This window comes from Pseudomaricurvus alkylphenolicus (assembly GCF_011683955.1).
Taxonomy (GTDB): domain Bacteria; phylum Pseudomonadota; class Gammaproteobacteria; order Pseudomonadales; family Cellvibrionaceae; genus Pseudomaricurvus; species Pseudomaricurvus alkylphenolicus.
Map to the genome: position 1 here is coordinate 288,128 of NZ_JAAQPI010000006.1, position 57,671 is coordinate 345,798.

General features: G+C 54.9%; 52 protein-coding genes (2 of these 52 running past the window's edge). 30 read left to right on the forward strand and 22 right to left on the reverse strand.

What is annotated here, in order from left to right:
• A protein-coding gene (gene gltA / locus HBA55_RS17300; RefSeq protein ID WP_166993971.1) for a citrate synthase crosses the window boundary here: on the forward strand, positions 1–1,242 show its 3' portion. The gene continues 48 nt to the left of window position 1, outside the view; the window shows 1,242 of its 1,290 coding nt (coding positions 49–1,290); the start codon falls outside the window, past its left edge; its stop codon occupies positions 1,240–1,242.
• A gap of 117 nt (positions 1,243–1,359) precedes the next feature.
• On the opposite strand, the gene HBA55_RS17305 is transcribed toward gltA, so the two are convergent.
• Entirely contained in the window at positions 1,360–1,665 is a 306-nt protein-coding gene (locus HBA55_RS17305) for a hypothetical protein (protein ID WP_166993973.1), read from the reverse strand.
• A 271-nt stretch (positions 1,666–1,936) separates the two neighbouring features.
• Between HBA55_RS17305 and HBA55_RS17310 the strand changes: the two genes are divergently transcribed.
• Entirely contained in the window at positions 1,937–3,562 is a 1,626-nt protein-coding gene (locus HBA55_RS17310; protein WP_166993975.1) for a methyl-accepting chemotaxis protein, read from the forward strand.
• Positions 3,563–3,570: 8 nt separating this feature from the next.
• Here the strand turns inward: HBA55_RS17310 and HBA55_RS17315 are convergent, their stop codons facing one another.
• The gene (locus tag HBA55_RS17315) at positions 3,571–4,287 is read right to left on the reverse strand and encodes a transglutaminase-like cysteine peptidase (protein ID WP_240946135.1); all 717 of its coding nucleotides are present in this window, start codon (positions 4,285–4,287) and stop codon (positions 3,571–3,573) included.
• A 261-nt stretch (positions 4,288–4,548) separates the two neighbouring features.
• On the opposite strand from HBA55_RS17315, the gene HBA55_RS17320 reads away from it, so the two are divergent.
• Both HBA55_RS17320 and HBA55_RS17325 read left to right on the forward strand, forming a co-directional pair.
• Positions 4,549–5,343 carry a crotonase/enoyl-CoA hydratase family protein gene (locus HBA55_RS17320; protein WP_166993977.1) on the forward strand — a complete coding sequence of 265 codons (795 nt, stop codon included), beginning with the start codon at positions 4,549–4,551 and terminating at the stop codon, positions 5,341–5,343.
• Between the two features lie 67 nt (positions 5,344–5,410).
• On the forward strand, positions 5,411–6,328 hold the full coding sequence (locus tag HBA55_RS17325; protein WP_166993979.1) for a DMT family transporter: 918 nt from the start codon (positions 5,411–5,413) through the stop codon (positions 6,326–6,328).
• A 7-nt stretch (positions 6,329–6,335) separates the two neighbouring features.
• Here HBA55_RS17325 and HBA55_RS17330 read toward each other — a convergent pair whose 3' ends face one another.
• The gene (locus HBA55_RS17330; RefSeq protein ID WP_166993981.1) at positions 6,336–7,673 is read right to left on the reverse strand and encodes a class II 3-deoxy-7-phosphoheptulonate synthase; all 1,338 of its coding nucleotides are present in this window, start codon (positions 7,671–7,673) and stop codon (positions 6,336–6,338) included.
• A 153-nt stretch (positions 7,674–7,826) separates the two neighbouring features.
• Here HBA55_RS17330 and HBA55_RS17335 point away from each other — a divergent pair, with 153 nt between their 5' ends.
• The 4 genes from HBA55_RS17335 to HBA55_RS17350 all read left to right on the forward strand — a co-directional run bounded on the left by HBA55_RS17335 (position 7,827) and on the right by HBA55_RS17350 (position 10,917).
• Positions 7,827–8,027: a hydrogenase maturation nickel metallochaperone HypA gene (locus HBA55_RS17335; RefSeq protein WP_166993983.1), complete on the forward strand. Its 201-nt coding sequence runs from the start codon at positions 7,827–7,829 to the stop codon at positions 8,025–8,027.
• A 110-nt stretch (positions 8,028–8,137) separates the two neighbouring features.
• Positions 8,138–8,761, forward strand: coding sequence for a histidine phosphatase family protein (locus HBA55_RS17340; protein WP_166993985.1), 624 nt, complete (start codon positions 8,138–8,140; stop codon positions 8,759–8,761).
• A 7-nt stretch (positions 8,762–8,768) separates the two neighbouring features.
• Positions 8,769–10,556: a DUF1631 family protein gene (locus HBA55_RS17345; protein ID WP_166993987.1), complete on the forward strand. Its 1,788-nt coding sequence runs from the start codon at positions 8,769–8,771 to the stop codon at positions 10,554–10,556.
• Entirely contained in the window at positions 10,549–10,917 is a 369-nt protein-coding gene (locus tag HBA55_RS17350; protein ID WP_166993989.1) for a PilZ domain-containing protein, read from the forward strand. Before HBA55_RS17345 ends, HBA55_RS17350 begins: the two co-directional genes overlap by 8 nt.
• A 31-nt stretch (positions 10,918–10,948) precedes the next feature.
• Here HBA55_RS17350 and HBA55_RS17355 read toward each other — a convergent pair whose 3' ends face one another.
• On the reverse strand, positions 10,949–11,206 hold the full coding sequence (locus HBA55_RS17355; RefSeq protein ID WP_166993991.1) for a YkgJ family cysteine cluster protein: 258 nt from the start codon (positions 11,204–11,206) through the stop codon (positions 10,949–10,951).
• A gap of 90 nt (positions 11,207–11,296) precedes the next feature.
• Here HBA55_RS17355 and HBA55_RS17360 point away from each other — a divergent pair, with 90 nt between their 5' ends.
• Positions 11,297–11,878 carry a helix-turn-helix domain-containing protein gene (locus HBA55_RS17360; RefSeq protein WP_166993993.1) on the forward strand — a complete coding sequence of 194 codons (582 nt, stop codon included), beginning with the start codon at positions 11,297–11,299 and terminating at the stop codon, positions 11,876–11,878.
• 7 nt (positions 11,879–11,885) lie between these two features.
• Here HBA55_RS17360 and HBA55_RS17365 read toward each other — a convergent pair whose 3' ends face one another.
• Positions 11,886–13,115, reverse strand: coding sequence for a methionine gamma-lyase (locus tag HBA55_RS17365; protein ID WP_166993995.1), 1,230 nt, complete (start codon positions 13,113–13,115; stop codon positions 11,886–11,888).
• A 245-nt stretch (positions 13,116–13,360) separates the two neighbouring features.
• On the opposite strand from HBA55_RS17365, the gene HBA55_RS17370 reads away from it, so the two are divergent.
• A complete protein-coding gene (locus tag HBA55_RS17370; RefSeq protein ID WP_166993997.1) occupies positions 13,361–14,878 on the forward strand; it encodes a sigma 54-interacting transcriptional regulator in 1,518 nt (505 codons plus the stop codon).
• Position 14,879: 1 nt separating this feature from the next.
• Here the strand turns inward: HBA55_RS17370 and HBA55_RS17375 are convergent, their stop codons facing one another.
• The 6 genes from HBA55_RS17375 to HBA55_RS17400 form a co-directional block, all read right to left on the reverse strand.
• The gene (locus HBA55_RS17375) at positions 14,880–15,575 is read right to left on the reverse strand and encodes an MBL fold metallo-hydrolase (RefSeq protein ID WP_166993999.1); all 696 of its coding nucleotides are present in this window, start codon (positions 15,573–15,575) and stop codon (positions 14,880–14,882) included.
• Between the two features lie 94 nt (positions 15,576–15,669).
• Complete coding sequence (locus tag HBA55_RS17380) at positions 15,670–16,440, reverse strand: TSUP family transporter (RefSeq protein WP_166994001.1); 771 nt, start codon at positions 16,438–16,440, stop codon at positions 15,670–15,672.
• Entirely contained in the window at positions 16,437–18,164 is a 1,728-nt protein-coding gene (locus HBA55_RS17385) for an aminotransferase class V-fold PLP-dependent enzyme (RefSeq protein ID WP_166994003.1), read from the reverse strand. The genes HBA55_RS17380 and HBA55_RS17385 overlap by 4 nt, the downstream gene beginning before the upstream one ends.
• A gap of 258 nt (positions 18,165–18,422) precedes the next feature.
• Positions 18,423–19,646 (reverse strand): amino acid aminotransferase, encoded by a 1,224-nt coding sequence (locus HBA55_RS17390; RefSeq protein WP_166994005.1) that lies wholly within the window; start codon positions 19,644–19,646, stop codon positions 18,423–18,425.
• Between the two features lie 15 nt (positions 19,647–19,661).
• Complete coding sequence (gene hppD, locus HBA55_RS17395; protein ID WP_166994008.1) at positions 19,662–20,744, reverse strand: 4-hydroxyphenylpyruvate dioxygenase; 1,083 nt, start codon at positions 20,742–20,744, stop codon at positions 19,662–19,664.
• Positions 20,745–21,127: 383 nt separating this feature from the next.
• Positions 21,128–21,634 (reverse strand): Lrp/AsnC family transcriptional regulator, encoded by a 507-nt coding sequence (locus tag HBA55_RS17400; RefSeq protein ID WP_166994011.1) that lies wholly within the window; start codon positions 21,632–21,634, stop codon positions 21,128–21,130.
• A gap of 252 nt (positions 21,635–21,886) precedes the next feature.
• Between HBA55_RS17400 and HBA55_RS17405 the strand changes: the two genes are divergently transcribed.
• The 3 genes from HBA55_RS17405 to HBA55_RS17415 are packed head-to-tail and all read left to right on the forward strand — an operon-like array spanning position 21,887 to position 25,568.
• Complete coding sequence (locus tag HBA55_RS17405; protein WP_166994013.1) at positions 21,887–24,253, forward strand: VIT domain-containing protein; 2,367 nt, start codon at positions 21,887–21,889, stop codon at positions 24,251–24,253.
• Positions 24,208–25,044, forward strand: coding sequence for an archaeosortase/exosortase family protein (locus HBA55_RS17410; RefSeq protein WP_166994015.1), 837 nt, complete (start codon positions 24,208–24,210; stop codon positions 25,042–25,044). Before HBA55_RS17405 ends, HBA55_RS17410 begins: the two co-directional genes overlap by 46 nt.
• Positions 25,029–25,568, forward strand: coding sequence for a hypothetical protein (locus HBA55_RS17415; protein ID WP_166994017.1), 540 nt, complete (start codon positions 25,029–25,031; stop codon positions 25,566–25,568). The genes HBA55_RS17410 and HBA55_RS17415 overlap by 16 nt, the downstream gene beginning before the upstream one ends.
• A 2-nt stretch (positions 25,569–25,570) precedes the next feature.
• Here the strand turns inward: HBA55_RS17415 and HBA55_RS17420 are convergent, their stop codons facing one another.
• A complete protein-coding gene (locus HBA55_RS17420; RefSeq protein WP_166994019.1) occupies positions 25,571–26,953 on the reverse strand; it encodes an aminotransferase family protein in 1,383 nt (460 codons plus the stop codon).
• Between the two features lie 309 nt (positions 26,954–27,262).
• On the opposite strand from HBA55_RS17420, the gene HBA55_RS17425 reads away from it, so the two are divergent.
• From HBA55_RS17425 to HBA55_RS17445, 5 genes are all read left to right on the forward strand, one after another.
• Positions 27,263–28,519, forward strand: a complete 1,257-nt coding sequence (locus HBA55_RS17425) for a hydrolase (RefSeq protein ID WP_166994021.1) — start codon at positions 27,263–27,265, stop codon at positions 28,517–28,519.
• Positions 28,520–28,521: 2 nt separating this feature from the next.
• Positions 28,522–29,529, forward strand: a complete 1,008-nt coding sequence (locus HBA55_RS17430; RefSeq protein ID WP_166994023.1) for an arginine N-succinyltransferase — start codon at positions 28,522–28,524, stop codon at positions 29,527–29,529.
• A 9-nt stretch (positions 29,530–29,538) separates the two neighbouring features.
• Positions 29,539–30,996, forward strand: coding sequence for a succinylglutamate-semialdehyde dehydrogenase (gene astD, locus HBA55_RS17435; RefSeq protein ID WP_166994025.1), 1,458 nt, complete (start codon positions 29,539–29,541; stop codon positions 30,994–30,996).
• Positions 30,993–32,333 carry an N-succinylarginine dihydrolase gene (gene astB / locus HBA55_RS17440; RefSeq protein ID WP_166994027.1) on the forward strand — a complete coding sequence of 447 codons (1,341 nt, stop codon included), beginning with the start codon at positions 30,993–30,995 and terminating at the stop codon, positions 32,331–32,333. Before astD ends, astB begins: the two co-directional genes overlap by 4 nt.
• Before the next feature lie 570 nt (positions 32,334–32,903).
• A complete protein-coding gene (locus tag HBA55_RS17445; RefSeq protein ID WP_166994029.1) occupies positions 32,904–33,311 on the forward strand; it encodes a DUF3127 domain-containing protein in 408 nt (135 codons plus the stop codon).
• Positions 33,312–33,316: 5 nt separating this feature from the next.
• On the opposite strand, the gene HBA55_RS17450 is transcribed toward HBA55_RS17445, so the two are convergent.
• Entirely contained in the window at positions 33,317–34,087 is a 771-nt protein-coding gene (locus tag HBA55_RS17450) for an alpha/beta hydrolase (protein WP_166994031.1), read from the reverse strand.
• Positions 34,088–34,225: 138 nt separating this feature from the next.
• Here HBA55_RS17450 and sppA point away from each other — a divergent pair, with 138 nt between their 5' ends.
• From sppA to HBA55_RS17460, 3 genes are all read left to right on the forward strand, one after another.
• Positions 34,226–35,215: a signal peptide peptidase SppA gene (gene sppA / locus HBA55_RS17455; protein WP_166994032.1), complete on the forward strand. Its 990-nt coding sequence runs from the start codon at positions 34,226–34,228 to the stop codon at positions 35,213–35,215.
• A 114-nt stretch (positions 35,216–35,329) separates the two neighbouring features.
• Positions 35,330–36,712: a methyl-accepting chemotaxis protein gene (locus HBA55_RS37485; protein WP_240946136.1), complete on the forward strand. Its 1,383-nt coding sequence runs from the start codon at positions 35,330–35,332 to the stop codon at positions 36,710–36,712.
• The gene (locus HBA55_RS17460; RefSeq protein WP_240946137.1) at positions 36,624–37,202 is read left to right on the forward strand and encodes a methyl-accepting chemotaxis protein; all 579 of its coding nucleotides are present in this window, start codon (positions 36,624–36,626) and stop codon (positions 37,200–37,202) included. The genes HBA55_RS37485 and HBA55_RS17460 overlap by 89 nt, the downstream gene beginning before the upstream one ends.
• Here HBA55_RS17460 and HBA55_RS17465 read toward each other — a convergent pair.
• Positions 37,199–37,384 carry a rubredoxin gene (locus HBA55_RS17465; RefSeq protein WP_166994036.1) on the reverse strand — a complete coding sequence of 62 codons (186 nt, stop codon included), beginning with the start codon at positions 37,382–37,384 and terminating at the stop codon, positions 37,199–37,201. The two genes, HBA55_RS17460 and HBA55_RS17465, sit on opposite strands and share 4 nt — an antisense overlap.
• Positions 37,385–37,413: 29 nt before the next feature.
• The gene (locus HBA55_RS17470) at positions 37,414–38,316 is read right to left on the reverse strand and encodes a metal-dependent hydrolase (RefSeq protein ID WP_166994038.1); all 903 of its coding nucleotides are present in this window, start codon (positions 38,314–38,316) and stop codon (positions 37,414–37,416) included.
• Between the two features lie 338 nt (positions 38,317–38,654).
• Between HBA55_RS17470 and HBA55_RS17475 the strand changes: the two genes are divergently transcribed.
• From HBA55_RS17475 to HBA55_RS17485, 3 genes are read left to right on the forward strand one after another with little or no spacing between them, the layout of a single operon-like run.
• On the forward strand, positions 38,655–39,356 hold the full coding sequence (locus HBA55_RS17475; protein WP_166994040.1) for an OmpW/AlkL family protein: 702 nt from the start codon (positions 38,655–38,657) through the stop codon (positions 39,354–39,356).
• Positions 39,357–39,405: 49 nt separating this feature from the next.
• Positions 39,406–39,939 (forward strand): styrene oxide isomerase, encoded by a 534-nt coding sequence (locus HBA55_RS17480; RefSeq protein WP_166994042.1) that lies wholly within the window; start codon positions 39,406–39,408, stop codon positions 39,937–39,939.
• 22 nt (positions 39,940–39,961) lie between these two features.
• Positions 39,962–42,715, forward strand: a complete 2,754-nt coding sequence (locus tag HBA55_RS17485; protein ID WP_166994044.1) for a winged helix-turn-helix domain-containing protein — start codon at positions 39,962–39,964, stop codon at positions 42,713–42,715.
• Positions 42,716–42,830: 115 nt separating this feature from the next.
• Here HBA55_RS17485 and HBA55_RS17490 read toward each other — a convergent pair whose 3' ends face one another.
• The 6 genes from HBA55_RS17490 to HBA55_RS17515 form a co-directional block, all read right to left on the reverse strand.
• Positions 42,831–45,200 (reverse strand): TonB-dependent receptor, encoded by a 2,370-nt coding sequence (locus tag HBA55_RS17490; protein ID WP_166994046.1) that lies wholly within the window; start codon positions 45,198–45,200, stop codon positions 42,831–42,833.
• A 252-nt stretch (positions 45,201–45,452) separates the two neighbouring features.
• Positions 45,453–46,634, reverse strand: coding sequence for an acetyl-CoA C-acyltransferase (locus HBA55_RS17495; protein ID WP_166994049.1), 1,182 nt, complete (start codon positions 46,632–46,634; stop codon positions 45,453–45,455).
• An 87-nt stretch (positions 46,635–46,721) separates the two neighbouring features.
• Positions 46,722–47,639 carry an SDR family NAD(P)-dependent oxidoreductase gene (locus tag HBA55_RS17500; RefSeq protein WP_166994051.1) on the reverse strand — a complete coding sequence of 306 codons (918 nt, stop codon included), beginning with the start codon at positions 47,637–47,639 and terminating at the stop codon, positions 46,722–46,724.
• Positions 47,640–47,673: 34 nt separating this feature from the next.
• The gene (locus tag HBA55_RS17505) at positions 47,674–48,132 is read right to left on the reverse strand and encodes a MaoC family dehydratase (RefSeq protein WP_166994053.1); all 459 of its coding nucleotides are present in this window, start codon (positions 48,130–48,132) and stop codon (positions 47,674–47,676) included.
• Between the two features lies 1 nt (position 48,133).
• A complete protein-coding gene (locus HBA55_RS17510) occupies positions 48,134–49,939 on the reverse strand; it encodes an acyl-CoA dehydrogenase (RefSeq protein ID WP_166994055.1) in 1,806 nt (601 codons plus the stop codon).
• 48 nt (positions 49,940–49,987) lie between these two features.
• The gene (locus HBA55_RS17515) at positions 49,988–50,761 is read right to left on the reverse strand and encodes an SDR family oxidoreductase (RefSeq protein WP_166994057.1); all 774 of its coding nucleotides are present in this window, start codon (positions 50,759–50,761) and stop codon (positions 49,988–49,990) included.
• 123 nt (positions 50,762–50,884) lie between these two features.
• Between HBA55_RS17515 and HBA55_RS17520 the strand changes: the two genes are divergently transcribed.
• The 3 genes from HBA55_RS17520 (at position 50,885) to HBA55_RS17530 (ending at position 54,334) form a co-directional block, all read left to right on the forward strand.
• Positions 50,885–51,733 carry a helix-turn-helix domain-containing protein gene (locus tag HBA55_RS17520; protein ID WP_166994059.1) on the forward strand — a complete coding sequence of 283 codons (849 nt, stop codon included), beginning with the start codon at positions 50,885–50,887 and terminating at the stop codon, positions 51,731–51,733.
• A gap of 226 nt (positions 51,734–51,959) precedes the next feature.
• Positions 51,960–53,189, forward strand: a complete 1,230-nt coding sequence (locus tag HBA55_RS17525; RefSeq protein ID WP_166994061.1) for an acyl-CoA dehydrogenase family protein — start codon at positions 51,960–51,962, stop codon at positions 53,187–53,189.
• An 11-nt stretch (positions 53,190–53,200) separates the two neighbouring features.
• A complete protein-coding gene (locus HBA55_RS17530) occupies positions 53,201–54,334 on the forward strand; it encodes an acyl-CoA dehydrogenase family protein (RefSeq protein WP_166994063.1) in 1,134 nt (377 codons plus the stop codon).
• Between the two features lie 37 nt (positions 54,335–54,371).
• Here the strand turns inward: HBA55_RS17530 and HBA55_RS17535 are convergent, their stop codons facing one another.
• Entirely contained in the window at positions 54,372–55,403 is a 1,032-nt protein-coding gene (locus tag HBA55_RS17535; protein ID WP_166994065.1) for an AraC family transcriptional regulator, read from the reverse strand.
• A gap of 252 nt (positions 55,404–55,655) precedes the next feature.
• On the opposite strand from HBA55_RS17535, the gene HBA55_RS17540 reads away from it, so the two are divergent.
• From HBA55_RS17540 to HBA55_RS17550, 3 genes are all read left to right on the forward strand, one after another.
• The gene (locus tag HBA55_RS17540; protein WP_166994067.1) at positions 55,656–56,069 is read left to right on the forward strand and encodes a VOC family protein; all 414 of its coding nucleotides are present in this window, start codon (positions 55,656–55,658) and stop codon (positions 56,067–56,069) included.
• 85 nt (positions 56,070–56,154) lie between these two features.
• Positions 56,155–57,606 carry a type II secretion system ATPase GspE gene (gene gspE / locus HBA55_RS17545; protein WP_166994069.1) on the forward strand — a complete coding sequence of 484 codons (1,452 nt, stop codon included), beginning with the start codon at positions 56,155–56,157 and terminating at the stop codon, positions 57,604–57,606.
• Positions 57,607–57,631: 25 nt separating this feature from the next.
• Positions 57,632–57,671, forward strand: partial view of a type II secretion system F family protein gene (locus tag HBA55_RS17550; RefSeq protein WP_166994070.1) — the 5' end (the start) only. 1,175 nt of this gene lie beyond the right edge of the window; 40 of the gene's 1,215 nt are visible here — the first part of the coding sequence; the start codon lies at positions 57,632–57,634; its stop codon lies off the right edge, out of view.

The following is a 57,671-nucleotide window of genomic DNA, read 5'->3' on the forward strand; positions in this document are numbered from 1 at the left end:
ATCGAATTACCGATTTACTCTGGTTCCACAGGCCCGGACGTCATCGACGTTACCAGCCTGACCAGTAAAGGCTACTTCACCTACGACCCCGGATTCATGTCCACCGGGTCTTGCGAGTCCAAGCTGACCTACATCGACGGCGCCAAGGGCGTTCTGTTGCACGGCGGCTACCCTATCGAAGAGCTGGCGGCCAAGTCGGACTACCTGGAAACCTGCTACCTGCTGCTCAACGGCGAACTGCCCAACGCCGAGCAAAAGAAAGAATTCGTTGACATCATCACCAACCACACCATGGTGCACGAGAACATCGCCCGCTTCTTCCGCGGCTTCCGCAGCGATGCACACCCCATGGCCATCATGTGTGGCGTGGTTGGCGCCCTGTCTTCCTTCTACCACGACTCTCTGGACATCAACAATCCCGAGCACCGCAAGATCTCCGCTCACCGCCTGATTGCCAAGATGCCCACCCTGGCCGCCATGTGCTACAAGCACCACGTGGGCCAGCCGTTCATGTACCCCAACAACAAGCTGGGTTACGCAGAAAACTTCCTGCACATGATGTTCGGCACCCCCTGTGACGATCCTGAAGTGAACCCTGTTCTGGCCCGTGCCATGGACAAGATCTTCCTGCTGCACGCCGATCACGAACAGAACGCCTCCACTTCAACTGTGCGTCTGGCTGGCTCTTCCGGTGCCAACCCCTTCGCCTGTATCGCAGCCGGCATCGCCACCCTGTGGGGCCCCTCTCACGGCGGCGCCAACGAAGCGGTTCTGGCCATGCTGGAAGAGATTGGCTCTGTCGACCGTATCGATGAATACGTCGCCAAGGCCAAGGACAAGAACGATCCGTTCCGCCTGATGGGCTTCGGCCACCGCGTCTACAAGAACTTCGACCCGCGTGCCAAGGTCATGAAGGAGTCCTGCGACGAGGTTCTGCAGGAACTGGGCCTGGAGAACGATCCTCTGCTCGCCATCGCCAAGCGTCTGGAGCAGATCGCCCTGGAAGACGAATACTTTATCGAGAAGAAGCTGTACCCCAACGTCGACTTCTACTCCGGCATCATCATGAAGGCCATCGGTATCCCCACCGATATGTTCACCGTGATCTTTGCTACCGGCCGCACCGTAGGCTGGATTGCCCACTGGCACGAGATGATCTCCAATCCCTACAAGATTGGTCGTCCCCGCCAGCTGTACACCGGCTACACCCCGCGCACATTTGTGCCTGTGGAAGAGCGTTAATTCGCTTAAAAATGGGGTTTACCCCTCACAAAAAAGGCCGCTTACGCGGCCTTTTTTTGTGTTTTATTGATTATCTTTCTCTGAAAAATCAACTGCTTAGCAAGCATTCACCATTCTTCAACTGAGCCCATGTAGTGAAACTACCAAAAGGGCAATTAATCCCACCAGCAGCATCCCCGCCTCCCAGAGAAACTGACGTTGCCGACGATTGAGGGCAGCAATGATTTCTTCCTGATCACAGGCCCGCGCCTGCGGATTTCTCAAGATCTCCTGGCAACGCAGCCGGGCATATTCCAGGCGCTGTCGCGTACCTTTGCTTCTGGCCAGCACTTTGGCCTGCGCCCAGATATCGAGCTTAAAACGCTGCAGGCGAATCTCCTCCGCCGCCACCTTCACCGCTTTTCTGCGAGAAACCCTAGTCATAAGCCTTAAACCCATCGCCTCTAGAGAGTCTTCAACCTGTCTCTTCTAATTCTAAAGAGTCTTCAACCTGTCTCTTCTAATTCTAAAGAGTCTTCAACCGGTCTCTTCTAAAGAGTCTTCAACCTGTTTTTTCTAAAGAGCCGTCAAAATTCCGTCGAATTGCATTTATTTTAACCGCCCATCGTGTTTGTGCAAAATTTACACCCACTGATCTCAAACTATACTTTGATTGCCGGATGCCGGCGAAAATTGGGATGAGGAAAAGACAACCATGAAAGTCGACGGTCACAGCCTGCAAATAAAACTGATTCTTCTGGTCATGGGAGGCCTGATTTGTCTCCTGGCGGTCTCTCTCGGTGCAATGATCGCACTCAATGGCAGTCTGGGTGACTATCGAACGCTGCTGAAGGAACACGTGCGTATAGAAAACGCGATCAACCATATGAACTTCAGTTTTAAAGTGCAGGTACAGGAATGGAAAAACACATTGCTGCGCGGCTACGACGACGGCAACCGGGAAAAATACTGGGGGCGTTTCAACAAGCATCAGGTGGACATTCAAAATCAGGGAGAAGCACTGATCGCCAGTATCGATTCGGCGGAGAAAAGAGATAAGGTGGAAGGCTTTATCAGTGCGCATCGCGAAATGGGTCTGAAATACGCCCAGGGCTATGAAGCATTTGTAGCCGCCAGCTACGACTCCAAGGCGGGCGATCAAGCCGTTAAAGGCATTGACCGGGCTCCTTCCAAGCTACTGACACAGGCTGCCGAAGAATTCACCAATGAACGCCAGGCATTCAGCCGGGAGGTCGAAGAACAAAGCCAGACCGTCAGCCGTTGGTCCACGATTGCCGTATTTTGTGTGACAGCCCTGGTCATTATCTTTTTATGGCTGGTCCTGAAGAACACCTTTTTAACGCCCTTGCGCCGGGTTATGGAAAAGATCAGTGAACTCTCAGATGGCAACTTTACAACCTCCATAGATACCACAAGGCGCGACGAGCTTGGCCAACTGTCCGAAAACCTAAGCCATATGCAATCGGAAATTGTCGCCATTTTACGCAAGGTCCGGGATACATCGACCGAACTCCAGGACGCTTCCCGTTCCATTAACCACACCGCCAGTAATATCGCCGAACACACAGGGGCCACCGAGAAATACACCGATCAGGTATCCACGGCCATCCAGGAAATGTCGGATACCGTGCAGGATGTGGCCTCCAACGCCGCCGGTGCGGCGGATGCCGCCTCCCAGGCAGACAGCAACGCCCAAAGCGGTCTTAAAGTCATGGACGAAACCATCCACTCCATCAGTCACCTCTCCAGCGAGGTGGACCAGGTAGCGACAGCCATGGATCAGCTCGAACAAGACACTGCCAGCGTTGGTGCCGTGTTGGATGTGATCAAGGGCATCGCCGAACAAACCAACCTGTTAGCCCTTAATGCTGCCATCGAAGCCGCCCGCGCCGGAGAACAGGGCCGAGGCTTCGCCGTTGTGGCCGATGAGGTCCGTGCGCTGGCTCAACGCACCCAGGAATCCACAGAGGAAATTCAGCACATCATTGAAACGGTACAAAACGGCGCCTCACAGGCGGTGCGTGCCATGCACAGCAGCCGGGAGCAAACTCGCAACACCGTGGAACTGGCCACCAATGCCGGAGGCTCCATCGAGGAAATCACCGGTTCGGTCAGCAGCATTCGCGACATGAACACTCAAATCGCCACGGCTGCCGAAGAGCAAAGCTATGCGGCTGCGGAAATCCGCAAGAACGTGGTGAGCATGGCGGAATTGGCCCGTGAAGCCCACAGCAGCGCGCAGGACTCCACCGCTGTGGCCAATCGACTGGATGTCGCTTCCCAGGACCTCAATTCGCTGATTTCGCGCTTTAAGATGTAGTCAAGGGGTTACTGGACCTCGGCCTCCGGCGTTTGTCGAACTTCCAGCTCCTTGAGCATGCGCTCATTCACCTGCCGCCACTGGGGCAAGCTCTGCTGAGAGTTGCCCTTGAGTTTGCGCCCCCGGGCTTTCGCCAGCCACAAGCCTTCACCGTTAAAACTGTAAATCGGCAGCAAATCCGTTCTCTGGGAGGCCGGCAAAATCGTCTTGTTGATATTGTCGAGAATCAGGGGTTCGGCGTCGGGTGATGGATAATAAGCCAGCACCATATGCGCCTGGTTGTACTCCAGCGCCTTGACGTAGGTGATACGGATTTTCTCATTGTCCACACCGGTTTCATTCAGGGTGAAATACTTGCCGATGGAAAAGTCCTCGCAGTCACCGCCATTGGTGGCCAGGGTTTCTATCGGTGTGGCCCAGTAATCCTCCACCTGCCAATGCTCCAGATCGCTGATCCAGCGAACCTGATTAAAGAAATCATTGGCGGCCCGGGTTTTTTCCGCGTCGGTGAGTTGCGGTTGCAGATTGGTTTCCTGCATCAGCGATTGCCAGTTTTCCACCCGTTCCCGGGCCGGCCTGTCGTATTTTTCTTCAATATACTGATAGACCCGCTCATCCAGCCCTAGAAATTGGGCCGAGGCAACGGCAACGGCAAAGCTCAACACCACACCTCCGGGCCATCGCAGCCTCGCTCCCCATGATGTGTTGTATCCGCTGCGCAGCAAAGCGACCTTCCTGGACTGATGTGGAAAAGAACGTCATGGCATTATAGACGTGTCAGCCCATTATAGAAGATCCGAATAAACGAAAAAGAACTGAGTCGCAAATTGGCCAAACCCTTCAACTTTGATGACCAATTCAATCAATCGCCCCTATCCCTTTGCATTCCCCCCGACGAGTCTCTAGTGTCCTGTCTGGTTAATTCGATGAATTAGCCTGATAGGACACTAAAGTCCAGTCAAGCTGTTGATTTATGAGGAATTCCCATGACCACCACCGTTGAACTGCAGATCCGTGATGGTATAGCGCAGGTCACCCTGAATCGCCCCGATAAAATGAACGCCCTGAGCCGCGAGTTGTTTAAGGATTTGCTGACTGTGGGTGCGCAACTGAAGAATGACACTCATATTCGAGCTGTGGTCCTGCACGGTGCCGGTAACGCCTTCTGTGCGGGCCTGGATATGGGCTTCTTCGGCGACCCCGAATCCATGAACACGGATTTAACGCAACGCAGCTATGACATCACCAATGATTTTCAGCAGGTGGCCTGGGTCTGGCACGAAATTCCCGTGCCTGTTATCGCCGCTGTGCACGGCACCTGCTTTGGTGGTGGTCTGCAGATTATGTGTGGAGCGGACATGCGCTATGTTCACCCCGAGACCCGTCTGAGCATCCTGGAAATAAAATGGGGCCTGGTACCAGATATGGCAGGCACCCAGTTATGGAAAACCTTTGTCCGTGAAGACATTATTCGCGAATTGACCTACACCGGGCGTATTTTCAGTGGTGAGGAAGCCCAACAGCTGGGCTTTGCCACTCGACTTTGCAACCAACCACTGGAGGCCGCCCTGGAAACGGCGGCTGTTATCGCCGCAAAGAGCCCCGACGCCATTCGCGCCGCAAAGCGCCTGATCAATCAACAGAGTGAACTTGATGTGCCTGCGGGCATGATGGCCGAAAGCGTTGAACAACAGGCGCTCATGGGCAGCCGCAATCAGATAGAAGCCATCATGGCCAATATGGAAAAGCGCTCCCCCAGATTCAGCGATCCGCAATCCTGACGGCGCAAATGCTCCTTCCAGGGGATCGGGTGGGATATAATGCCGGGCTTTTGTCCGGTATTCCCTGATGAGCAGACCCCAGGTCATGAACACTGCCGAGGCCGAACCCTCCGTTGCAGCTGTCGACAACGTCAAACTCGGCGTAATTTTCGCACTGGCCACCGCGCTGGTGGGCAGTAGCGCCGCAGCAGCAGGCAAGCTGGCTACCGAACAACTGCCTATCGGTTTGATCGTCTTTATCCAGTTTGGTATCTGTCTGCTGGTTATGCTGCCGAGGTTGCTGCATAAGGGTGTGCGTGCGCTGGCCACTCAACGAGTCGGCACGCATTTGATTCGAGGCGCTGGGGGGTGGGTCAGCTTTTTCGCCTTCTACCATGCTCTCGGCCATATTCCCTTGGTGGATGCCAATCTGTTGCGCAACACGGCGCCGCTGTTTGTACCTCTGGTGGTGTGGCTCTGGGCCGCCATTCTGATTCCCAAAAACCGATGGCTGCCCATTGTCATAGGCTTTATTGGTGTGGCGATTATTTTGCGACCCCAGGCTTCCAACGGTGGCGGGTTTAACCTGGCTTATCTCTCAGGCCTCGCCTCCGGGGCGCTGCTGGCAATTTCCATGGTAGGCACTCGTCTGCTTTCCCGAACTGAAAGCAGTTTCACCATCATGTTCTATTATTTCCTGCTGTCTTTTGTTCTGAGTGTGCCTCTGGCGATACAGCAATGGCAACCCATCTCCATCGAGAGTTGGCCCTCGCTGATTTACATCGGCTTGTCGATCTTTCTGGCGATGTGGCTCTACACCAAAGCCTACAGTCATGCCAAACCGAGCGTCGTATCGCCCATCAGCTATTTTTCCGTAGTGTTCTCCGGATTATTGGGGTGGGTATTGTGGGGCCACATCCCCTCCCCGTTGTCCTTTGCTGGCATTGCCATGGTAGTGGCCGCCGGCGTCTGCACTGTGTATCTGGGCAACCGGGAGGAGAGTTGAGTTCCGCTTAGCGCAGCAACTCGGACACTTTGAAGGCCATCTCAAGAACCTGATCAGCATTCAGACGAGGATCACATTGAGTACGATAACAATTGGCCAGGTCCTCTTCAGAGACCCGATAGGCACCGCCCACACACTCCGTAACCTGCTGACCGGTCATTTCCAGATGTACGCCACCCGGGTGAGCGCCTTCGCTGCGCAGCACTGAGAAGAACTGTTGGATTTCCGTAAGGATTCGATCAAATGAGCGGGTCTTGAAGCCGCTGCTGGCTTTGACCGTGTTACCGTGCATCGGGTCACTGGACCAAACCACATGGCGACCTTCACTGGTGACAGCCTTCGCGAGAGCGGGCAGTTTTTCAGCCAGGGTATCGGCACCCATACGGGTGATCAAAGTAAGGCGGCCGGGATCGTTATCGGGGTTCAGGGCATCGATCAGCTTCAGCAACTCATCGCTGCTGATGCTCGGCCCCACCTTGACGCCCACTGGATTGTGAATGCCACGCATAAACTCAATGTGAGCGCCGTCGAGCTGACGGGTTCGTTCACCGATCCAGAGCATGTGCGCCGCACAGTTGTACCACTGCCCGCTCAGGCTGTCGCGCCGGGTCAGCGCCTCTTCATAATTCAGCAGCAACGCCTCGTGCGAGGTATACAGATCAGTTTCACGCAGCACCGGTGTGTTCTCGCTGTTGATCCCCATGACTTCCATAAACGAGAGCGCATCCTGGAGATCGTGCGCCAGGCGCTGATACTGTTCGCACTGAGGGTGACCGGAAACGAACCCCAGATTCCAGCGGTGAACCTGATGCAAATCCGCCAGACCGCCGTGGGCAAATGCCCGCAACAGGTTCAGCGTGGCAGTAGACTGATGATAGGCTTTCAGCATACGCTGGGGATCGGGGACCCGAGCGTCGGCAGTGAATTCCGAGCCATTGATGATATCGCCGCGAAAGCTAGGCAGCTCCTCACCGTCACGCTGCTCTATATCCGCTGAACGCGGCTTGGCAAACTGCCCGGCGATACGCCCCACCTTCACCACCGGCTTGCGGCCGGCGTAGGTGAGTACCACCGCCATCTGCAGAATCACCTTAAAGGTGTCGCGAATGTTGTTTGCGGAGAAGTCGACAAAGCTTTCGGCGCAATCCCCACCTTGCAACAAAAATGCCTCGCCTTTGGCGACGGCGGCCAGCTGTTTACGCAACTGGCGGGTTTCCTCGGCAAAAACCAGCGGCGGCAATGCAGCGAGTTCGTTTTCGGCATCCGCCAGTGCCAGGGTGTCGGTGTAGCGCGGTTGTTGCAATGCTGTTTTGTCGCGCCAGGAGTCGGGGGTCCAGGAGGTCATAGGAGTATCTCGGAACTTGATTTAATTCGTTATTGCCAAGCAGCGGATCATACAGAATCCAGCGCACCACGAACAGTTTAGCACCCGGAGTTAGGGTTACACGGGCGGTTTTTGCTGGCTATACTCAGACAAATTGCAACGAACGGACACGCCATGGCTCACATCTGTCTGGACTGCAGCTATAAAGGCACGCGCTTCCCCCAGGGGGCCTGTCCCGCCTGTGGCTCGAGAAATATCAGTAGCGGAGAAAAAGACACGCAAGCAAAACCTCCTTCTCGCTGGTCACTGTTTGTGCTGTTTGCCCTCTGGGCCTACCTGTTTTATGCCATCGCGATGAAACTGCTGGTCGACTGATTGCGGACAGTAAAAACAGATTGCAGACAGGGTAAAAGCAGACAGCATGGCCCTTGCCCAACGGCTCCAGTGGGGTAGAATCAAAGAGATGTTTTTACAGAGGATGTATCATGGCACACCCCCGCCCACCGCGGCTGATGTTTATTCGCCACGCCGAAACCTTCGCCAATATCAACCGCGTCTGGCACGGTCAAACCGATACCGCGCTCACCGATAAGGGCCATCGACAGGCCGATAAGCTGGGTCGGCATTTTCCTCAGGTGATGCGCCCCCACGCTCTCTACGCCAGCCCCTTGCAGCGCACGCGCCACACCGCAGAAGCCATTGCCCGGCAACAGGGCTTGAAGCTCAATCTGGACGAACGCCTGATGGAATTCCACTTAGGAGACTGGGAGAACACCTCCTTCGATGAACTGCGCGATAAAATGGATATTCCCCGCCGACTGAGAGATGAACCCGATTTTGCGGCCCCCAACGGGGAATCCCAGGCCATGGTGCGGCGACGCATGGTGGAGGCCATAGAGGAAATCATCCAACAGCACCCGGGAGAAGACATTGCCATTGTCTCCCACGGCGTTGCCATTGGAGTGGCCCTCGCCCATTACCTGCACGACGATACTACCCGCTGGGTCAACTACAATATGAACAACACTGCTTTTTCGGAGCTGTGCCTGGAAACCCGCTCCCTGAAGGCCTTTAACGAGACGCCACACCTGGACGACGAATCGGAGTAACGTTTGCATGCCAATCGATTCCCCTCCTGATGCCGACGTCGAAGCGTTGGCGATCAGAGATATCCTCCGAGGTCACACCCAAAGCCTGCACCAAGCCCTGCGCCTGTTGCATGAGCACGATCCCAGTGCAACTGCTCAGGGCATCAAGGGGGATATTACCCTTCCGATTCTAAACCAGTTAATTCAGGAAACACCGGTAACTGACGAGAAACTGTTGCTGACGGGGTTGTTAAAACAACACCCCAAACGACGGCTGGTGGAAGAGCTGAGACCGGCATTGCCATTTGTTGATCTATTGATCTCCCAATTGTGGGCCCAGGCCAAAGTCCATAACCAGGTGAAACCCCAGGCGCTCCAATTCAGCCTGCTGCTCACCGCCCGTTTACTGCAGCGCCCCGACATTGCCATTGATGGCGGCCATCCCCTGACGCAGCTGGCGTTCGCTCTGTTTCGCCACTTCAGTATCTGGGAACCCGGCAGCGGTCGCAGTGGCAAGGTGTTTCCGCAATGGCTGCAGGCGTTCAACCTCACACTACCGGATCTGGACATCAGTTCGAGCCCCACAATGCAGCAGGCTGTGGACAATTTTCGGCAATATCGCAATCGCGAACGCGAGAGAACCCACCGCTTTGAAGAACGTCTGAAACAGAGCGAAGCCGGTTCCGTGGATCTGGAGCAAGTCAGAAGCACCGTGGTGGACTTCGTTGGCCGTCGCCTCAGCGGTCAGCTGTTGCCCGAATCCATAAGTGCCTTCATTCAGACCCAACTGTTAGGGGACCTGCAATATCTGGTGATTCACGAGGGTGTGGGCTGCCCGACCTGGAAAAAATGGCAACGCTTGTTGCAGGTATTATCCTGGGCCTTCAGTCCTGACAACACGCCAGCCCATCGCCGCAAGGTGATGACGCTGCTGCCTCCTCAGATCGAACAACTTAACGAGAGCTATTGGCAATCCTTTACGGATCCGGACAAATATCAACCTTTTCTCCAGGACCTGCACGAGGCTTTTGTTGCCGTTCTTCAGTCCCTGCCCCTGGAGCTGGAGGCCTTTCCGGCACTGGTCGGTGCCCGTCAGGAAGCGGGGGAAAACCGCATAGAAGCCGGCCACCTGGAGGATCTCGATGCACATCAGGAAGGTGACTGGTACCTGTTTCAAGATATGGAAAACCGTGAAGTCGCCGGCAAATTGTTGCTCAAGAGCCCACAAAAGGATCTCCTGCTGTTCACCAACTACGCGGGTAAAACCCTGGCCCGCTACGGTTTTGAGGAATTCGGTCTGGCGCTGATCTCCAAGATCGTGCGACCGCTGAAATTGGATCTGCTCTATCCGGGTTGCCTGAGGGCAACCTGGCAACACCTCAATAATCGACATCTCTATAACCTGAAGATTCACCAACGACTTCAGGAATCCAATGCCCGAGAACAGGCTGCTCAAAAAGCCCGGGAGGAAGCTCAGGTGCTGGCGGCTCAGCAGCAAAAGCCTGTCGCTGCGCCACTGGAGGTCGGTCAGGCGCGCGAATTGCAGCAGTCGATCGACTCCCTGCAGGTGGGGGCCTGGCTGGCGGTGAGCAAAGAAGATGGCGCTTCCCAACATATCAAGCTTTCAGTAAAACTCCAGGAGGCCGACAAATACATCTTCACCGATCGTGTCGGACAACGGGCAGCGGAATTTAACCGCGCTAAATTGATGGAACTCATGGCAAGCCGCCAGCTGAAAATTCTCAGTCGCGGTGAAAACTTCGACAGCAGCCTGGAAAAGGTCGTGCGCGGACTCAGGAAGAAACAACATGAATGAACAGGACAATCGCCAGGAATACCGCCTGACCAGCAACGAAACCGTGTTTATTGAAGTGGCCGCCGCCAGCCCGGATGGCTTGCAGCCGGCCGAGATTTTGGTAAGCAACAGCCTCGATATTTCCGCCAACGGACTGCAGGTAAAGGTCAATCAACCCATTGAACTCAACACACTCCTGCAAGTGGCCATCCAGTTGCAGGACCAACCCAGGCGTATTCATCTAACCACCGAAGTTAAATGGGTGGGACAAATCTCGCAAAAGCAAGAGTGGATGTTGGGGTTACAGGTTTTGGCGTCAGACGACACGGGGTTGGCGGAATGGAAAAACCTGGTCGCAGACCGTCTTAGTCCAGAATTCTAAGACAATGCACACCGACCAGCGCTAGTGGGCCTCAGGGCGCCGTATCTGACTCCAGAAAACTGAGTATTTGCTGAGCCTGCTCGCGACTGTCACCACAGAAGGCCCGTTCGGGCTGAAAGCCTCGGCAGAATTCGGGGTAGGCATCCGTACCCCAAATGCGACAGGCATCGGTGCCCTCTTCCAGATTGACACAACGCTGACCCGCGGCCTTGCCATTGGGCATGCCTGGTAACGACTGAGAGATTGAAGGGGCGATGCAGCACATACCGCATTGGGATCGACATTCCATAGGGGCTATTGTGCGCAATGGGCATTTGTCACGCAAACAATTATCATAGTGGCCAAATATCCAGTATCCAGGAAGTGGGAATCCGCTATCATGAGCGAAAACGGTAAAAACCAGATCGACCCCGCCAGTCAGGCGCTGTGCCACCGGGTGACAGAACTGCGCAAGAAAAACAAGCAGACCCTGGACCAACTGGCCGCCGCCTCAGGCGTCAGCCGCTCCATGTTAAGCCAGATTGAACGCGGGCAGGCCAACCCCACCCTGGCGGTCACCTTTCGTATCGCTCAGGCGTTTGGTATCACCATCGGCGAGCTGGTGGACCAACCCTGGGCCAGCTCCACCATTGAGATCGTACACGGTGACGACGCCAACAATCTCTTCCGCTCAGACGATGAAGTGCAGATCCGCACTCTGTCACCGCTGCACATGGAGAAAAACATCGAGTTCTATGAGATTCGTATTGCCCCCAATGCCAGTCTCGACAGCGCACCCCACTATGAAGGCACCAAAGAGCTGCTGACCGTCACCGCCGGCAGTTGCGTGGTTCATTCCGGCGACAGCCAATGCAAGCTCAGCGCAGGTGATTCTGCCCATTATCGTGGCGACCTCAATCACACCATCGCCAATAGCGGCGATGGTGAACTGTTGTGTTATCTGGTGGTAACAAGCACTTGATTCGCCGTTAGGCCACCACGGCCACCTGGCTGCGGCGATCCAGACCGTCCAGCGCTCGCTGAATATCCTCCTGAATATCGTCGAGTGTTTCCAGCCCAACTGACAGCCGCACCAATCCATCGCTGATACCAAACTCAGCGCGTTCCTGCGCTGAATAGGGCGAGTGAGTCATGGAAGCCGGGTGTTGCACCAGGGTCTCCGCATCGCCCAAACTCACGGCGCGAGTCGCCAGCTTTAGCGCATCCATAAAGTGCACACCGGCTTCCATACCGCCCACCAGCTCAAACGCGATCATGCCGCCAAAGTTTCGCATCTGTCGGCACGCCAGCTCGTGTTGATCAAAACTGTCCAAGCCGGGGTAGTGAATGCGCTCAACCAGCGGATGCATTTGCAGCTGTTGTGCCACCGCCATGGCACTGGCGCAATGCCGATCCATACGCAACTCCAGAGTTTTTAAACCCCGCATGATCAGAAAGGCATCCAGCGGCGAAATCACCGCGCCAGTCATGTCCTTGAGTCCTTCCAGGCGAATCTGGTCGATGTCTTGCTGAGATCCCACCACGGCTCCGGCTACCAGATCTCCATGACCGCCCAGGTATTTGGTGGCCGAGTGGACAACCAGGTCGGCTCCCAACGAGATCGGCTGCTGCAAATAGGGTGTGCAATAGGTGTTGTCGACAATCACTTTTAGGTCGCGACTGTGCGCTATATCCACGAGAGCCTGAATATCCACCAGGCGGTTGTTGGGGTTTGAGGGGGTTTCGAAGTATACCACGCGGGTCTTATCAGTGATTGCGGCGGCGAGCGCCTCGGGCTGGGTCATATCCACATAACGGACGTTGACACCAAATTTGCTCATACCGTGCTGCAAAAAGGCGAAGGTACAGCCATAGAGGGTTTTGTCCGCGATAATCTCATCTCCCGCCTTAACCAGAGACCAAAGTGCCGAGGTGATGGCCCCCATGCCCGAGGCGGTGGCCAGTGCGGCTTCGCCGCCTTCCAGCGAGGCCATGCGTTCCTCCAGCAACGTCTGGGTCGGGTTGCCCAGGCGCCCGTATATATAACCCTCCTGTTCGCCGGCAAAGCGGTTGCCGCCGTTGGCGATATCCGGAAAAGCAAAGGTCGACGTCATGTACACCGGAGGCGCCAGAGCTCCCTGATGGTCCAACGGGTCATAGCCCTGGTGGATGGCGCGGGTGGCAAAACCCTGGTTTGAATTGGATGTCATTTCCTTCATGGTAACCGTCCTGTCTCAAGTCAGATAATGACCCATCTCTTTTCAAGCTTCGCGCCAGACCTCAAATCTCCTTTTAAATCAACAAGTTAACAGACTATCATTTAATTCACATCGACTTGTCGTAAGATATTTCTTACATTAAGAGCAAACTGACTGGTCACTACCCTACAAGATAAGGCGTTACAGAGATGTAAGATATTTTGTACACTGTAAGATAAACCTGACAAGCGGAAATCCACTCTTCCATGAGAATTGAACTGATCGGCGAAAACCGCGTTGGCATTACCCAGGAAGTACTGGCGTGCCTGAGCCAGCACAATCTTGATCTGGCAGCTGTCGAAGTCGTGGCAGGATACATTTATCTCAATATTCCTCAGTTGGAGACCGACCGGCAACAAGCGCTGTTCTCCCTGCTGATGAACGTACCCGGTATCAGCCAGATCCGCCGTATTGAATGGCTACCCAACGAGCGTCGAAGACTGCATCTGGATGCTCTGCTTTCCAGCCTTCCCGATCCGGTATTTGCCGTGGATTCCAGCGGCAGGGTTCTTTCCGCTAATCGCGCGGCCACCATAGCGCTCGACACCTCTGAGTCCAATTTGATCAGTACTCACATTGAAGGCTGGGTGAAGAGCGGCAACGGCGGTCTGCTGGAGAGCTCGATGCTCGAAAAAGAAGTGACCCTCGCAGGGCAACCCTATTGGCTGGAACAAATTGCCATGGTTGGCCCCACGCAGAGCGACCGCATGCTGATATTGCAAGCTCCCAATCGATTGGGACATCAGGTATCGCGTGTTCATATGGGAGAACGCAGTGGCTTTAATGCCATCATCGGGCAGTCGGAAGCTCTGAACCGGGTAAAGGAGCAAGCTCGCCGTTTTGCCGCGATTCCAGCGCCGCTGCTTATTCAAGGGGAAACCGGCACCGGCAAGGAACTGTTTGCTCGCGCGGTTCACTTAAGCAGCCCATGGCATGAGGCTCCCTTTCTGGCCCTGAACTGCGCGGCACTGCCGGAGAACCTGGTGGAAAGCGAACTGTTTGGATACGCGCCCGGTGCGTTCAGTGGCGCCAGTCGCGGCGGCAAGCCCGGGCTGCTGGAACTGGCCGACGGCGGCACCGCCTTTCTCGACGAGATCGGAGAAATGTCACCCTATGTGCAGGCCAAATTATTGCGATTTATTCAGGATGGCAGCTTCCGGAGGGTTGGCGGTAAAGAGGAACGACGGGTAAACGTTCGCGTCGTCTGCGCCACTCATCGTAATCTTCAGCAGTCTGTCAAGGCCGGTCACTTCCGCGAAGATCTGATGTATCGGCTCAATGTATTGAATCTGGAGCTGCCTTCGCTGCGGGAAAGACCGGCAGATATCGCACCACTATCCGACTTGTTTGTCACCCGTGCCCGCGAACAGATTGGTTGTCCTCCCACCAGCTTGACCCGGGAAGCCCGCACGTTGTTGAGTCGACACCCCTGGCCTGGCAATGTTCGACAGCTGGAAAATCTGCTGTTTCGAACCGTGGCCCTGCATCCCGGCAAGACGCTGGGCACGGAAGAACTGCAACAGTCAGGGCTCGACACTGAGGAGCTGAATCAGGATAACGAACCCGAAAATTGGAAGACCGCCCAGGCAACATTTGAAAAAGACTTGCTAAGCCGCATGATCAAGTCCTACCCCAGCACCCGCAAGCTCGCCAGACGACTGGGGGTGTCCCATACCACCATCGCCGACAAGCTCAGAGCTTACGACATCAAGACGGACGCATGATTCAAACCAACCCCACTTTAAGATTTGCAGGTACGGCAATATCCATCTGTTTGGGTCGCGCAAGGTTCAGCGAATGCATAAGCCTGGCATATTCTTCCGCGCTACTGACCTGCAGTCGCGGATTACAACGCTTCTCCTCACCGATTGATGAAACCGTCATACCGCTATAATCGTGACCCGGATAAACCAGCGTATGCTCCGGCAGCGTCAGCAGTCGGCTGAAAATACTGTGGTACTGTTGAGTGGCATTGCCATGCTGAAAATCCGTGCGACCGGTGCCGCGAATTAACAAGGTATCACCGCTAAACAAAAACTGTCGATCTTCATGTTTCAACAGGTAACAGTAGGAATCGTCGGTATGACCTGGTGTGTGCAGGGTTTCCAGAGATAAACCACCCAACTTAAGTACTTCGCCGTCTCTCAGATAACGGGTAACTCCCGTCGCTTTTGAACACTCTCCATGAACCGTTTCGCACCCAAACACTTCTCTCAGCTTACCCAGTGCGGTGATATGATCGGCGTGTACATGAGTATCCAACGCATAGACCAGGGTAAGATCCAGCTCTTGCAATAAACGTTGATAGAGAGGTATTTTCTCCAGCACGGGATCAATCAGAAGCGCCCTGCCACCGTCGTGCTCAGCAATCAAATAGGTATAGGTCCAGGAGCTTTCATCGAACAATTGTCGAAACAGCATACTTTCTTCTCCAATGGGGCTACGTCAAATTCAGCCAACGCCGTTATCCAATTTTTGGCGAAGGAATTTTTCAAGAAACTTCGGATTCACGACACTAGATCCAGGAACGGGTTAAGGTCAGCGCCATCAGACTGATAACACTGAATGCAAATATTTTTTGTAACCGAGCTCCGGCTACACGGGTGGCAACCAAAGTCCCGACTAAAATGCCGGCGGTGCTTCCCACTGCTGTTTCAAACAACATCATGGGAGCAACTGTCGACGCCTGATGAATATGAAACGCAAAACCGGAAGCACTCACCAGAGCAATCACAAACAAAGAGGTCGCCACGGCCTGATGAATTCGCAAACCGGCAAACAGCGTTAACACTGGCACCACCACAAAGCCACCGCCGACACCAAACAACCCCGACAACAATCCGCAGACCCAACCGGCGACAGCCATAGGAATGGGCTTAGGCACCCTGTTTTCGATCTCGTGACCATCGTCCTGCGCCAGCGACGCTCGCACCACCTCGGTGTCCGCCTGTCGCCACATACGCAGGGCCAGAGTCGTTGCCATGACCACAAACCCGACAAGCAACAGCTGTTCCGGCAACTGGGCTGCCATCCAGCGTCCAACGGGCGCGCTGCTCATACCGGCCAGAGCCAGCAACAAGGCCGGCAACCACGCCAGATCACGTCCGGGCAACCTTAACAAGACGCCAACAAAAGCGGCAACACAGACCGCACCCAGGCTGATGCCCGTTGCCTCATTGATCGGCAGCCCCAACAGCAGCATCAGCAGTGGCACGGCAAAAATAGAGCCGCCGGCGCCGGTCAGCCCCAGGACCAGACCGATGCACAAGCCAACCAAAAGCGTCACCCGATTGCCACCTTAGACAAGTCACCATTGGTTTCTTGAGCGGGCATAACCTCTTGCGGTAACACAAACCAACGCAAGGCTTCTGCGGCCGGCGGCAACTGCAAATGATAGACACTGTTCTCGGATCTCTCTCTCGTGAGTTCCTTTTCGGCCAGGGCCGTGAGAGCATTCAGATCAACTGTCGCGTCTGTCTCGCAAACGCTTGCATCGGATTCAGCGAAGCGGATATCTGTCAACCGGGTCGCCAGCCGGCGCTCGGAATCCTGATAACGCCACACTCCTGCTGCGGGATCAAAACGATAATACGGCAGCAATTTCCATCCGTGCTGTGCCACCAGTTCGATGGCACGCAGGAGGTACTCAAACGTATCTTCATCGATAAAATAATTAAAATTCAGTCGCACCCAACCCGGGCGCAGAATCATCTGACCCTCAAGCATCTGAGTTTCCAAGGCTTTACTGTAGGCCATGTCCATGCCCAGCAGACTGTGCCCATAGGGTCCGGCACAGGAACAGCCGCCACGGGCCTGAATACCAAACAAGTCATTGAGCAAGGCCACCACAAACCCATAGTGCAGATCCTTCCCGTGGTGCCTGATACGCAGTGATGTGATGGAAAGCCGAGGCACATCCGGATTACCCAAAACTTCAATATTTTCGCAGAGCCCCCAGCGTTCGGTGGCACGGCGTACAAACTCCTCCTCCCGCCGCTCGATCTCATCAGTACCCACATCCTGCTGCAGCTTAAACACCAAACCGGCGCGAATTGACTCAACGATGGCCGGCGTACCCCCCTCCTCGCGACGTTCGGCAGCGTCGATATAACGGTGATCTTCGGGAGTAACGTAAACCACAGTGCCGCCACCGGGAACGGCGGGCACCCGATTGTTCAGCAAGGCTTTCTTGACCACCAGAACGCCCGGAGTGCCGGGACCGCCAATAAATTTATGCGGTGAAATAAACACCGCATCCTTGCTGGTGTCCCCCTGTTCATTCTGGACACCGGTCATATCAATGCTCACATAAGGAGCCGCTGCCGCATAATCCCAAAACGAGAGCGCCTCGTGCTGATGCAGCAAACGGGCGACCGCTTGCACATCGGTTTTCACACCGGTGACATTGGACGCCGCCGAAAAACTGCCAATTTTCAGCGGGCGCTGACGATAACGTTTCAATTGCTGTTCCAGAACAACCGTATCCAGCTGACCTTGGGCATTTAACGGAATCGTTACCAAGTCTGCGATACTTTCCCGCCAGGGCAACTCATTGGAGTGGTGCTCATAGGGGCCGATAAAAACCACCGGCCTTTCTGCTTCCGCAATCCGCTGCCTGAACTGATGGCGTTGATCCAGATCCGCCGGCAGACGCAGATTCAGAATATCAATCAGTTTGTGAATGGCGGCGGTCGCACCGGAGCCACAAAAAATCACCGCATCCTGCTCCCCCGCATTCACTGCCGTGCGAATCATGTCGCGGGCCTGCTCGCGCAGGGCGGTTGTCTGAGCGCCAGTGTATGAGGTCTCGGTATGGGTATTGGCGTAATACGGCAACACCTGGTTGCGAATAAAGTCTTCGATCTGCGTGAGACTGCGACCAGAGGCCGTATAGTCGGCATATACAAGGGGCTTGCGGCCAAAGGGCGTATCAATGGGTTGACGCTCGCCAATAACGGAACGTCGGATACTGCGGATAAGAGCGCTGTTTGCTGGTGTCTGCTCGGACATATTCCCGGATCCTCAAAGTTGTCCTGTACGCTGTCGGCACAAGACCATGGCAATGACGGGAAAAATTGTAGGCGTGTCAGAGGAGCACAATGTTCCTATTTGGACCGGAAATACAAGAAAAATCGGTACGCTGTTTCGAAATAGAGAGCTGAAGCTAGAAAAGCACCCGCTGCATGGACCTCAAATGGTCCACCGCGGGATAAAGGGCACCACAGAGAGCACCCAAGAACAGACAAAACGTCAATCCGTAAGACGCAATCAGAGACTGCCGATGGCCGCCACTGCGTGCTCAAAATTCAGATCATTAAAGCCGGACAGATTTACCCGCCCGTTATCCACGATATAAAGCCCGTGCTCACTGCGCAGATAGCGAATTTCGCTCACGGACAGTGGGAACAGAGCAAACATACCCTTGCCCTTGAGCAGGAACTCCCATTTGCGCCCACCGGCCGCTTCAGAAAGCGAGTGAAACAGTCGGCGACGCACCCCACGAATGCGATCACCGATGGACTCCAACTCACCTTGCCATTCCAGGCGCAACTGTTCGTGATTGAGGATGCGTCGCACAAGGCTGGCGCCATGGGCCGGGGGTGTAAAGTAATGGCGGGTCGCCAGCTGCATCCACTGCTTTTCCACAATGCCGCGCTGTGTCTCTCCCGCGGTCATCGCCATCACCATGCCCGTGCGGTCCCGATAGAGACCAAAATTCTTAGAGCAGGTATAGCAAAGCAGCAATTCGGGCATACGCTCAGCCATAATCCGCAAACCCTGACGGTCGGCGTCCAGGCCGTCGCCAAGGCCGTGATAGGCCATATCAATCAGCGGCAACAGCCCGTGCTGCAAGCAGAAATCCGCGAGCCGCCCCCACTCTTCAAGATTCAAGTCCAACCCCGTCGGATTGTGGCAACTGACCTGAAGCAGAACCGCATCGCCGGCCTTGGCAGCTCGCAGACTTTCCAGCATCGCCTCAAAGCCCAGTGGACCCAGTTCGGGATCATAATAGGCGTAATTTTGCTGCCGCAGACCCGCCGCAGACGCAATCGGGCGGTGAACCTGCCAAGTGGTGTCACTTAACCACAGGGTGGTATCGGCATTGTTTTCAGCAAGCAGTTCGAACGCCAGACGCAGTGCCCCAACGCCGCCGGGCGTCTGAGCGCAGGCCAGACGGCCCCTGACCTCACTGGCCAGGTCTTCACCCATGGCCAGCCCTGTGATCGCCTCGCAAAATGCCAGATCCCCGAGAGGGCCGATATAAGCCTTATCTTCTTCAGTATCCACCCGCCATTGCTCCGCGTGCTTGACCGCGCTGAACACCGGTGAACGGTTAAGGTGATCGCGATAAACACCGATCCCCAGATCAATCTTGTTATCGCGGGGATCCTGGCGAAACTGCTGCAACAATTCAAAAATCGGATCTTCGCCGACCTGGGCGCTGCTCGCTCCCAACAGCGGCGCCTGAGTGACAGCCTGTGAAATATTCATAAATGAATTCACAACTCAGCTCGCCTTTTTGTCGCCGATGACGCCACGCTCCAGCTGGTCGCGCTCGATTGATTCAAACAGGGCTTTAAAATTACCTTCGCCGAAACCTTCGTCGTGCTTGCGCTGGATAAACTCAAAGAACACAGGCCCTACCAGGGTATCGGAGAAAATCTGCAGCAACAGACGCGGTTGACCACCTTCGGTGGTACCGTCTAACAGAATACCGCGGCTTTCGAGTTCGGAAACCGGCTCACCATGACCGGGCAAACGCTCTTCCAGCATTTGGTAATAGGTGGCGGGCGGTGCCGGCATAAACTTCATGCCCTGAGCCTTCAACTTATCGTAGGCTAGCAGCAGATCGTCACAGGCAAAGGCGATGTGCTGAATGCCCTCGCCGTTGTAGGCCATCAGAAACTCTTCAATTTGGCCGCCGTGGGAGGCCTCTTCGTTCAACGGAATACGAATGCGGCCATCAGGCGCGGTCATGGCCTTGGACAGCAAACCGGTGTATTCGCCTTTGATATCGAAATACCGGATTTCCTTGAAGTTAAAGATCCGCTCGTAGAAGTTAGCCCAAAACTCCATACGACCGCGATAAACATTGTGGGTCAGATGATCGATCACCTTAAAGCCACACCCCTCGGGCTTGCGATCCACGCCGTCAAGAAAGACAAAATCAATGTCATAGATAGAGGAGCCTTCCCGGTAGCGATCAATCAGGTACAGCGGCGCTCCACCAATACCTTTGATGGCCGGCAATCGCAGTTCCATGGGACCCGTGGGGACGTCGATGGGCTGGGCACCCAGCTCCAGGGCTCGCTTGTAGGCCGCCTGGGCGTCTTTGACCCGAAACGCCATGCCACAGGCGGATGGACCGTGTTCTTCGGCGAAGTAGCTGGCGTTGCTGTTGGGCTCGTAGTTGAGGATGAAGTTGATGTCACCCTGACGATAGAGCACGGTATCTTTGGAGCGGTGCTTGGCGACCAGGGTGAAACCCAGGGCCTCGAAGATAGGCTCCAAAACGCCCCTTTCCGTCGATGCGAATTCCACAAATTCGAAACCATCCAATCCCATTGGGTTTTCAAACAAGTCAGCCATAGTCTCCTCCCGGACAAAGTCAGATGATAAGTATGAGGTACTTATCAATGATTAGTTGCTATGCCAACAATTATCAGTTGGGAGAGCAACTAATGTCAAGCATTGTGGTTATCTGTACGTGAACGGAGTGGCAAGTCTGGTCATTTTACCCCATTCAAAGAATAACAATGGGGCACAAAACTCGACCTGCTGCTGTGTAGAAGGTGGCCGGGGTGTTGTTTTCGGTGCGTAAAAGAGGAGCGCTGAATGAGCAAAAGAGACCAGCGCTTTTTGCTGGGCTCTTTTGGGAATGAAGGAACCCCGGAGGGGCGCCCGACAGCACCGAAAACAACACCCCTGCCGCCGCTTGAGGCACAAAACCAGAAGCCACGAACACCAAAAACCTACTTGGCAAACGGCTGCTGACTCAAAAGCTCCTTGATAGGATACCCGGAAAACACCTTACTCTGCTTCATAATCACATGCGTCACTACATTGGAAATCTCCGGACACTCCTGAATCAGCGAATTGGTCAAGGTCATATAATGACTCATATGGGTACAGGCAAAACGCACTATAAAATCGCAGCCACCACTCACCGTAAACGCCTCCAGCGCCTCCGGCATTGCCTCCACCCGCTTCTCCAAAAACCGAAAGGCATCCGGCGCATGAGTGCCCAGGGAAATTGTGGCGATACACTGTACCGGCGCGCACAAACGCTCGATATTCACCATCCCCATAAACCCCATCAGCCAGCCATCATCCTGCAGCTTCTGCAACCGCTGATGACAGGCACTGGCCGACAGATTCACCTGCTCCGCCAACTCTTTGTTGGTCATACGCCCGTTGTCCTGCAAAGTCTGCAAGATCTTCAAATCCAGGCGATCAAGGGATTGTGCCGTATTATTCATAAAGGGTTTTCCAGTCAAAATCATCCGGGATGCTGCCATCCCACAAAGAAGTATAGTGAATACGCCGCCATAATTGATCAGTTTCGATCAACATAAATGACAGTTTTCCCTGCCAGTCTATGCCCTGTTGATGCCACCGCCTCGGCTTCGCTGGACTTCGCCACCGGCCAAAACCGGGCAGTGTGCATCAACCTTGCTATGCTTAAGTTCAAACAACAGGGGCACTCCTTCCAGCAAGGAGCACGAGTTAGGATGACAAAAAAACAACGCAAACAACCCGGTTGGTGGTCGCTGATCTTCGGGGTCATCTTCCCCGCCGCCGTCATACTGTTGGAACTCGTTTTCAAACTTTGCGCCGAAGCCTTCTTCGACCCCATTCCCACGCTGTTGCATAAACTTATCGTCTTTATCGTGCCCCTCGCCAACCTGATGTTGTGGTTGCGGCTGCGCAAAATCCACATAGGTGATACCCGCCTGCTGGGGTTGCTCGCCAGTGTGTCATTGGGGGTCTCCGGCTTTTACGCATTAATCTTCCTGCCATTATCACCACTCGCCGTTATCGCCATCCTGGTCTACGGTATGGGGTTGTTACCTCTTGCACCTCTGATCTCCTTCGGCATCAACAGCAACCTCTATCGCCGCTTTCGTGCCGCCCAGGAAGCTGACTCCCCGAGCTACCTGTGGCACGGCATCGGTCTGGCCCTGCTGGTTCTGATCGCCCTGGATATTCCCGGCACTGCCACCCAGCTGGGTATGCAGTGGGCCGCCGAACACGACAGCGACGTCAGCCGCAGAGGCATTAAAATGCTGCGCCTGATCGGTGACGAAGACATCCTTCTGCGCCACTGCTATGTGGGAACCCGGCAGATCACCGGCCCCCTCGGGATCGCCATGCTGTTAACCCAACGCAAGCACATTCCCGAATCCAAATCCCGGGAGATTTTTTACCGGGTTACCGGCGAACACTTTAATACCCGCCCCGTCCCCTACCGCGGCCGCCAGTGGGCCCGCTTCGGCGATCTGCGCTTTGATACCGACCAGGGCGGCTCCCGGGTGGGTGGTCGCGTCAAAGATTTGAATCTATTGTCCTCCCGACTCGACGGCTCTTTAAGCGCCGAACACGGCGTTGCCTATATGGAGTGGACGTTTGAGTTCGGCAATGACTCACGTCGCCAGCAGGAGGCGCGCCTGCAGTTGGCTCTGCCTCCCGGAGCCGTTGTCTCCCGCGCTACCCTCTGGATCGAGGGCGAGGAACGGGAGGCGGCCTTTGCCGGTCGCGGTCAGGCCCGGCAGGCCTACCAAAGCATCGTGCGCGCCCGAAGAGACCCACTACTGGTAACCAATGCCGGCCCCGACCGAATTCTGGCGCAGGCGTTTCCTATTGCCCCCAACGGCGGTCGTATCAAATTTCGTCTCGGTATCACTGCCCCTCTGGGCCTGCAACAACAGGGTAACGCCCGCCTGGTGCTGCCGGCCATTGTCAATCGCAATTTCAATATCAATCGATCATTGCGTCACGCCATCTGGTTCGAAAGCGAAACACCAGTGAGCAGCAGTGTGCGCGACATCCAGTTACATCGCCCTGATGGGAAACAGCATCGCCTGACCGCCGAGCTGACCGATGCCGCGATGACGTTTCCCAGGGTGACCCTCTCCAGTGTTCGTGACACCACCAACAGTAAATGGCTCAGTCGCTTCAAAGGCGGCGCAACCGTTAAACAAGTGGCGACAGAAATTCCCAATCAAGTTCCCGACGCATTAATGCTGGTGGTGGACGGCTCAAAAACCACCGCTGCCGCCAGAGGCCAAATCCAGGATGCACTTAAGGCGATCCCGGTCGGAACCCGTGTCGGCCTGCATATCGCCGGCGAGCACCCGGTGGCACTGCCTCCGCAACCCTGGGCGGACATCCATCGCGATCGGGTGTTAGACCATATCGCTGCAGCCGAATTTGTCGGCGGGCAGGATAACGGCGAAGCACTGGCCAACGGCATTTTGGCGCTGGAGCCATACCCGAATGCCCTGCTGCTTTGGATCCATGGTCCGCAGCCCGTTCGTTTCAGCCACAGCCAGGCAAAACTCACGCAGTTAATGGACCGTTTACATCGATTCCCACGTATCGCCCTATACAGTTTGCAGCCCGGCCCCAACCTCCTTGTGGAAGACCCCCAATGGAGCCTGTGGGCTGGTAACTGGCCCAGGCTCTCCACACCCGATAGCGACCTTGCCTATTACCTGAAACAGACCTTCAGCGCTTTGCCGAAACTGACGATGACCCTGTCGGTTGCCGGCAATAACGACACAGGCGCGCCTGGCTCAACTCATATGGCCCGTCTCTGGGCACTGAATATGGTCAACAATCTCTTGCGCCAAGATTTCAGCGGTCACCAAAAGCGAGCCATTGCACTTTCCGTGCAATATCAACTGGTCACTCCCGTCAGCGGCGCGGTGGTTCTCGAAAACGCGCAACAGTACGAGCGCAATAACCTGCAACCGGTGGACGCCAATACCGTGCCCACCATTCCCGAAGCCCGCCAGTGGATACTGGCTCTGATGATTCTGGCCCTATTGTTATGGATGCTGCGTCGACACTCACCCAGCTTCAATTCCACCGTCTGAGCCAGCTGGCGGCCTTACTCACGCTTCAGGTGCTGTCCTGTTGGAATTCGTGGCTGTGGTACTGGCAGCGCATGGCGGCGTCACCCCAGGAAGGCATGGTGATGTTCGGTTTGCTCATTTTACTGCTGATCGCCCTCGTAAAAAATCTCCCCGCGCAAAGCAGTCGTGATCCTATTTCGTTTTACCCACTGACGACGTTGCTTCTTTGCTATGGCATCGCACATTTGCTAGGTGCTCCGGCCTTAATCCGTGCAGCTCTGGCCATTCTTCCCATTTTGTATACGCTGTATGTTGCCGCGTTTGGTCGTCGGCCACCGCTCTCCTTTTGGAGTCTGGCCGTTCTTGCGCTACCGGTCTTGCCCTCGCTGCAGTTCTACCTCGGTTATCCGGCCCGCCTGGTTTCCGCCAGCCTAACGGTGCCGCTGCTCAACATCAACGGCTTTGACGTTCAGCGCCAGGGTACTTATCTAATGTGGCAGGGCGACATGTTGCAGTTTGACGCACCCTGCAGTGGCATCACTATGCTCTGGGGCGGCTGGTTTCTCTGTTCGGCGCTGGCATTTGGACTGCGCCTTAACACCTGGCTGACGATATTGGCTCTGTGTCTTGCCCCCTTGTTAGTGCTGTTCGCCAATGTACTGCGAGCCAGCAGTTTGTTTTATATCGAGTTTAATCCTGCTATCTCATTACCTGCCTGGAGCCACGAAGGGGTCGGGGCAGCCGCCTTTGTTTTTGTCGCCCTGCCTTTGGCCTGGACTTTACATCGGAGTGAACGATGGCTACATCAATAAGCTCACACACGGGCATCGCGATCTTTTGTTTCGCGGCCCTGTTCGCTACCCTCGCGCCCTTTGTATCCGGAGTAGTGGCTCCCGGTAATCCATCACCCGCCACCTTCCACGGCTGGCCCAGCCATTTCCAGGGCCGGCCTCTGAGACCACTGCAATTAACCCCGCGAGAACGTCAATTTGCTCGTCAGTTTCCCGGCCATATTGGCCGCTTCAGCGACGGCCAGCGAGAAATTATTATCCGCTGGGTAAATCGCCCGACCCGGCGTTTGCATCCTGCCGCCGACTGCTTTCGGGGCATCGGTTATGCAGTGACGCCGCTCGCTATTGGTCACAGCCCCCAGGGCACCCCCATGGGGTGTATGACGGCAACACAGGGCGCTGAGCGATTAAAGGTCTGCGAGTACCTGGAGGATAGCAACGGCAACAGCTGGTCCGATATTTCCTCCTGGTACTGGGATGCCTCACTGGGCTCGGACAACGATGGCTGGTATTCCTACGTCATTGCCGAACGCCTGATGAACTGAGCCTACTGCCCTGTCTGGCCCCCCACAACTTCGTCGATCGATTCGCCCAGTGCGGTCACCAACAGATCAATTTCCTCGCGGGAGATGGTCAGCGGTGGCGAAATTGCCAAGGTCGCAACGCTGGGCAGCGGCCTGATAATTACGCCTTTTTTGCGGGCCGCCTGACTCACTTTCAGCGGCCATTTTTCGGCCGTATCGGGCATGGTCCGATTATCTTTATCCAATACCAATTGGACACCGGCCAACAGACCTCGACCCCGAATCTCTCCCACATGGGCATGGTCTTCAAAGCGTTGCGCCAACTGGCGGTGCAGATAGGCTCCGTTTTCCTTCGCCTTTTCAACCAGACCTTCGTTCTCCAACAACTGCAAATTGGCCAAGGCCACCGCGCATCCCACCGGATGGCCGCTGTAGGTATATCCGTGGGAGAAAGCACCCAGTTGTTCAGAACCCTGCTTCAACACCTCCCAGATGGCGTCAGTCATAAAGGCCGCGGACATGGGGAAGTAGCCGCTGGTCAGGCCTTTGGCTGTACTGATCATGTCCGGCTCAAAGTCCAGCAGAGTGGAGCCAAACCAGCTGCCTGTACGGCCATAACCACACACCACTTCATCGGCCACCAACAGGATATCGTGCTGTTGCAGCAGTGCTTTCAACTTGGGGTAGTAGTCAGCCGGTGGCTCAATAATGCCCCCGGCGGCGTGGATGGGTTCCGCAAAGAACGCAGCAATATTATTCGCGCCCTCCCGCTCAATCAGTTGACGCACCTCATCGATCAATCGATCACAGAACTGGGCCTCGCTCTCACCAGCCAGGCCCCGTGTGTAAAAGTGCGGGCACTCGACCCGCAGGACAAAATCCAGCGGCAATGGAAACTCCCTGTGAAAACCACCCAGCCCGGTAAGACTGGCGGTACTGATGGAGGTACCATGGTAGGCTTGCTGGCGAGCAATCACCTTGGTTTTCCCGTGGTTGCCACGCAGCGCGTGATAGTGCCAGGCAATTTTCACCAGGGTGTCGTTAGCATCGCTGCCGCCGTTGCCGAAAAACACTTTGCCCATAACCGCCGGCGCGATTTGCAGGAGCTTCTGCGCCAGCTGCACCTGCCAGGGGTTAGAGGCATTGGAGAAGGTGTGATAATAACCCAGCTGTTCGGCCGCCTCTTTCATCACCTGAGCCAGTTCCTGACGACCATAGCCGGCGTTGACACACCAGAGTCCGCCCACGGCATCGAGCAGACGCCGGCCGTCCACATCTTCGACAAAGCAACCATTGCCGGAAACGATCATATCGGGACCGTTTTGCAGCAGTGCAGTAATGGATGAGGCCGGGTGCAGCAGCACATCGGCGTCCTGGCTGACAAGGGATTGAAGCTCTGTAGTCATAAGCGGTTCACTTCTACCGATACACAAATCACATCAGCATGGATGTGCTTATGCAGATGGGTTTTAACCGTCCCGGAGTGGGGCGATCCGATAGAATTTATTGTAGGTGTTCCCGGCAAAATGAAATCCTGAATTGCCCAAAAACGGCCGGATTAAATCCGCCCGTAGCGGTGCCACGAGGCTTGGCAGCCGTCTGTGACAGACACATAACGTCCCGACCGAAGAATGTTCGTCAATTGCGAACAACTTCAAAATCAAGTTCGTGCCCTGCGCAGGCAAACTGTTTCTCGTTATCTGGCGAGAATCGTTATGCAAAAGAACATTACCAATCAAGAACTGGAACTGCTGCAGCAGATCGACAGCCGACTGTCATTCATGCTCGATACGACAGTGGCCCTTTGTGACCTGAACTCCGGCAGTTACCACAAGGCGGGTATCGAAGCCGTGCAGACGCGCTTTCAGTCGCTGTTCAACGGCATCAGTGACAGCTATGAAGAACGGGAGCTGGCGCCAATTAAATGTATCGATGACAAAGGCGGTATCAGCTGGTATCAACCGGCGCCTATGCAGATCTTTCGCGCCCGTCCCCAGGCCCCGCTGCAGATTCTCTGCACCGGGCACAGCGATACGGTATTCCCGCAAGGCAGCTCCTTTGACCATTGCTGGACTGAGGATAACCGTCTGCGCGGCCCCGGCACGGCGGATATGAAAGGCGGCCTGGTCGCCCTGCACGAATGCCTGCGAGCCCTGCATCACTCCCCCTATCGGGATCGGTTTGGGTTTACCCTGGCGATCTCGCCCGATGAAGAAATCGGGTCACCCAGCTCCGCCCCCATATTGGCTGAGCTGGCCCAGAGCGCGGATTTCGGCCTCACCTTTGAACCCGCCCTCGCCGATGGCACCCTCGCCGGCGCCCGCAAAGGCAGCGGCAATTTTGTGCTGACGGCCAAGGGCCACAGTACCCATGCCGGGCGCGATTATTTTTCCGGTCGCAATGCAGTGGTAGCGATCGCCGAGGCGGCAGTTCGCCTCAGTCGTTTAAGTGATGAGCAGAGCGGCATCACCGTCAATATCGGCGCCATCGAAGGCGGAGGCCCGGTGAATATCGTTCCCGATAATTGCGTCTGTCGTTTTAATGTGCGCGTCTCCGAACCCGAGCAACAGCAGCAGATGCTGCAGGCCATTGACGCCATCAAAATGGACGTTGCACAGCACAGTGGCACAGAGCTGGAACTGCACGGCCACTTTAACCGCCCTCCAAAGCCCATGACTGCAGAGCAACAGGAAATGTTTGAGCTGTTGCAGCGCTGCGGTCAGCGCTTGGGCACCGATGTGCAGTGGCGCGCAACGGGTGGCTGCTGTGAGGGCAACAACCTTGCCGCGGCGGGCCTCCTCAATATCGACACCCTGGGCGTACGTGGCGCCAATATTCACAGCCACGACGAATACGCCTGCATCGACAGCTTTGTCGAGCGCGCTCAGCTCAGCGCCTTGTTTATCACTCAGCTGATCGAATTCAAGCAGCAGGACTGCACCGTCCAATCCTCAACCGAACAAGGAGCTTAACCATGTTGGTGATCCGACCCGTCGAAACACGCGATCTGGACGATCTGTTGGAACTGGCTCACAAAGCCGGCAAGGGACTTACCTCCCTGCCCGCCAACCCTGAGGCTCTGGAGAAAAGCGTGCACTTGTCCCAGCAAAGCTTCGCCCGCGACACCCCTCACGCGGATGATTACTTTTTGCTGGTGATGGAGGATCTGCAACGGGAGAAAGTTGTCGGCACCTCCGGCGTTTATTCCCAAACCGGCGCCCGTCAGGCGTTTTACGCCTATCGCTTGATGTCAGTAACTCACTACTCACATTCTTTGACTAAAGAGACCCGCAGCGAGATGCTGCACCTGACCAACGACTACACCGATTGCTCCGAGGTGGGCACTCTGTTTCTGGACCCGGACTATCGCGGTAACGGCCACTGGTTGTCCCGGGCACGTTATTTGTTGATGGGACAATTCCAGCAGCGTTTTCAGAGCCATGTGATTGCCGAATTGCGCGGTTGCGTCGATGACAATGGCCGCAGTCCCTTCTGGGACGCCATTGGCCAGCACTTCTTCGATATGGATTTCGACACGGCTGATCAACTTTGCGGCACCGGTTCCAACCAGTTTATTACCGAATTGATGCCCAAACACCCCATCTATACTTGCATGCTGCCGGCCGCCGCTCGTGAAGTGATCGGCAAACCCAACGCCGCCGGTAGTCGCGCCCTGGAGCTGTTGGAACAGGAAGGCTTTGAATACGACAAGGTAGTGGACATTTTTGACGGCGGTCCTCTGGTCAAAGCTCGCATCAGTCGCTTGAAAAGCGTACGTCGCATTGAACAGGGCAGCGCCGCCAGCACTTCCGAAAAGCTACTGACTGAACCCACCCTGATTGCCACCAGTGAGCTGGAGAACTTTCGTGTGATCCACAGTCGTCTGACACGCAATGGCGACGGCGTGGTGAAACTCAAGTCTGCGGATCTGGAAGCGCTGAACGCCGATCCCGGAACTTTGCTGCGCTTTATTCAGCGCTGAGGAGTCATAATGAATAACAACGCACAATTTATTGATGGCAAGTGGCTGACGGGGAATGGTGAGCCACTGAGTTCAATTGACCCGGCCAGCGGAGATCACGTCTGGCAAAAAAACGCGGCCGATGGAGAGCAAGTACAACTCGCTGTAGTCGCTGCCAAGAAAGCGCAATCGACCTGGGCACTCACGCCGCTGCAACAGCGCATTGAAATTGTCGAACGTTTCGCCCGCTTGCTCAGAGACAATAGCGAGTCACTGGTCCGGAGCATTTCTCTGGAAACCGGCAAACCCGACTGGGAAGCCGCTACCGAAGTGGGCGCCATGGCCAACAAGGCAGCCATCAGTGTCCGTGCTCAGCAGGAGCGTGCCGGTGAAATCGATAAACAACACTTGCGCCTGCGCCACCGCCCCCATGGTGTAATGGCGGTATTCGGTCCCTATAATTTTCCCGGCCATTTGCCCAACGGACACATTATTCCCGCACTGCTGGCGGGCAATACCGTAGTGTTCAAACCCAGCGAACAGACTCCCTGGGTGGCCGAAAAGACGGTTGAGTTATGGCACCAGGCCGGCCTGCCCGCTGGCGTGCTCAATCTGGTCCAGGGCGCTCGCGCAGTGGGCCAAGCCTTAAGCCAGTCCCCCATCGACGGCTTACTGTTTACCGGTTCCTCCAGCACCGGCAAATTGCTGCACCAGCAGATGGCCGAACGCCCCGAAGTGCTGCTGGCCCTGGAAATGGGCGGTAATAATCCATTGATTGTGGACGCGGATATCAATATCGACGCCGCCGTCAATATCATTCTGCAGAGCGCTTACCTGAGTGCCGGCCAGCGCTGTACCTGTGCACGCCGACTGGTGGTGATAGAAAACGCTCAGACCGAGGCATTGATTGAACAGCTTCGCTCCGCCGCCACCCGCATCATTGTGGACCGCCACGACGCCTCACCGGAGCCGTTTATGGGGCCGGTGATTAACCAACAAACTGCGACGGCGTTGCTGGCAAAAGAGGCAAACCTGCGTGAGGCCGGAGCCCGGGTATTGGCATCGATGCAGCCGCAACGGGCAAACAGCAATTTACTGCAGCCGGGTTTAATTGATGTGACCACCCTGGCCCAGCGCGAGGACGAAGAATGGTTTGGGCCTCTGCTGCAAGTGATCCGGGTTGCTGACTTCGACACCGCCATCACCGAGGCCAATAACACCCGCTTTGGATTGGCCGCCGGGCTGATCAGTGACAACGCCGAACACCAACAGCGGTTTTGCGCGCTCATCCGCGCCGGTGTGGTCAGCGTCAATCAGCCCACCGCCGGCGCCTCCAGTGAAATGCCCTTTGGCGGCGTGGGTGCCAGCGGCAATCATCGCCCCAGCGCCTACTACGCCGCCGACTACTGTGCCTGGCCTCAAGCCCAAAGCCATGGCACCAACACCACCGCACAACACACCCCACTGGTTCGAGGAATCCGTGTATGACCGCTTACGAAGTCAATTTTGACGGCCTGATCGGCCCCAACCATAACTACAGTGGCCTGGCCTTTGGCAACCTGGCCTCATCGCGCAACGCCCGCAATACCTCCAGCCCCCGCCAGGCAGCACTGCAGGGGCTGGAGAAAATGCGGACGCTGCATCACCTGGGCTATCGGCAGGGGTTCTTGCTGCCACAACTGCGTCCGGACGTCGCCACCTTAAGGCGCCTGGGTTTCAGCGGCGGCGATCGCAGCATTATCAACAAAGCCGCACGCCAGGCGCCGCAACTGTTGTCGATGATCTACTCCGCCTCCAGCATGTGGGCCGCCAACGCCGCGACTGTCACGCCATCGGCCGACAGCGCTGACGGCCGCCTGCACTTTACCCCGGCCAATCTGGTGACGACCTCGCACCGGGCGATCGAACACCCACAGACGCAACGCTGTCTGGAAACCGTGTTCGCAGATCCGGATAAATTTGCAGTGCATCAGGCGCTGCCATCGCAAAATCGTTTTGCCGACGAAGGCGCTGCCAATCATACCCGTCTGAGTGCGGGCTATGGCGAACGCGGTGTGGGGTTGTTTGTTTATGGTCGCGACAATCGCACCAATCTTTCCTCGTTACATTTTCCCGCCCGCCAAACGCTGGAAGCCAGCGAAGCCGTAGCACGCCAGCATGGCATTAGCGAGCGGGCCGTGTTTCTGCAACAAAGTGCCGAAGCCATTAATGCCGGTGCGTTTCATAACGACGTTGTGGCCGTGGGCAATGGAACCGTGCTGTTCTTCCACGAACAGGCGTTCGAGGCACAATCCCAGGCTGACGCCTTTGCGGACCTTAGCGAGCGGCTGCCCCTGCAACCGGTTTGTGTACCGCGGGACCAAGTCTCCCTGGAAGATGCCATCAGCAGTTACCTGTTCAACAGTCAGCTGTTAGCCGATGCCGACGGCAACCTGGAACGCATGCGCCTGATCGCTCCGACGGAATGCCGGGATAACCCGGCAGTCAACGCGTATCTCGCGCAGCTGGCGGAAGACAACAGCCAACCAATTGGCGATGTGGAATTTGTGGACGTACGCCAGAGCATGAGCAACGGCGGCGGCCCCGCGTGCCTGCGTTTGCGTGTGGTACTGACGGAAGAAGAATTGGCGGCCGTTAACCCCGCCTTTATGTTGGACGACACCCGCATCGATCAGTTGCAGGCCTGGGTCAATGACTACTACCGCGATGAGCTGGACCCCTCAGAACTGAAAGACCCGGACTTTCTCAACGAGTGTTACACCGCTTACGATGCGCTGACCCAAGTATTGGGCATTGGCAGCTACTACGACTTCCAACACGCCTGATCGAAAAACGTTGACTCCACCACCCTGTGCCAACTCCTCTCTGCTGGAGAACGGGGTGGGCTTTTTGATCACTTCTCTCGACGACCCAACAACACCTCGGTATCGCGAATAGTCCGGCGCAAGGCATGGCGTGTCCGATTCAGCGCCGACATGCATTCTGAACGGGACAAATGCGTGCCCATCTTATTGGAGTTACCCAAATTGGTTCGCGACTGACGGTACGCAGCCCGTGTCCGTCTCAGCGCGCGTCTGGCCCTGGCCAGTTGCAAACGCCGCAATACACGGGGCGGAACAGTGATAGGAGCGTACTGATTGGCGGGCTGTTCCGCGATCGTTTGTTGCGGGATAAATTGTTCAATATCTATCCGGTGAGGCGGAATCGGCTGAGGAGACGCAGTGTAGCTGTACAACATATAACCTACTGACCAGGGGCCTGCTCAAGAGTGACACCAACGACTCAATAGTCAGCCCCAAAAAAGGCGGCGATTATACGCACAAGCCGAGTCCAACTACAAATTCCGGGGCAATATGGTAGAGTAGCCCGCTTGCGAATACAGGACGACCCCATAGATGTCACAGAGCTTTCAAACCCAGGGTGAAATTCACTCCATTGGCGAAACCACCGAATACGGCAAGAACGGCTTCACCAAGCGTGAATTCGTGATCAAACTGACCGGCCCCGACGAAAACAGCAGTTACCCCAACTACATTGCACTGGAGCTGATCAAAGACAAATGTGCCCTGCTGGACAGCTACAACATAGGCGACGAGATCCAGGTGCACTTCAATCTCTCCGGCCGCCTTTGGTCCGGCGGTGGCAAGGGTGAAAAATGCTTTACCAGCCTGCAGGCCTGGCGTATCGAAGGTGTATCGGCTGGGGCCAATGCAGGCATGCCGGACTACGGCAACGAGCCCGCTCCCGACTACGGCAATCTGCCTCCCGCTGGCAGCGCCTACGACGATGACGTGCCATTCTGAAATGGCTAATCAAGGGCCTGGCGCAGTGCCAGGCCATATTGAGGAAACACTGAGATATTGTTGTGGCCAGCCCCGGTCACTGACACCACCCTAGGCGCCCGACCATCAAATGCCTGCACCAGACTCAGGGTACGGACTTCAGGAATCACCTCATCGCGCTCGGCATAAATGACGGTAGTGCTGGCACTGATGTCAGCGACACGCTCCAGAGATCGATACTTATCCCACAGCAACCAACGGACCGGAAACATCCAATAAATAGACTGGGCCAGATTCTCAATACTGTCATAGGGTGTCACCAGCACCAGCCTTGTCACCTCTCTGCGGCTGGCCACAAAGGTTGCCACACCAGAGCCCAGACTGCGCCCCATTAACGCCACCTCGGCGTACTGCCCCTGAACCGCGTCGTAAACCTGCAGCGCATCGGTATAGAGCTTTTTCTCGCTGGGCGAACCGCTGCTTGGGCCATAGCCCCTATAGGGAATCAGATAAACACTGTAGTCCGGCAACAGTGATCGAAACTGGTCCAAGTTGTATTCCACGCTTTCGGCGTTGCCACCGTAGTACAGCAGGGCTTTTGTCTGCCCGCCATTCAGCAGCCAGCCCTGCAGTCTCGCCCCGTCCGCATCAAAACCGATATCCACCACTCCCGGCTCCACGCCCGCAGGTATGGATATTGCCGATGGCGGCATATAAAGGAACTTGCGCTGCAGCACAAACAGCATCAGGCAGCAGACGGTGTAGATCAGCGCAATGGATATCAGAGTGCTTTTCATCCTATTGACAGTAGCAAGGTTCGCCGGATCTGAACAGCAACTGCGGTGGGCCAACAGTTATTAACCAAAATCCCATTGCCTGGAACAGCGCCTGGGCTATGATCGACAACACTGATCGACAACTGAAAGGACACTCCCATGGGCAAGTGGTACGGCGGCAACGACATTGACCCCAACGATGAACATCGCGACTGGCGCATGATCGACAAAATCATCGGCGAAACCTTTACCGAACAGAAGCGGGCCCGCCGCTGGGGGGTTTTCTTTAAAGCCGCCACCCTGGCCTATCTGGTGGTGATTTTGATTCTGGCCTACTCGGCCGGCCCCGGTGGTGCGGACCGCTCTGAAGATCACACCGCGCTTATCCGCATTGAAGGCCCCATTGCGGCTGACACAGAGGCCAATGCCAACGCCGTTGCGGGAGCGTTGCGTGACGCGTTTGATACTGAGGCCGTGCAGGGCATTATCCTGGCCATCAATACGCCCGGGGGCAGCCCTGTGCAGTCGGGTTATATCTACGATGAGATCAAACGTCTGCGCCAACAGCATCCGCACACCAAAGTATACGCAGTGATCAGCGATCTCGGCGCCTCCGGGGGGTATTACGTCGCCGCCGCGGCTGACGAGATCTACGCCGACAAGGCCAGCCTGGTGGGCTCCATCGGCGTCACGGCGTCCAGCTTTGGCTTTGTCGAAACCATTGAGAAACTGGGCATCGAACGGCGTCACTTTACCGCCGGCGAGCACAAGGCGTTCCTGGATCCCTTTAGCGATCTGAAGGAATCGGAAAAAGTCTTCTGGCAGGCGGTCCTGAATAGCACCCACCAACAGTTTATCAAGGCGGTAAAAGACGGCCGCGGCGAGCGTCTGAAAGAGAACGACCAGCTGTTCAGCGGCCTTATCTGGAATGGTGAACAGGCTCTGGAGCTGGGCCTGATCGACGGACTGGGCAGTGCCGGCCACGTGGCCCGCGAGGTGATCGGCACCGAGGACATAATCCTTTATGGCGGTCACAAACCCCTTTTGAAACGATTGACGGAGCAGCTGGGCGCTTCCATTGGCAACAGTTTCGGTCAGGGCGCTGCCAAGGCTCTGGGGTTGGAGCAGAGCTATCCGGTACAGTTTTGAGGCTTAATGGTCAATCGGGACTGGAAACCCTTCAAACCTATATTACACTTTTATGACAAACCATCGATGAGATAACCACCCCGGAAGGAAGCCACACTGACAGAGGGAACTGACATGAACCTGACCATCAAGGAAAAGATGTACCTGCTCGCCGCTGCCGTCGCCCTGGTCTCCCTGACCATTCTGGGCGTCGCGCTCTACGGCATTAAATCCTTCAACGATATTGCCCATACCCGGGACCTCGCCCGCGAAACCGAGTCCCGCATGCTGATGTTACGGCGGCACGAAAAGGACTTCTTTGCCCGCAAGGACCTCAAGTATCAGGGAAAGTTTAATGAACAGCTGGCGACCCTGAAGCAACGCTTGCAGGAACTCCAGGCCATGTCGATGACCATCGGCACTGCCAGCGGGGATGCGGAACAGTTGCAAACCGTCTTCTCCACCTATGGTCAGAAATTTGAGCAGGTCGTCAATGTCATGGTGCGTATCGGGCTGGACCATAAGAGCGGTCTGCATGGGGACCTGCGGCGAGCCGTACATCAGGCCGAATCGATGATTCGGGAATCCGGCAGCGATACGCTTCTCAGCGCCAATTTGATGTTGCGCCGCCATGAGAAGGATTTTTTTCAGCGTCACGATCTAAAATACGCCGAATCCTTTGATGCGACCCACCAGGCCTTTAAAGAGGCCTTGCTCGCCGATGGTCTGGCTTCGGACAGTCAGCGGGCCATCCTCTCGCAGATGGAAACCTACCAGTCTCTTTTCCATCAGACTGTAGATGCCTATGTCCAGCTGGGATTGGACCCCCGTTCAGGTTTGCACGGGGAAATGCGGCGGGCAGTACATGAGTCTGAAACCCTGTTGGATAGCACCATTGCCCATACAGTCACCGCGATTGAACGGGAACAACGTCGTGTGGAAAAGACCATAACCACCACGGCCCTGACTCTGTCGCTGGCACTCATCGCCGTGATCATTGTGCTGGTTCGCAATATCGTGCGTTCGCTACAGCGCCTGTTGCACGAAATGAACGAAATTGCCGAAGGCGATGCAGACCTCCGGGTTCGATTGCCCGACCAGGGTCGCGACGAAATGGCACATATGGCCACCGCGTTTAATCGCTTTGTGGAGCGCATCCAGGGCGTCGTCAGAGAAGTGACCGATGTCTCCCAGAATCTGGCCAGCGCTGCGGACCAGACGGCAGTCTCTATTGAACACACTGCGCAAATGCTGAACCGCCAACATCGGGAGACCGAACAGGTGGCCACCGCCATGAACCAGATGAGTGCCACCATCAATGAAGTGGCCAACAATGCCGCTACTGCTGCGGACGCCACCCAATGCGCCAACTCGGACAGCCAGCGCGGCAAAAACATCGTCAACTACAGCGTCGAGTCAATCCGGGGGGTTGGCCACCGACGTAGTCAAGGCCTCGGAGATGATCGATCAACTCTCCCAGCGGGCCGAGTCCATCGGCTGTATCCTCGATGCCATTAACGCCATTGCAGATCAAACCAACCTATTGGCCTTGAACGCCGCCATCGAAGCCGCCCGCGCCGGTGAACAGGGTCGCGGATTTGCCGTGGTGGCGGACGAGGTGCGTACCCTCGCCCAGCGCACCCAGGAATCCACCAATGAAATCCAGATCATGATTGAGGACCTTCGCAGTGGCACCCGCAACGCCACTCAGGTGATGGACAGTGGTCGCCAATCCGCGGAATCTGTCGTGGCCCAAGCCGCAGATGCGGGCCAGGCCCTGGAATCCATTGCCAACGGTGTGGATGCCATCAACGACCTCAATACACAAATTGCCAGCGCCGCCGAACAGCAGGCAGTGGTCTCCGACGAGATCAACCGCAACATTGTCAATATTAACGACTATGCCGAACAGACGTCGTGCAGCGCCGATCAAATACGGAGTGCCAGTGGTGAGCTGGCCAAATTAACCCAGCAGCTGTTTGGGCTGACCCGGCAGTTCAAGGTCTAAAAAATCAAACCGTCAGCCTCAACCTCTACCATGTGAAAGTCCGATTTTCCCATGCCACAATCCGGGCACAGCCAATCTTCCGGCACCTGATCCCAAGGGGTGCCGGGCTCAATACCCTCTTCCGGCAGCCCCGCCTCTTCCGAATACACAAAACCACAGGTTTCACATTGAAGAACTTTCATTGATTAACTCCAAACGCTTCGGGTAACCTTCAAACCGGGTTGCCCGTGTTCATCATCTTTTCCATTTGTTCGTTATCCATCTGTAAGACATCCTCACCCGACGAATAGAACTTGCGCCAGGAAATGGCAATTGGACTCTGCGTCGTGCTGCACATCGGGTGGTTTCTGGGGTGGTAGTTTTTCCCCAGCGTGGGCAGTGCTGATTTGGCCAGTTGATAGGAGAAGTTGCAAAAGAACCCAAACGCCTTTGCCGCCTTCCAGGGACTCTTCAGGTAACCCTCTTTCTTAATCATAGTGACATACCCCGGTATGGTTTCTGCCGCGATATGGAAGAAAGCCTTAATGATCATTGCTCTGCGGTACCCGTGGTCTTGCGGGTAGAAATAACGAAAGACATCAAACGCCACGGAACCGTGTTCGACCTCTTCTACCTGGTGCCACACCCAGGCGGAACGGAGAACCGGGTCAGCGTCTTGCATCCACTGATCGTAGTTATTCAGAATGATCATGCCCGCCATATAGGTAAAAGTCTCATAGCCGGCGATAATGCCAAGGATTTTCTTGATGTCGTCATTTTTCAGAGACGCCTCAAAATAGTCTTTGGCCTGCCCATCCAGCTTCACTACCTCGGGATAACGTTTGGCCAGAAACTTGTTGATCGCAATAAAATTCTTGGCGTGGTGGGCTTCCTGGCCAATGATGCGTGAAATATCCTGTCTGAGCCGTTCGTTTTTAACCTGATCTTTGACGGATCTCAGACCCTTGACCAAATAGCGCTCAAAATAAGGCACGTGAATGGCCAGAGCGTTAATATAAATCGAAAATAAGGGATGGGATCGGCTCCACACCGGGTTCTGTCCTTCGATTTTATCGACATCAAAGTTCAATGGCCGAACCTCAATATTGTCCATAGCATTGCTGACTGTACTCATCGGGTAACCCTCGGTGTTGTGATCTGTTTTTATGTAGAGCCCACACTCTTGGTGTGATCAACGGTAACGACTCTATTCTCGACCCAAAAACGCCGACCAACCCCATCCCCGAGTATGGTTTTTGAAGTATTGAAGGGGCGGCGAAGCGCTGCAAAAGTACCCCAATGACCCGTTTTGCCTGGATTTATCACACTTTGGAGTGGGCTTCCCGCTTCACACCCCTGATAAAAACCATCCTTTGGTATGGTACGGAAACCCACCTTTTCAATAATCCTTTCTACCCATACCAACGGGATGGATAACCCACCCGCCAATAACCATAAATGAGGTCACTTATTTTGAACCGCTCAAACTCCAAACACATCAAGGTCCTAGCCGCTGTTTCGCTGGCCCTGACAGCGGCTGGCAGCAGTCTTGTACTGGCTGACAAAAACGCATCCAAATGGTCCCAAGAGGTCGGCTACTACAAGATCACCCCTGACGAAGACAGCTCCGCGATTTCCGGTCCGGGTATGCCTCCAGGCACCGCTGTAGACGTGAAAGAAGGCAGTTCTTACCTGTTTTCAACCACCTACCACCACAACAATAACCTGAGTCTTGAATTCTTCTACGGCGGATGGAATGAACTGGACGCGGCTGCGGATGGTTCCATCTCCGCTCTGGGCAATATCGGCACCTTCGAGTACCTGGCCCCCACCGTTACCGTCAACTGGACCTTCGGCAACGACGCCTGGGCGCTTCGCCCGCACCTTGGGCTGGGTATCAACCGTATGATCTACGGACAGGAAAAGGCCAATGCGGTGTTGGAAGGCGCGCTGGGCGGCGCCACCGAGATTGAGGTGGACGACACTTGGGGTGCGGTTTTTACCGCCGGGCTGACTTGGCACTTCACCAAGCGACTCTATGCGACGGCGTCTTATGTGGTGATTAACAGCGACACCAGCGCCACATTGACCACAGAGGCAGTAGGTACTGTGAGAACCGTGGATCTGGATACCGATTTGAAGATCAGCTATCTGAATGTCGGTTACCGCTTTTAGCACTGGACGCTGTTTTCCCCCTGAACTCACTAAATCAATAGGCCAGGTTATGAACAATACAAACGAGCGGCACCAACACTTAGTAAGACGCTATCAAACATTGCTCTTTGCCCACGGCAGCGCTGTACTGCTGATCGGCCTGATTGCCGCACTGCTGTTGGTATTCTCTATGGCCGGCGGAGTCATCGCCTGGCCTTTGCTTGATATACCCACTGATATTCCCGGCACCGTAAGGGGCTGGAAATCCACCCACGTGGGCGGACTCACCAATGGACTGTTAATGATTGCCATGGCGATCATTCTGACCCAGGTACCGATGTCCGCCAGACTGACACAGTTCGTATACTGGTCCTTTGTCCTCACCGGCTGGGGTAACACGGTATTCTATTGGGCTGCTAACTTTTCCGCCAATCGTGGTGTATCCTTTCACAGTAACCAGTACGGCGAATCCGACCTGGCGGGTATTTTGGCGTACCTGAGCGGTGGTTCGGTCATGCTACTCACGATTTTCGCCACCGCCGTGGTGATGGTAGCGTCATTCCGAAAAGCCAGGAATTTGTCGATATCGGGATGTGCTGATTAAATCGCAGATGTGATATGCAACCATGGCCAGAGCCCAGCATCGAAAAGACATTCTGACGGCCAAGCTCCAACCACAGCGGATCGTCGGCTCGCTGATTCCCCGCACGGATATTGTGCGCGAACTCAATAACCAGGGTAAACACGCCAAGCTCACCCTGCTGGCAGCACCCGCGGGTTACGGCAAGTCCACCCTTATGAACCAGTTAATGGAAAGCCGTGAAAGTTACGGTGAGATCGTCAGCTGGCTGAGCCTGGATACCAATGACAACAATCTGGATACCTTTTCCAACTACCTGCTGTGCAGCTATAACGAGGCCATCTCCCGACGGGATGATTTGTTTGAATTATCGCCTTTGGAATTGCATGTCAACGCCAGCCCCAAAGAACATCTGACAATTCTCTTTAACGAGATTACCGCCAGTGATCGTCTGGTTACCATGATGCTGGACGACTTCCATGTTATCACCGACAACAAGCTGCTCGACTTTGTTGGTTGGATGCTCGAAATGATGCCGAATAATATGGCGCTGATTATTGGTGGCAGAACGATACCGGAAATAGAAAGCATCCACGCTCTGAGAGCAAAATCCAGCCTCGTGGAGATCAGCTCCAGCCGCATCAGATTCACCCTCGCTGAATGCAAAGACTACATCCTAAGCGGCAGAACGCCTCAACTCAACGAGCTGTCGATCGAGCTACTCTATCAAAAGACCGAAGGTTGGATCGCCGCCCTGCAACTGGCGTTGCTGGCGATACGGGAGGAAGATGATCCGAATCAATTTGTCAGGGAGTTCTCCGGTACGGACCGAGACATTGTCAATTACCTGGGCGGCTGCGTTATAGCAAGCCTGGACGACCGGGAAAAAAATATTATGCTGCGTACCTCTGTCCTGGAACGGATCAACGGGGAGCTGTGCACTTTACTCACAGACGATCTCGAGGCAGCCGCTATTATCTCTGAACAGCAAAAAACTGGCTCCTTTGTCTTCGCATTGGATCGCGCCGGCCACTGGTTTCGCTACCACCATCTGTTTCGAGAACTGTTGACCCACGAGCTCAAGGCTCTCAACCCGGAACTCTACCCGCAGCTCTGCCAAAAATCGGCGCAATGGTTTGAGGACAAGGGCCATACGGTTGAAGCCATTGACTACTACCTAAAAGCGAAAAACTACAGGTGCGCAACACGGCTGATCAGCCGGCACGCCAGCGCCCAGGTTCAGAATCAGGGGCAGCACGAAATCCTGTTCAGTTGGATACGGGATCTCCCGCAGGAATACCTCTATGGAAATCCCGCCATTCTGGTGTGTTATATTTGGTCTCTCACCTTTACTCATCAATTCAGCCTCGCGGAAGAAACCGCCAACCAGTTTCGCCAATTTCAGAGATGCAATGCCGAAGACCTGTTTAGCCGCGAAGACCAGAAATACATCGATTACAGCCTGGAAATGCTCGATGCGGTCAAGGACGTTTCATCTGGCCGAATCACCGAGGCTCGGCGAAAAAGCACGAACTGGCTGGAAAAATGGAGAGATGCACCTAAATTTGAGCGGGGCACAGTACTTGGCGCTCTCGGCGCCGCCTGCCTTCACACCCTGGAGTTTGGACTCTGCCGACAAGCTGTCACCGAAGCCAACAAGGAATTCCACCTCTGCCAATCGGAATACGGCGTGTCCTGGATGGAGTGCATCTACGCCCTGGTTTGCATGCGCCAGGGGTACCAGAAAGAAGCCCGAGAGGTTTTGGAGAAATCGCTGCAACAGGCCATCACCAGCATGGGCGAACACAGCTATGCCAGGGCCATGCTCAGCGTCGGACTTGCCCAGGTTTATTATGATCTCAATGAGATAGAACAGGCGAACCAACTGCTGGACAAAGGCTTCCTCTATATCGAGGACCATGGCCTGGCGGACACGCTGATCGCGGGCTACACCATCAAGGCACGCCTGTTGGAAAGAAGCGGGAAGGCTGATCAGGCAATAGCAGTCCTGATCGACGGAGAACGTTTCGGACGCAAGATGGGTATCAACAACATAGAACCCGCCCTGGCTATGGAGCGAGGCCGGCTACTGCTGCAACGACACAACATCGATGCGGCGAAGTCGCTCCTCAGCAACTTCGATTTCTTCGATGAACATGGTGAAATTCAGAATGCATCACCTTATGAGTCCATACTCATCGAAACCTTTATCATACGCCTGCAGATTGCTCAGGGGCAGTCGGAAAAAACCCTGGAAGCGACCAAGAAACTTATCAGTAAATGCCGGGCAAACGAAGTCAATGGGGTGTTGATCACCTTATTGATATTAAATGCCAAAATACTCTGCGACTGCGATCAGGAATTAAGGGCACTGCGAAGCCTGGAGCAGGCCGTGGAAATGGCGGCCAAAGAAGATAACATCAGTGTTTTTATTGACGAATATCAACACCTTGAATCGCTTCTACCCAAACTCATCAAGGGACACCAGACGCTCAGAAAGACTGACTCCCGTGATATATCTGAGTTTCTCAATCGACTAAGCGACGTCGCAGGAATTGAAGATAACGGTCGCAAAGACCTGGAGAACACGGCCCTGAGTGAGAATCAACTCTTCGAAAAACTGACTAAACGAGAGAAGGCCATTTTGCAGCAATTGGAAAAGGGAATGACCAACAAAGAGCTGGCTGAATCCATGTTTATATCCCTTCCCACCTTAAAGTGGCATCTTTCTAATATATACGGAAAACTGTGTGTCAAAAACAGAATTCAAGCGATCGCCTTTGCACAGAAACTTAACTAGAGAACATTGTATCCTGTTCAAATGGATTACAAATGTTGGGGCTTAAGGAACCAATTGGGAGCCACAAGGATGTACTTGTACATATCATGGTGGCTCCCAATATGAATCAGGAAGTTCAGAAATTCTTCCGGACTCTCAGTCCATAGGTACGCGGCTGGTTGGGATAGCCATTAAAGCTGCCCTCCTGAGCCGGTGTCGGAAACGCGGTTAACAAGTAGTCCTCATCGGTCAGATTTTTGCCCCAGACAGAAAAGTCCCAGCCATCCGGTGTTGTCATGCCGGCGCTCATATTGAACAACTTCACCTCACGGGAAGCCAGACTCGCAGCCACATTATCCACTGCCTGGACTTCATCCTCATACTGGTAGTCTCCCCTGATATAGGCCTCACTGCTGCCGAGCGGGAATGAGTAGGTTGCTGATAGAGAAAGACTGACTTCGTGAATACCCGCCGGCTGCTCACCACTTAAATCAGGCACACCCTCGGCGTTGGTTCCCGTCTTAAAGGAGTCGTACACAGGATCCAGCAGAATCCCTGAAAAGGTGAGCTTTAATGGATCGACAGGATAGTAAACCACATCGAACTCAACCCCCTCCGTGGATTGTTTACCCGCATTCAGCAAATCATAGCCGGTACCATTAAAAATGGCGGACTGAAACCCTTCAATCTCCTGATCAAAAATCGCAATATTGACAGAAACACGCTCAAATTGGGCTTTCAAGCCAATTTCATAGACCGTTGACTCTTCCGGGCCGGCAAACCTCTGCCCCGTTTGCAAATTGACACAGCAGGCTGTTAAACCGGCGGCGGTTAACGCCGCGAGGTCCGCTTCATTGGGCAATGTATCGCGCGACAGGTTCCAGGAGCTCGCCTTAAAGCCCGTGTTGGTACTGATGTATACATTGATCTCTTCGGTCAGATTGTAGGCCAGCCTCAGTGTATAGGTAATGTCATCATCATCGGTGGTGTTGTCCTCAACAGAGTTAGGCAAGGCAACGATTGGGGGTAATAACTGCAACGGTGCAAGCGCACCCAGTAATTCCGTAGGCAAAAAGGCAAACGTATTGGTATTGATCTGAGAAATTTCTACCTCTTTCTCCGCCTGTGTGTAATTCAGTCCCATGGTAACGGTCAGATCCTCGCTGAGGTGAAAATCCACCTGACCAAAGAACGAATAGGATTCATCATCCTGTGTCATCGCATCCAGCAGTCCGGTTCCCGACGCAAAGAAGGTTCCCGCGGGAAATCCAAAGCCGGCTTCTGCTGCGCTGAGTGCGCCTGGTGCCCCCAGGCCGGCAACCAATGCATCAAAATAACCACGCGCGTCGTCACCCCAGATTACATTGTCGGTAAACTCCAGATCTTCCTGAAAATAGAAGGCACCAATCATCCAGTCGATACTTCCTTCCCCGTTCGAGGTTAGGCGAAACTCCTGGGTAAAGGTGTCCAGCTCAAGGTCCTGCTGCCCGTCGGAAGACAAATCGGCGCTTGTATAATCAATATCCACGTCTTTAAAGACGTCACTCATACGCTGCGCTGTTATGGAGGTAAACGTAAAATCGTCAAACTCAATATCCAACTGAACGGAGATGCCGCCGTTTTCGATTTCGTTAAATGGGGTTACGTCCAGATAGGAATCACGAGAATACGGATCGTTGGGCACCAACTGCCCCCCGACAAATCTGACCGCGCCCTCAGTAGGGCCACTTAACAGATTGGTGGTGCCGCAACACACCTCATCGATTTCGTCGTAATCGGCAATGACCCGAATGCTGGTGGACTCTGTGGGTGTAAAGTACAACTGCCCACGAATGCCCCAGCGATCACGCTCATTCTGTTCGCTGCCATCAAAGGAGTTATCAAAGTAACCGTCCCGAACGTTCGTATGCGCGGAGATGTCGAAACTGAGATCGTCGGAAATAGCACTCTCGAACAACCCCGAAGCGCTGTAGCCGCTATAGTTTGATATCCCCGCACTAATATATCCCCCCGTTTCACCGGATGGAGCGGGTGTCACAACGCTGATCACGCCAGCCGAGGCGTTCTTGCCAAACAGCGTACTTTGCGGGCCACTTAGCACCTCAACCCGTTCAAGACGCGGCAGATCTGAGATGGCGGCACCGCCTCGGGAACGATAAACACCGTCGATAAATATGCCCACCGAGGATTCGATACCTTGATTATTGGTACCGTTGGCAAAGCCCCGTATGGCAAAGCTGGTATTATTGGATGACTGCAACTGAGTCACCCGCAGCGAGGGAACAACCGATTGCAGATCGTTGATATCCACAATGGCGGCCTGCTCTATCGTCTCCGCAGAGGTTACCGATACGGCAATGGGAATATCCTGGAGAGTTTGCTGCCGTTTGGCGGCGGTAACGACAACCTCCTCTGTAAAACCCTGGGCCAGAGATCCAGGCGCAGCGTTGAGACAGCCAGCGGCAATGGCGATAGCGAGATAGCGGCGTTTGTACAGAATATGCATAAGACATCTCCCCTGGTTGAAAACCTGTTTATCATGGGGGTATTGACTCCGAAAACAGAGAAAGTCTGCACCTCATCCGTCCCGGACCTATCCTTTGAGGATAGACCTATTCCGGCAAGTCGTCAGGTATACGCGGGAAATTGGAGTTTGGATGGGTACAGGGAACCCAGAGAGAGGTGAGATACGGCCAAAAATTGGCCGTATAACGGGCCAGCCACAGAGTCCGCCCTGTGCGCGGCTGGCCCCAAGCGATTACAGCACTTCGAACAGGCCAGCAGCCCCCATACCACCGCCGACACACATGGTAATCACCACGTATTTGACGCCGCGACGCTTACCTTCCATCAGCGCGTGCATGACCATACGGGTGCCGCTCATGCCATAGGGATGGCCGATGGAGATGGCGCCGCCGTTGACGTTGTATTTGTCCGGATCGATTCCGAGCTTGTCACGGCAGTAAATGGCCTGGCAGGCAAAGGCTTCATTCAGTTCCCACAGGCCAATGTCGTCCATCTTCAAGCCGGTGCGCTGCAGCAGCTTGGGGATGGCGAACACAGGGCCAATGCCCATTTCGTCGGGCTCACAGCCGGCTACCGCCATACCACGATAGGCACCCAGAGGTTCCAGATTGCGCTGCTCGGCCAGTTTGCCGTCCATCATCACAACCGCCGCGGCACCATCAGATAACTGAGAAGCATTGCCACCGGTAATACAGCCGCCTTCACGAACCGCCTTCAAGCCCGCCAGACCTTCCAGGGTGGTGTTAGGGCGGTTGCCTTCATCCTGGGTCAGGGTCACTTCCTGCTCGCTGGTTGCGCCGGTTTCCTTGTCCATCACCAGTTTGGTGGCGGTGACCGGTACAATTTCATCGTCGAACTTACCCGCTTCCTGGGCGGCAGCGGTGCGCATTTGCGATTGCAGAGAGTATTCATCCTGGGCTTCGCGAGTGATGTTGTAGCGGTTGGCCACCACTTCGGCGGTATCCAGCATGGGCATATGAATATTGGGCGCATGGGCAACCGCCTTGGGGTCAACCAGGCGATGAATATTCATATGCTCGTTCTGCACCAGACTGATGGACTCACAGCCGCCGGCAACCACAATGGGCGCACCGTCCTGAGTAATTTGTTTGGCTCCGGTGGCAACGGTCATCAGGCCGGAAGAACACTGGCGATCGATGGTCATACCGGCAACACTGACGGGCAACCCGGAAGCCATGGCCACCTGACGCCCCAGGTTGGCAAACTGGGTGCCCTGTTGAATGGAGGCACCAAAAATACAATCGTCGATTTCCGCCGGGTCAACACCGGCGCGCTCGATCGCGGCGTTCACCGCCACGGAAGACAGAGAAGGCGCTTCCAGATTGTTGAATGCGCCGCGGTAAGCTTTTCCGATTGGTGTACGAGCCGCTGAAACAATAACTGCGTCTTTCATAGTAAAACCCTAAACTGATTGAAAAAAGCCCGGCTTAGGACAAACGAATAAAATTCCTGGCCGGACGGGATCAAGAGCAATAACCAGTTACTGCTGGGACTGAACGTAGGCCATGGCCTTGGTCAGGAATTTTTCGGTTTGCTTGGAACCGGCTTCCAGTTCCGCCTGCTGGGTGGTGTCGCAAATACCGTCCCACTTGGCCAGTACATCTTCAGGTGTTTGTTGCTCCACAGGCAGGAACACGCCGTCAGTTTCAAACAGGCGTGTACTGGCATAACCTCCGGCACCGGCGCATAGAATCATGCGGTTGGGGGCATCCTGGTGACACAGCGTCAGCGCACCGGCGGTCACGGACTCCGCCGTCATCATGTTAAAGATTTCCTCGGGAATCAGGTCTTCGGTCATACGGGTACCGGCGGATGGCGACAGCGCATTCACACGAATATCGTTCTTGGCGCCTTCCAAAACCAGAGTATTCATCAAACCCAATACCGCCATCTTGGCCGCACCGTAGTTGGATTGGCCGAAGTTTCCGTACATACCGCTTGAGGAAGTCGTCATGACGATACGACCATAGTTCTGCTCGCGCATGATATCCCACACGGCCTTGGTGCAGTTTACCGAGCCCATCAAATGCACATCCATCACCAGCTGGAAATCCGCCAGATCCATTTTTGCAAAAGACTTATCGCGCAGGATGCCGGCGTTGTTGATCAGGATGTCGACGCGGCCCCACTTATCCATGGCCTGCAGCACCATGTCCTGGACTTCGTCAAACTTGGCAACGTTGGCACCGTGAGCGAAAGCTTCACCGCCACCCGCTTCGATGATACGAACCACTTCTTGCGCGGCTTCGGATGAAGCGCCGCTGCCGTCGCGGGCACCGCCCAGATCGTTGACCACCACCTTGGCGCCGCGCTTGGCCAGCTCCAGTGCGTGAGCACGGCCCAGGCCATTACCTGCACCAGTAACAATGGCCACCTGGCCTTCAAATGAAATAGACATGGTATTAATCTCTTAAATTAGCGGTAAATAACGTTTACTTGGCCATCTGCATGCCGATCCACTCGGCTTTGAGAGCGGGTTTGTCGCTGCCTTCAATTTCCACTTCAACGTCGGTTGTCATCATAAATTGGCCGGGATTCTTCTCGACCACATCGATGACCTTGGCGTGGCAACGAATACGGCTATTGACTTTAACCGGGGCGATAAAACGCACCTTGTCAAAGCCGTAGTTAACGCCCATATACACGCCCTCCACCACCAGGTTAAAGGACTCGGCAAAGTAGGACAGCATGGACAGGCTCAGAAAGCCGTGGGCAATGGTAGAACCGAACGGGGTTGCCTTGGCCTTCTCGGGATCAACGTGGATAAACTGGTGATCGTGGGTACACTCGGCAAACTGGTCAATTTGATCCTGGGTAACGGTAAACCAATCGGAGCTTTCCAACTGCTGACCGGCACTGTTCAAAAACTCTTCGCGGGATACGATTTTCATCTTAGAACCACTCCTCTTGCATATCGTAACTGGTGGTATCCAGGTCGGAGATAACCTTGGCCCAGTGGTTAATTTCGGGTAACTCAATACGGAAGAAATACTGCAACGCCTGCAGCTTGCCGCGATAAAAGTGTTCGTCCGCCTCGTGTGGCTGCCTGGCCAGCGCGTTGTTAGCAACGATGCCCTGCTTCAGCCACAGCCAGGCAATCACCACATGACCAAACATATCCAGGTACTTCACGGAGTTGGAGAAGGCCGCATCGATATTCATGGACTGGGTGGCACCCAGCACAGTTTTGGTGGTGTCCTTAAGGGTGGCAATTGCCACTGCCAACTGTTCGGCATAGCCGGCAAGAGCATCCGATTTTTTGGCAATCTCAATGGTGTTTTGCATCTCGGCCAGGCACGCGGTGTAACCGGCAAAGTTGTTCATCGGCACCTTGCGTCCCAGCAGATCCAGCGACTGAATACCCGTGGTACCTTCGTGAATCGGATTCAATCGGTTATCACGGTAGAACATTTCCACCGGGTGCTCGTTGATATAGCCGTGTCCGCCCAATACCTGAATGGCATGGTAGTTGGCCTTGGGACCAAACTCGGAAGGCCAGCTTTTGATAATCGGGGTCAAGAAGTCCAGCAGGGTGTGCGCGGCTTTGCGTTCTTCTTCAGTTTCTGCGGTTTTTTCATCGTCGGCCAATTGGCTGCCCAGCAGACACAGGGCATAGGCACCTTCTGCATACGCCTTCTGGGTCAGCAGCATGCGGCGAACATCCGGGTGTTGGATAATATTTACGGCTGGGGATTGTGGATCTTTTTCCGACAACAAACGACCCTGCGGACGTTCTTTGGCGTAATCCAGTGAGTACTGATAACCGGCATTGGCAATCACTGCGGCTCCGGTACCCACCATGATCCGAGCTTCGTTCATCATATGAAACATATAGCTCAGGCCTTTGTTTTCCTCACCGACCAAATAGCCGATAGCACCGTCTTTTTCACCGAAGCTCAAGGCCGTCGAGGTCTGGGCGCGGCCGCCCATTTTATGGAACAAACCCGCCAGGGCAACGTCGTTGCGAGGCCCCAGGGAGCCGTCTTCGTTCACCAGAAACTTGGGCACAATAAACAGGGAAATACCCTTCACACCTTTGGGTGCACCTTTCACGCGGGCGAGCACCAGGTGCACGATATTATCATTCAGTTCATGATCGCCGCCGGAGATAAAAATTTTGCTACCGCTGATACGGTAGTTGCCATCGGCGTCTTTCTCTGCGGTGGTGGTCAAGTCCGCCAGGCCGGAACCCGCACCGGGTTCGGTCATGGCCATGGTACCGGCAAAGCGGCCCTCGCGCATGGGCACCACCCATTGCTGAATCTGCTCAGCCGTGCCATGAGCTTCAATCAGGTTGGCATTGGCGTTGGTCAGGCCAGTATAGCCCAAAGCCACACCACCGGCAGCCGTCAGAAAGGAACTGGCAGCACTGGCCACGATTCCTGGCAGCTGCATGCCGCCAAGTTCGTAGTCAGCGGTTGAAGATGCCAGGCCTGCCTCGATAACGGCATCAATACCTTGCTTGATCTCGGGGATCATGTGGACCTTTTCGCCATCAAACGTAGGCTGCTCGTTGTCGGCCTTCTGACGGAATGGCAGGAAAACCTTCTCGGCGACGGTTTTTGCGGTATTCATCGCCGCGGTAAACGTCTCGCGACTGTGATCGGCATAGCGCTCACGCTGGGTCAGGGACTCGGCATCAAACAGCTCGTAGAGCATAAATTCCAAGTCGCGTTCACTCATCAGGGGTGCGGCCATTATTTCACCTCGTAGTAATAGATTTGTTCTTGCTCTGATTGGTATTCTTTAGCCGGCGTTGGCGAGAACGCCGCCATCCAATAGCAGGGTGTGCCCCGTCACCCACGCAGATGCTCTGGAGCACAAGTAAATGGCGGTGCCAGCCGCGTCCTCCGGAGTACCAATACGGCCACGGGGTATGGCGGCTCCCATTCCCTCTTCGTCAGCCTCCAAAGCAAAAGCAGTCATCTTGCTGGGGAACAGCCCCGGGGCTATGCCGTTGACGTTAATATGATCTTTAACCAGATCCGCGGCCAGATGACGGGTCATCTGAACCACCGCCGCTTTACTGGCGGAGTAGGAGTAGTTGGTCATGCCGGGGTTGGCATAGGCATTAATCGAGGAGATATTGATAACCCGGGCCGGATCCTGCGGATCACCCGCCTCTCTGAGCGCTGGTAGCAGTTGCTGAACCAGGAAAAACGGTGATTTCACGTTCAGATCCATCACCTTGTCCCAGCCGCTCTCCGGGAAATCGTCGATCTTTTCTCCCCAGGTGGCACCGGCGTTGTTCACCAGAATATCAATCCGTGACTCCCGCTCCTGCAGCTCTGCGGTGAATGCTTTGATCCCCTCGAGCGTGGAAAGATCTGACGGGATGGCGATGCACTCCCCCAGTTCAGACAATTGACCAGCCGTCGCCTGCAGCTCCTCGAGCTTGCGAGCCGTGATGTAGGTTTTAGCCCCATTCTCCACAAATCCCCGGGCAATCATGGCCCCGATCCCCCGTGAACCACCGGTCACCACCGCCACTTTGCCGCTGACGGAAAACAGATCTTTCATAACTACTCCTGCGTCTAAATCCACGACTCATATCGTTATAGCCAGATTGTCGCCGCAGCAGCGCTGGGATAACATGACCTCCCAGGTCAAGTTCAGGTTTAATCAAGGAGTCCCCTGAGACACATGCCCAGCGATGATACCGACCCCAAACACGAGCTCCCTTTCGGCCGTCTGCTCAAATTCTGGCGCGGGGTACGCGGGCTCAGCCAGGAAGATCTGGCCTACAGCGTTGAATCCTCTCCCCGTCATATCAGCCGCATGGAGAATGGTCGGGTATTTCCCAGCAAAGCGATGGTGCAGAAGATTGCCCAGGAAATGTCATTGGGAGAGCGCGACAGCAACCACCTGTTGATATCCGCCGGATTTACACCCATCGTAAAGAACGTGGACTTCCACGACCCGGAACTGAAATGGCTGCGCAAGGCCATGACCTTGACCCTTAGGGCACTGGACCCCTACCCCGCCACCCTGATGGACGGCTCCAGCAATATCCTAATGGTTAACCGGGGCTGGGTGGGTTTCTACCGTAATATTATTCCCGAGGAAACGCTCAACGAGGTCAGCAACCATTTCGACTTTCTGTTCAGTCGTCAGGGGGCCGGCAATGTTATCAGTGGCTGGGAAGATACTCTTTCAGTGATTTTGATGTCTCTGCAGCAGGGCGTGCTGATGAGTGGTAATGAGAAAGATCAGGAGATGCTGGATAGATTAATGGCATCACCCAACGTGCCCGAGGACTGGCGTCAGCGCGGTGCCAGCCTCGAACCCATGGCCAGCTTCCGGGTTCAGGTTGAGTATGACGGCGCACTGCGCCGGTTTTTCAGTGTCAGTCAGACCGTTGGGGCCTTGGGGCCCAATGCCTATGTTTCCGAACCGCAGCTGACTGTGAATACACTTTACCCCGAAGATGAGAGCTTGGATTTATCGCCGTTGATTGAGGGAGAGTTAAAGCACCCCCTATTGTTTTACTGATCTACCAGAGTGCCCCTACCAGTCTCTCCTCAAAGGTGATTATCTCCTCAATCACAGCCTCATTTTGCTCGCCTGCAATGCATCGCTTCAGGATAAAGAATTGTTCTCTGAAGATAATAGCGCTCTGCTGATTCAAGCAATAATAACTTCCTCCGAAACGACGACCATGCAGGCGGGATAACCCTGCCTCAAACCATCTACGGATCAGTAATTCTTCGAGATCATTATGTCTACAGCAGAGAACAGAGATACCCCAGAACAAGCCGAGTTCCGCGCCTACTGCCGCCAGTGGCTCAAACACAATCACCCGGGCGAACCGCCGGTATCTCTGCCACAAAGCGAGCTGGAGCTGAGCGATCCCCATGCACTGGAATGGCTGCAGGCCTGGCAACGATCAGCGTATGAGGCAGGACTGATAGGATCAGACTTCGCCACAGAACATGGCGGCGGAGGCCGTACGGATTGCCAGCGTATCGCCAACCAGGAGATGCAGGCCGCTAAAACCCCATTTTTCCCCAACCTGATCGGTCTGCGGATGTCCGCACCACCGATCCTTCTACACGGCAAGGAAGAAGTGAAACGTGAACTCTTGCCCAAATTGCTCTCTGGTGAGGAAATCTGGTGTCAGGGTTTCAGTGAGCCCGGTGCCGGCTCTGACCTCGCCAATCAACAGACCTTCGCCGAACGCAAAGGCGACGAATGGATCATCAATGGCCATAAGGTCTGGACCACCATGGCACACTTCGCCAGCTGGATGATCCTGCTGTGTCGCACCAGCAAGGACGACAAGTACAAAGGCCTGTCTTATTTTGTCGTGCCCATGAAATCCGAAGGCGTGAGCGTGCGCCCGCTGATCAAGATGACGGGCGAAACCGGCTTTAACGAAGTGTTTTTTGAAAATGTGGTGTTGGATGACCGCTACCGCCTGGGCGAGGTGGGGGATGGCTGGCAAGTGGCCATGACCACATTGGCTCACGAACGCGGTGCCGGCCCCATCGTCATCCCCCAGGCCGGCGGCATGGACACCGAAGAAAAGCTGGATGTGTACAATACCGAGCCTCTGATTGCTCTGGCGAAGAAGAGCTATCGCAACGGTGAGCCGGCCGCGGACGACCCTGGTGTGCGCGATCGCCTGGTGCAGCTGATAATCCGTGAACAGGCCATAAAAGAAAATGATCGGCGCCAGCGTGTTCCGGAATTGAACGACCACCCTGCCCGTTTGGCTTTGCAACACAAACTGCTGGGCTCGGAGTTTGCGCAGGATCTGGCCCAACTGAGCTATGACATTGAGGGTATCGGCAGCAGTCTCTACACCAACGACCCCAATGCTTTGGATGGCGGCCAGTGGCCACTGGCGTACATGAACAGTTTTGGCATGACCATTGCCGCAGGCACCAACGAAATCCAGCGCAACATTTTGGGCGAGCGGGTTCTCGGCCTGCCGAAAACCAAGTAAAAGGTATTCACATGACTCAATCAAAGAACTTCGGTTTCGGCGAAGATGAAATGATGCTGCGAGACGCAGCGCGCAAGTTTTTTGCCGATAATTGTCCACCCGATCAATTGCACCGCCTGGTGGCCAACAATCCCGATATACATCGCCCCATTGAAAACAAATGGCAACCGGAACTGTGGCAGGCCATCTGCGAACTCGGCTGGCACCTGGTCTGTATTCCCGAAGACTGTGGCGGAATTGGCATGCCATTGGTTGCCGCAGTGGCTCTGGCTGAAGAAGTCGGTAAAGCCGCCTTCCCCTCTCCTCTGCTTTCCACTTTCAACAGTACTTTTGTACTCAATGCCTGTGGCACCAATACCGCTAAACAAACACTGGAATCCATTGCCAACGGTAGGGCCGCCACACTGGCAATCACCAATCAGAAAGGCTCCTGGGAACCCCTAGACACTGATGTTCGCATCGACAACGGCAAACTCACTGGCAGCGCCTGGTTTGTACAGGATGCTTCCAAAGCGGACTTACTGGTGGTCTCTGCTGCATCCAACGATGGTGTGGGATTGTATGTTGTCAACACCAGCGCAACCGGCGTTAACATTATCGCTGACGGCATTATCGACCTGACCCGCGATCAGGCCCATATCGAATTCAATCATGTGGATGCCGTGGAAGTGTCCGCTCCCGGCAAAGGTGGCGAAGCTATAAGCCAGGCAATGCCGGCCATTCTGGCAGTAACCTCCGCCGATATGGTAGGAGCCGGCGAATGGTTATTGCAGACCACCACCGAGTACGCCACCACCCGCGTTCAGTTTGAACGCCCTATCGGTTTTTTCCAGGCGGTCAAACACCCCTTGGTTAACGTTATGATAGAGATTGATCAGGCTAAATCCTTGACCTATGCCGCCGCCAGCGCCTATCACGAAGAGCCTGAGCGGGCTGATATACTCGCCCGTATGGCCAAGTCCCGGGCCAGTGATATGGCAGCATTTTCCGCCAATCGTGCGGTACAGCTGCACGGCGGTATCGGTTTTACCTGGGAGTGTTTCGTACACCTCTATTTCAAACGGCAGATGCATAACCGCTCATTGTTTGGCGACGGTGAATATCAACGTGAGCAGTTAGCCAACAGCTTGATCGCGCCCCTTTAGCGAAAAAATGACCGCGGAAAATTCACTTCTGCGGTCTCTAACCCTTAGTGTTTTCTTTGCTTTTTCTATATTCGCCGGGTGCATCACCCGTCCAGCGACGAAAGGCGCGATGGAACGCCGCCGGCGAGGAAAACCCTAACATATAAGCGATTTCTGAAAAGCTGTGGATGCTGTCGCTGACGTAGCTTAGCGCCAGATCCTGCCGGGTTTTATCCAACAGATCCTGAAAGCGGGTATTTTCTTTTTTAAGTCGTCGACGCAGAGTCCAGGAAGTGATGCCAAGCTGGTCCGCGACCTCATCGACGCTGGGCGGACTGGCGGTCAGCATGGTCATAATGGCGTCGGTGACACGCTCACTAAAGAGATTATCTCCCCTCAGCACTGCCAGCTCCCTTTCAGCTAACTCCCTAGCCTGGTTGTGACTGTTAACGTTGGCATATTGCGAACGCAGTTGCATGATCGAATCTCTATACACTACCGCGTTTCTGTCCGCAGAGAACACCACCGGACACTGAAAATAGGCTTCCATTTCAGCTCCGTAGCCCATATCAGGGTATTCAATATCGACACGCTGCATCACTGCCTGCTGTCCAGTCACCAGATAAACCAGATGCTGGCAGGTACCCAGAAAGTGATCGATGCTGAAACAGTTATAATCATTGTAAGGTGCCATCGAATACAACTCGCAGACCAAGTGATTGGCTTTTGGTTGACGATACAGTCGAGAGCGGCCTCGCACATTGCGACTGACCAGGTCCTGGTACTCAATATAAGTGGCTATTACCTGCTCTGCGGTCTCGGCGGTTATCGCCGTCCAACCCGGCAACCCCAAATTACCAATATGTTGTTGCCGGGCCATCAGCAATCCCAACCAGGGTTTACCAATCAGCTCAATGGCCTCGTGGCAGATATACATCAGGCGCGACAGACTGACTCGCCCTCGAGGATTTTCGAGCAGGGAGTCAGACAGTTCGTATTTTTTAAACAGTGGTACCGGATCCACACCTTCCGCAATCAATACGTCTTTCAGGACCAGTAAGTAGCGGGTGTAAATGTATCCCAGCTTCATGGTAATAAACTGAGAAAATTGGACTCAAGACTGGACGACAATGTCATAAGAAACGGGCGTCAGGCAACTAGCCGTACAGCCTAGCAAAGCAGTCGCTAAATATCCATAAACGGGGTACCCATACTAACGCCCATATTCGAAGCTTGTAATGCAATACATAACATGGCTCCTGGGGCGGTTGTCGTTAAGGACGATCTGAAGTAGGATATACAAAACCTGACACAAATGACAACTTTTATCCGGAAAGCCAACATGTCCGATCGACCCAATGCATTTAATGGCCTGCGGCATCTGGCCCTGGTAGTACCCAATCTGGAAGAGTGCGAACGCTTCTACGTGGATGTGATGGGGATGAAAGTACTTCGCCGGGCCAGTAAAGATCTCGTATACCTCACCTGCGGCAACGACAACCTGTCACTGGGGCGGCTCAAGAGCGGCGAAAAAGCGGGTTGCCAGTATCTGGACCACTTTGGTTTTATCGTCGACTGCAAGGAGGATTTGGAGGCCTGGTATCAGTTTATGCAAGACTCCGGCGTTCCTCTGATGGATCAACCCCACGATCACAGTGACGGTGCCCGCAGTTTTCACTGCCAAGATCCGGCGGGAAATGTGGTGCAACCATTGTACCACCCGGCGATTTCAGGACGGCAGATGATCATCGCGTGAGGCTGTTCCCTCGCCAGGCCCCTGTCACAAAAATGACATCATTCGGTAGCAAAATGGCAAATATCGACCTTTGTAACTACCGACTATGGAAAACCCCCTACCCTTCAGTTTTGCCCGCCAGCACCAGCTTTTGTTGGACCAGCAGCACTCTGTTATCTACAGCGGCCCGGACACCAGCGCCAGCGCGCTGATGCAGCTGCGCCGGCAGCTGCAAAGTGTGCCTCAAGTGGAATCCCTGACCAAGGACGAGTTTGAGGGCAAGCTGCGGGAGTTTTATGGCAGCAACCACCAGGGCTCCGCATCAGTCATGGCCGACCTGGGCGATTTCGCCGACATGGAGTCGGCGGCTAGGGAGGTGGAACGCGACGCCGATCTGCTGGACGGTACGGACGATGCGCCCGTTATCAAGCTGTTGAACGCCATCTTTCTGGAGGCCCTGTCAGAAAAAGCCTCGGACATCCATATCGAGCCCTACGAAGATTCCGCCGCGGTTCGCTTCCGCCTGGACGGGGTTTTGCGCAGTGTGCTCAACCCGTCGGTTCACATTGCTCCATTACTGGTATCGCGCATTAAGGTGATGGCAAAACTGGATATCGCCGAAAAGCGCTTGCCCCAGGACGGTCGCATGAGTGTCCGCCTTGGCGGACGTGCGGTGGATATGCGGGTCTCTACCCTGCCCTCCAGTTACGGCGAACGGGTGGTGATGCGACTATTGGACAAGGATGCAACCCATCTGGATCTTAATGACCTGGGTATGGATCAAACCATTCGCAGCGATATGGAAGAGCTGGTCAAACGCCCCCACGGTATCATCCTGGTGACGGGCCCTACCGGTTCCGGTAAGACCACCACCCTCTATGCCGCTCTGGAACGTATGGACCGACAGTTGCTCAACATCATGACGGTTGAGGATCCCATTGAGTATGATCTCAAGGGCATCAGCCAGACCCAGGTCAATACGCGCTCGGGCATGACCTTTGCCAAAGGTCTGCGGGCGCTGTTGCGACAGGACCCGGATGTGATTCTGATCGGCGAAATTCGAGACAAGGAAACGGCAGAAATCGCTACCCAGGCGAGCCTTACCGGGCACCTGGTACTGTCAACCCTGCACACCAATACTGCGTTGGGTGCGATTACGCGACTGCAGGATTTGGGCGTGGACAGCTTCCTATTATCTTCGACCATCCGCGGTATTCTGGCGCAGCGACTGGTGAGAAAACTGTGCGACGATTGCAAGGAACCGATCTCCCCTTCATCTCTGGTACAGGAAAAACTGGGCATCAAAGTCGACGATGTGATCTACTCGGCCAAAGGCTGCAAGTCCTGCAACCAGACGGGTTACACCGGCAGATTGGGTTTGTTTGAGCTGGTACAAGTGGACGACAGCTTGCAGCAGATGATTCATGACAAGACCAGCGAAGGCGAAATGGAACGCTACATTCGCCAGCAAACCCCAAGCATTATCGAGTCGGGCTACGCGCTGGTGCGCCAGGGAAAAACCTCTTTTGAGGAAGTACTGCGCGTTACCAGCATTTAAATGCCGTCCCATTTAAAAAGCTACCATGCCTACGTTTGACTATATCGCCTACGATCACAGCGGCT

Excerpts from the sequence above, each read along its gene's own strand:
- HBA55_RS17305 (WP_166993973.1), bottom strand. The coding sequence starts at position 1,665 with ATGACTAGGGTTTCTCGCAGAAAAGCGGTGAAGGTGGCGGCGGAGGAG.
- HBA55_RS17310 (WP_166993975.1), top strand. The coding sequence starts at position 1,937 with ATGAAAGTCGACGGTCACAGCCTGCAAATAAAACTGATTCTTCTGGTC.
- HBA55_RS17320 (WP_166993977.1), top strand. The coding sequence starts at position 4,549 with ATGACCACCACCGTTGAACTGCAGATCCGTGATGGTATAGCGCAGGTC.
- HBA55_RS17325 (WP_166993979.1), top strand. The coding sequence starts at position 5,411 with ATGAGCAGACCCCAGGTCATGAACACTGCCGAGGCCGAACCCTCCGTT.
- HBA55_RS17330 (WP_166993981.1), bottom strand. The coding sequence starts at position 7,673 with ATGACCTCCTGGACCCCCGACTCCTGGCGCGACAAAACAGCATTGCAA.
- HBA55_RS17335 (WP_166993983.1), top strand. The coding sequence starts at position 7,827 with ATGGCTCACATCTGTCTGGACTGCAGCTATAAAGGCACGCGCTTCCCC.
- HBA55_RS17340 (WP_166993985.1), top strand. The coding sequence starts at position 8,138 with ATGGCACACCCCCGCCCACCGCGGCTGATGTTTATTCGCCACGCCGAA.
- HBA55_RS17345 (WP_166993987.1), top strand. The coding sequence starts at position 8,769 with ATGCCAATCGATTCCCCTCCTGATGCCGACGTCGAAGCGTTGGCGATC.
- HBA55_RS17350 (WP_166993989.1), top strand. The coding sequence starts at position 10,549 with ATGAATGAACAGGACAATCGCCAGGAATACCGCCTGACCAGCAACGAA.
- HBA55_RS17355 (WP_166993991.1), bottom strand. The coding sequence starts at position 11,206 with ATGGAATGTCGATCCCAATGCGGTATGTGCTGCATCGCCCCTTCAATC.
- HBA55_RS17360 (WP_166993993.1), top strand. The coding sequence starts at position 11,297 with ATGAGCGAAAACGGTAAAAACCAGATCGACCCCGCCAGTCAGGCGCTG.
- HBA55_RS17365 (WP_166993995.1), bottom strand. The coding sequence starts at position 13,115 with ATGAAGGAAATGACATCCAATTCAAACCAGGGTTTTGCCACCCGCGCC.
- HBA55_RS17370 (WP_166993997.1), top strand. The coding sequence starts at position 13,361 with ATGAGAATTGAACTGATCGGCGAAAACCGCGTTGGCATTACCCAGGAA.
- HBA55_RS17375 (WP_166993999.1), bottom strand. The coding sequence starts at position 15,575 with ATGCTGTTTCGACAATTGTTCGATGAAAGCTCCTGGACCTATACCTAT.
- HBA55_RS17385 (WP_166994003.1), bottom strand. The coding sequence starts at position 18,164 with ATGTCCGAGCAGACACCAGCAAACAGCGCTCTTATCCGCAGTATCCGA.
- HBA55_RS17390 (WP_166994005.1), bottom strand. The coding sequence starts at position 19,646 with ATGAATATTTCACAGGCTGTCACTCAGGCGCCGCTGTTGGGAGCGAGC.
- hppD (WP_166994008.1), bottom strand. The coding sequence starts at position 20,744 with ATGGCTGACTTGTTTGAAAACCCAATGGGATTGGATGGTTTCGAATTT.
- HBA55_RS17400 (WP_166994011.1), bottom strand. The coding sequence starts at position 21,634 with ATGAATAATACGGCACAATCCCTTGATCGCCTGGATTTGAAGATCTTG.
- HBA55_RS17405 (WP_166994013.1), top strand. The coding sequence starts at position 21,887 with ATGACAAAAAAACAACGCAAACAACCCGGTTGGTGGTCGCTGATCTTC.
- HBA55_RS17410 (WP_166994015.1), top strand. The coding sequence starts at position 24,208 with ATGGATGCTGCGTCGACACTCACCCAGCTTCAATTCCACCGTCTGAGC.
- HBA55_RS17415 (WP_166994017.1), top strand. The coding sequence starts at position 25,029 with ATGGCTACATCAATAAGCTCACACACGGGCATCGCGATCTTTTGTTTC.
- HBA55_RS17420 (WP_166994019.1), bottom strand. The coding sequence starts at position 26,953 with ATGACTACAGAGCTTCAATCCCTTGTCAGCCAGGACGCCGATGTGCTG.
- HBA55_RS17425 (WP_166994021.1), top strand. The coding sequence starts at position 27,263 with ATGCAAAAGAACATTACCAATCAAGAACTGGAACTGCTGCAGCAGATC.
- HBA55_RS17430 (WP_166994023.1), top strand. The coding sequence starts at position 28,522 with ATGTTGGTGATCCGACCCGTCGAAACACGCGATCTGGACGATCTGTTG.
- astD (WP_166994025.1), top strand. The coding sequence starts at position 29,539 with ATGAATAACAACGCACAATTTATTGATGGCAAGTGGCTGACGGGGAAT.
- astB (WP_166994027.1), top strand. The coding sequence starts at position 30,993 with ATGACCGCTTACGAAGTCAATTTTGACGGCCTGATCGGCCCCAACCAT.
- HBA55_RS17445 (WP_166994029.1), top strand. The coding sequence starts at position 32,904 with ATGTCACAGAGCTTTCAAACCCAGGGTGAAATTCACTCCATTGGCGAA.
- HBA55_RS17450 (WP_166994031.1), bottom strand. The coding sequence starts at position 34,087 with ATGAAAAGCACTCTGATATCCATTGCGCTGATCTACACCGTCTGCTGC.
- sppA (WP_166994032.1), top strand. The coding sequence starts at position 34,226 with ATGGGCAAGTGGTACGGCGGCAACGACATTGACCCCAACGATGAACAT.
- HBA55_RS37485 (WP_240946136.1), top strand. The coding sequence starts at position 35,330 with ATGAACCTGACCATCAAGGAAAAGATGTACCTGCTCGCCGCTGCCGTC.
- HBA55_RS17465 (WP_166994036.1), bottom strand. The coding sequence starts at position 37,384 with ATGAAAGTTCTTCAATGTGAAACCTGTGGTTTTGTGTATTCGGAAGAG.
- HBA55_RS17470 (WP_166994038.1), bottom strand. The coding sequence starts at position 38,316 with ATGAGTACAGTCAGCAATGCTATGGACAATATTGAGGTTCGGCCATTG.
- HBA55_RS17480 (WP_166994042.1), top strand. The coding sequence starts at position 39,406 with ATGAACAATACAAACGAGCGGCACCAACACTTAGTAAGACGCTATCAA.
- HBA55_RS17485 (WP_166994044.1), top strand. The coding sequence starts at position 39,962 with ATGGCCAGAGCCCAGCATCGAAAAGACATTCTGACGGCCAAGCTCCAA.
- HBA55_RS17490 (WP_166994046.1), bottom strand. The coding sequence starts at position 45,200 with ATGCATATTCTGTACAAACGCCGCTATCTCGCTATCGCCATTGCCGCT.
- HBA55_RS17495 (WP_166994049.1), bottom strand. The coding sequence starts at position 46,634 with ATGAAAGACGCAGTTATTGTTTCAGCGGCTCGTACACCAATCGGAAAA.
- HBA55_RS17500 (WP_166994051.1), bottom strand. The coding sequence starts at position 47,639 with ATGTCTATTTCATTTGAAGGCCAGGTGGCCATTGTTACTGGTGCAGGT.
- HBA55_RS17505 (WP_166994053.1), bottom strand. The coding sequence starts at position 48,132 with ATGAAAATCGTATCCCGCGAAGAGTTTTTGAACAGTGCCGGTCAGCAG.
- HBA55_RS17510 (WP_166994055.1), bottom strand. The coding sequence starts at position 49,939 with ATGGCCGCACCCCTGATGAGTGAACGCGACTTGGAATTTATGCTCTAC.
- HBA55_RS17515 (WP_166994057.1), bottom strand. The coding sequence starts at position 50,761 with ATGAAAGATCTGTTTTCCGTCAGCGGCAAAGTGGCGGTGGTGACCGGT.
- HBA55_RS17520 (WP_166994059.1), top strand. The coding sequence starts at position 50,885 with ATGCCCAGCGATGATACCGACCCCAAACACGAGCTCCCTTTCGGCCGT.
- HBA55_RS17525 (WP_166994061.1), top strand. The coding sequence starts at position 51,960 with ATGTCTACAGCAGAGAACAGAGATACCCCAGAACAAGCCGAGTTCCGC.
- HBA55_RS17530 (WP_166994063.1), top strand. The coding sequence starts at position 53,201 with ATGACTCAATCAAAGAACTTCGGTTTCGGCGAAGATGAAATGATGCTG.
- HBA55_RS17535 (WP_166994065.1), bottom strand. The coding sequence starts at position 55,403 with ATGAAGCTGGGATACATTTACACCCGCTACTTACTGGTCCTGAAAGAC.
- HBA55_RS17540 (WP_166994067.1), top strand. The coding sequence starts at position 55,656 with ATGTCCGATCGACCCAATGCATTTAATGGCCTGCGGCATCTGGCCCTG.
- gspE (WP_166994069.1), top strand. The coding sequence starts at position 56,155 with ATGGAAAACCCCCTACCCTTCAGTTTTGCCCGCCAGCACCAGCTTTTG.